Genomic DNA, 49,324 nt, shown 5'->3' with positions numbered 1-49,324 from the left:
CGCTCGACCAGTTGCTCCATCCGACGATTGACCCAAAGGCCGAGCGCAAAATCGTCGCGACCGGCCTGCCGGCTTCGCCGGGCGCTGCGAGCGGCGAGATCGTCTTCAGTTCCGAGGACGCCGAGACAGCCAAGGCGGCGGGCAAAGCCGTGATCCTCGTGCGCATCGAGACGAGCCCGGACGACATCCACGGCATGAATGTCGCCGAGGGCATTCTGACGACGCGCGGCGGCATGACCTCCCATGCGGCCGTGGTGGCGCGCGGCATGGGCAAGCCCTGCGTATCCGGCGCCGGAACAATCCGCATCGATTACAAGACCGAGAAGATGACGGCCGGCGGCGTCGAGTTCTCGAAAGGCGACATCATCACGATCGACGGCGCGGCGGGCCAGGTGCTCCAGGGCGAAATCGCCATGCAGAAACCCGAGCTCTCCGGCGAATTTCAGGCGCTGATGGGCTGGGCCGACGCGATCCGCCGGATGGCCGTGCGCGCCAACGCAGAGACGCCGCAGGACGCCCGGATTGCGCGCCAGTTCGGCGCCGAAGGCATCGGGCTCTGCCGGACGGAGCATATGTTCTTCGAGGGCGACCGCATCATCGCGGTGCGCGAGATGATCCTCGCCGATGATGAGGCCGGACGGCGCAAGGCTTTGGCCAAGCTTTTGCCCATGCAGCGCAGCGATTTCGCCGAGCTGTTCGAGATCATGTCCGGCCTGCCGGTGACGATCCGCCTGCTCGATCCGCCGCTGCATGAGTTTCTGCCGCAATCGGACGAAGAGATCGCAGAGGTCGCCGCGTCAATGGGCGTCTCAGCCGACGCCCTCAAGCGCCGGGCCGCCGAATTGCATGAATTCAATCCGATGCTCGGCTTTCGCGGCTGCCGGCTGGCGATCGCCTTCCCCGAGATCGCCGAAATGCAGGCGCGCGCGATCTTCGAGGGCGCTATCGCCGCCGGAAAGCAGACCGGCAGAGTCGTGACGCCCGAGATCATGGTCCCGCTCGTTATCGCCAAGGCCGAATTTGATCTGGTGCGGGCGACGATCGACCAAATGGCGCAGACGGTGGCGAAAGAGACGGGGGAAACCATCCCCTACCATGTCGGCACGATGATCGAGCTGCCCCGCGCGTGCCTGCGCGCCGCCGAAATCGCCGAGACGGCGGAGTTCTTCTCCTTCGGCACCAATGACCTCACCCAGACGGGCCTTGGCATCTCGCGCGACGACGCCGCCTCATTCCTTGGGCGCTACACGGCGAAAGGCATCCTGCCGGCTGATCCCTTCGTCACGATCGATCAGGACGGCGTCGGCGAACTCGTCGAAATAGCCGCCGAGCGCGGACGCAAAACCCGGCCCGACATCAAGCTCGGCATCTGCGGCGAACATGGCGGCGATCCGCATTCGATCGCCTTCTGCGAGAAAATCGGCCTCAGCTATGTGTCCTGCTCACCCTTCCGCGTGCCGATCGCAAGATTGGCCGCGGCGCAGGCGGCGCTGGCCAAAAAGGGCGATTGATCGGGCTCGAACGGCGCGACGGCTGTCGCCGACGCCCTTACGCGGGAGGGGAGCGCAATTCGACGGCGTCGCGCCTCGGAGGCGCGCCGAACATGCGCGCATATTCCCGGCTGAATTGCGAGGCGCTCTCATAGCCGACCCGATAGGCGGCGCTCGTCGCATTGGCGGCTTCCGCCAGCATGAGGCGGCGGGCTTCGAGCAGCCTTAACTGTTTTTGATATTGCAGCGGCGTCAGCGAGGTCATCGCCTTGAAATGGTGGTGGAAAGACGACGGGCTCATATGGGCGACGGCGGCAAGGCGCTCGATGCGCACCGGGCTTGCGAATTCTTTCCGCATGACATGGATTGCCCTGGCGATGCGTTGGGTATGGCTATCGGGCAGCGTCAGGCGCCGGATCGCCGCCCCGTCAGGGCCGGTCAGCAGCCAATAATACAATTCCCGCATGATCGAGGGATAGAGCGCCGGGATGGCGTGCGGCGTCTTCAGCAGGCGCATCAATCGCAATGCGCAGTCGATCAGCGGCGGCCCGAAGTCGCCGACGAAGACGCCAAGGCTTCGGTCAGTTGCGGCGATTGGATCTGCCGGCTCGGCGAACTGCTCCATGACCTCGCGCATGAGATTGACGTCGATCTCGATGACCATCGCAAGGAAAGGTTTGCCCGGGGCCGCGTGCGTCACCCTTCCGAGAATGGGCAAATCCAGGCTGACCACCAGATATTGCAGCTCGCCATAGTCAAAAACCTCATCGCCGAGCATGACCTGCTTGGCGCCCTGCACGTTAATGCATAACGCCGGCTTATAGAGCGCGTGCCGAGGCGAAGTCGGCCGATCGGATCGCATCAGCATCAGCGCTTCGACGCCAGTTGCGTAAAACGCGCCGCTGCTCGCACGCGTGTCGGTATAGGCGAGAACGGCGTCTCTCAAGGCTGACGACATGCGAAATCTCCGCGGACGATCCAACATAGCGCTTGCCGCGCTGCGACGCCAAGGGCGGCTGGAGGATTAGGCAAATAATTCGAATATCCGGGCATTCAGCAGGGACAGTCGGCGCGGTAGCTTCCGCCTCACACGAGCTCACGGAGAAAAGCCAATGCCGACCATCGAACATGACGCCCGCCACAACAGAGTAGCGCTCGTGACCGGCGCCAGCCGCGGCCTTGGCCGCAACACCGCGCTGAGCCTCGCCAGCAAAGGCGTCGACGTCATCATCACCTATCACTCCAACCGGGATGAGGCGAAGTCCGCCGTTTCGGCGATCGAGGCCTTCGGCCAAAAGGCCGCCGCCTTGCAGCTCGACACCGGCGACAGCGCGTCTTTCGACGGCTTTGCCGCGCAGCTGGCGAAGACACTGAAGGAAAGCTTCGGCGTCGAAAGGTTCGATTATCTCGTTAATAACGCGGGAATCGGCGTCCATGCCGCCTTCGCGCAGACGACGGAGGCTGATTTCGACAGGCTGATCAACGTCAATCTCAAGGGCGTGTTTTTCCTGACGCAGAAGCTGCTGCCGCTCATCGCCGATGGCGGGCGCATCGTGAATCTTTCCTCGGGCCTTGCCCGCTTCACCCTGCCCGGCCGCTCGGCCTATGCCGCGACAAAGGGCGCCATCGAAGTGCTGACCCGCTATCTGGCAAAGGAGCTCGGCCCGCGCGGCATTGCCGTCAACACGGTTGCGCCGGGCGCGATCGAGACCGACTTTAGCGGCGGCTTGGTGCGCGACAACCCCGAGGCCAATCGAAGCGTCGCCTCGCAGACGGCGCTCGGACGGGCCGGCTTGCCGGACGACATCGGGCCGATGATCGCCTCGCTGCTGTCCGATGATAACCGCTGGGTGAACGGGCAGCGCATCGAGGCGTCCGGCGGCGCCTATCTCTGATGCCGGAGACTTGGGAGGGAATCGTCATGTCGCGGCTGTCGAGGCCCGGATCATGGCCGGCTCGACGCTGACGCCCTCATCAAAAACGATCGGCGATGGAAGCCTAAGCCGCCTTGGAAAAAAAACGGATGCTCTCGAGCGGAATGCGTTCAAGCGGAATCGCATTTCGCTCTCTAAGCCTTTGTTTCACCGCATGATGTGGGCCCGAAAAGTCTGCAACTTTTCGGCGTCATGCTCTAATGGGTCGCGGCGGTGACGCTGCTCGGCTCGACCGAAAACTCCACCGCCTCGATGAGTGCTTCGCCGGCGAGCGTCATCAGCTCGACGCGCAGCGGGACGACGACATGGGCGCCCTCGACCGGGGCCAGCCAGACCTGGATCTGCCGGTTCTCCGCCATGAAACGGGTCGAACGCGAATCCCGCTTGTGGCCCGCGATCGGCGTATAGCGCGCGGCGCAGACCGAGACCGGGCCTGAATAGCCGGGGATCGAAACGGTGCGCGTGCCTGTATACATCAGCGTGATGTCGAAGCGCACGAAGCCGTCGTAAACGGGGATGCGGCGATTGCACGCGGATGGGCCGACGAGCGGCTGGCCGTTCGGCACCGCCATGATGAAGGCGCTGGTCGGGTCGAGAACATTGCGCCTATGGCTTTCCGTGACGGGAACGCGGCCGTCCCTGTCCTCCCAGGGCGGGGAAATATCGACAGCCTTGACGTTGCCGCCGACGAGCGCCATGCGGACGGTGCGGGTTTCCTGCGAATTGCCGGACGTCGTTGCATAGGTCGCGGGCGCGAGTGAGCCGCTCCGCATCGAGCCGGTCGAGGTCAGGGCCATTCTGACGTCGGCGACCAGCGCCGCGACGCCAGTTAATTTTGCATTGAAATCAATGCGGTATTTATTGGAGTCCAGCGACCCGACGGCGGCGGCGTCGCCAATATGCAGTCCGACCAAACTCACGGCGTAGCGCGCGCGCACGATCTCCGCGCGGGCGGGAGCGAAGCCAAGCTGCAAACCAAGGCCAAGAGCAAATGCGAGGCCGACAAGGCGAATCAAGGGCGATCTCCTCGGCGCGCGATGAATGCAGTTCGAATCAACGCGGCCGCCCAACGTGTTTGTCCGACGTCTTTGTAACGCAAAATCTTGTCCGAAATGTCGGCAAATTTTTAGCAAATCCATCAAGGTTTCCGCGCCGGTTCCGGCTCGCCAGCAGGGCGGCGCGGCCAAACCGTGTCGAAGCGCCCCATCCATATTGGCGGCGCGCGGCTTTCCTTTATAGTCTTTTCGGTTCTTGTGCGAACCCGGCTCGAGCGTTATCAGCGATCATGCGCCATAAATTGAGAAACAAAGCCGTCCGCGCGGGGCCGCCCCTGCGGTCTCTTCTTCTTGGCCTCGCCAGCTGGGGACTCGCGTTATCGGCCTCGCCTCTTTGCGCGCTGACCCTCGACAGTCCTCAGGCCGTCCTCGGCCAATGGGAACTGTCGCTCGAAGGCAGCAACAAGACCTGCCGCCTGACTTTGCGGGGCGAGCAGATACATGGCGGCTTTTACATCGGCATGCCCGCCGGATGCCGGCGCGCCTTGCCGGTCCTGTCGAATATCGTCGCCTGGGGTTTGCCGGACAGCGCGCATCTCGACCTCGCGGATGTCAATGGCGCTCCTCTGCTCTATTTTACGATGGAGAATGACGCCCTTGTCGCGACGGGGACGCAGGGCGAAACCTATCGGCTGACCTTCGTTGTGAGCGCCCCGGGGCATGCCGCCGCTGCGCCAGACGCGTTGCGCCTCGACGCGGCGCCGCCCGCGGCCGCTCCGGTCAAAGCCGCCCCGCTTCGTTCCGCGGACGTGCCGGGGCGTTACGCCGTCCTGCGCGAGGGCGGGCGTGACACCGGCTGCATGGTGACCCTCGACGTCGGCGGCAAAGCCTTTTTGTCTCCGGCCTGCCGCGATCAAGGCATTGTGATCTTCGATCCGATGGGCTGGCGCCTCGCGGGCGGACGGCTCGTGCTGAGGGCGCGCAAGGGACACACGGCTCAGCTCGACCTGCAGCCGGACGGCAGCTGGCTCAAAGACCCCAAAGACGCCAAAAGCCTCGCCCTGAAAAAGCTTTAGGGCAGGGTTTTTGCAGGCGGACGGCTGATCCGGCGCTACATCGCCGCACGTCTTCGCGCCTCGACGAGCCCCGCGGTCGAGGAATCGAGGCCTTCCGTCGAAAGGCCGGAGTCCGAGACGATGGGGCCGAGTTTGAGCGCCAGTTCCTTGCCTAGTTCGACTCCCCATTGATCGAAGGAGTTGATGTCCCAGATGACGCCCTGCACAAACACCTTGTGCTCATAGAGCGCGATCAGCCGGCCGAGCGTGCGCGGCGTCAGTTGCCTGTAGAGAAACGTGCTCGACGGCCTGTCGCCCTGAAACACTTTGTGCGGGGCGAGAGCCTTGATCGCGTCAGGGCTCAGCTTTTGTGATTCGAGCAGCGAAACGACCTCCGCGAGCGAGCGGCCCTGCATCAGCGCCTGGCTCTGCGCGAGGCAGTTCGCGAACAGGATTTCGTGATGCTTTGCGTCGGCCGCGATCGGCTCGGCGGCGACGAGAAAATCGATCGGCACGATTTCCGTGCCCTGATGCAGCAGCTGAAAAAAAGCGTGCTGGCCATTGGTGCCGGGCTCGCCCCAGATGACGGGGGCGGTGGCGCGCGTGACGGCGGCGCCCGAAAGATCGACCGACTTGCCGTTCGATTCCATGTCGAGCTGTTGCAGATAGGCGGAAAAGCGCGCCATCCGTTGATCGTAGGGGATTACGGCATGGGTCGCAAACCCAAACACATTGCGATACCAGACGCCGAGCAGCGCCATCAGCACGGGAATGTTGCGATCGAGCGGCGCCTCCATGAAGTGCCGGTCGATATCCTCGCCGCCGCGCAGAAAATCCTCGAAATTATCGCGGCCGATGCCGATCGCCAGCGAAAGCGCGATTGCAGACCAGACCGAATAGCGCCCGCCGACCCAATCCCAGAAGCCGAACACGCGATCGCTTGCGATGCCGAAGGCGGCGATCTTTTCGAGCTGCGTCGAGACGGCGCAGAAATGATAGCCGATCGCCGCCTCTCCAAGCTTTTCCGCGACATATTTGCGCGCGGTCGCGGCGTTGGTCATCGTCTCCAGCGTCGTGAACGTCTTGGAGCAGATGATGAAAAGCGTCGTCTCGACGGGGACGCGCCGCATCGTATCGGCGAAATCCGCGCCGTCGACATTGGCGACGAAATGCAGGCTGAGGTGATCGGCGATGAAAGGCGAGAGCGCGCGCGCCGCCATGGCGGGGCCAAGGTCCGAGCCGCCGATGCCGAAGTTGACGATGTCGGTAAAGCGTTCGCCATTGGCCGCCCTGATCTCGCCATTGCGCACCCGCTCGGCGAAGGCTTCCATCTTGCGCCGCTCGGCGATGACCTGCGGCATGACGTCAACGCCAGCGGCCCGCATCGGCGCGCCGCCGAGATTGCGCAAAGCCATGTGCAGGGCCGCGCGATGTTCAGTGCCATTGACGGGATCGCCATTGAACAGGGCGGCGCGCCGCGCCTCGACTTTGGCGGCGCGCGCGAGGTCGAGCAGCAGCCCTCGCGTCTCATCTGTGACGCGGTGTTTCGAGAAATCAAACAGGAGATCGTCGAAGGCGATAGAAAAGCGCGCGAATCGCTGCGGATCGGCGGCGAATAAATCCGGGATCCTGCTCCCGCTGATCTGCCGCTTGTGCGCTTCCAGCGCGGCGAAAGCTTGCGCGACTTCACTGCTGGCCATGGGCGAACCTCGCTGACGACGACGGCGCGTTATGTAACGCATTCAGCGCGCCAAGACAAAGCCGCCGCTCGCGCCGGAGCATGACCTCAAAGAGTCGCGGAGTTTTGGAACAAGGCGATGCGGGGAAACGGAGCGCCATGCTGCAAAAGCAGATCCGCCGGACCCTTCGGCCCGGCGGATGATTTTTGAAAACGCGGCGTGAGCGCTTCCGCGATCTTACGGATTGTAGGCGCGTTCGCCGTGCGAGGTGATGTCGAGACCTTCTAGTTCGGCGTCTTTCTTGACCCGGAGCCCGATCACGAGATCGACGAGCTTGTAGAGGATGAACGAGCCGACGCCCGACCAGAGCAAAGTGAAGCCCACCGCCTTCAGCTGGATGATCAGCTGCGCCACCATGTCGTAATCGCCGGGCGAACCCGTGCCGGGCACTTTGATGTAGTCGGTGAGGCCGACGCCGCCGAGAGCCGGGGCCACCAGAATGCCGGTCGAGATCGCGCCGACGATGCCGCCGACGCAATGGACGCCGAAGACATCGAGCGAGTCGTCATAGCCGAACCACTTCTTCACATAATCGACAAAGAAGAAGCAGATGGCGCCGACGGCGAGGCCGAGGACGATCGATCCCATCGGGCCTGCGTATCCAGACGCCGGGGTCACGGCGACGAGGCCGGCGACGGCGCCGGAGATCATGCCGAGCAGCGACGGCTTGCCTTTAAGCGCCCACTCGACGAGCATCCACGACAGCGTCGCGGCCGAGGTGGCGACAAAGGTGTTGACGAAGGCGAGCGCCGTCGTGCCGTTCGACTCGAGGTTCGAGCCCGCGTTGAAGCCGAACCAGCCGACCCACAGAAGGGAGGCGCCGATCATCGACATGGTGACCGAGTGGGGCGGGCCGACTTCGCGCGGGAAGCCGATGCGCTTGCCCATCACGAGACAGCCGACGAAGCCGGCGATGCCCGCATTGATGTGCACGACGGTGCCGCCCGCGAAATCAAGCGCGCCGAGCTGGAAGAAATATCCGGCGTTGGCCTGCACCGCCTCGAGCGCGGATTGCGCGGCGGCCTTAGAGGCGTCGTCCTTCGCCGCTGCGAGGGCTTTGGCGGCGTCGCCGAGGGCGTCCGGGCCGGCCCAATACCAGACCGCGTGCGCGATCGGGAAATAGATGAAGGTCACCCAGAGGGCGATGAACACGATCAACGCGGAAAATTTGATGCGCTCGGCGAAAGAGCCGATGATCAAGGCCGGGGTGATGCAGGCGAAGGTCATCTGAAACGCCATATAGACATATTCAGGAATGACGACGCCGTTGGAGAAGGTCGCGACGGTCGACGACGGATCGACCCCTTTCAGGAACGCTCTGCTGAAGCCGCCGATGAATGCGTTCCAATCCGTGCCGAGGATTGGGAACGCGGCATGCGATCCTTCGGTGAAGGCCAGCGAATAGCCGTAGACGACCCAGATGATCGACACGAGCGCGACGATCGCGAACACTTGCGAGAGCACCGCCGCCATATTTTTGGAGCGCACCAGGCCGCCGTAGAAAAGCGCAAGGCCGGGGATCGACATCATCAGAACGAGGGCTGTGGAAACGAGCATCCAGGCCGTGTCGCCCTTGTTCGGAACCAGCGCCGGGGCGGCAGCCGCCGCCGCGGGCGCGGCGTCCTGCGCGAAAGCAAGGCCCGCCGCGGCGCACGCGATGAGCAGCCCGAGGCCTATCGATCGGGCCCGTATCGGTGGAGGAAACGCAAATTTCATTATGTACTCCTGCGAGTCTTGAAAAGAAGGGTCAAAGAGCGTCGAGGTCGCGTTCGCCGGTGCGGATGCGAACGGCCTGGTCGAGCCCGCTGACGAAGATTTTGCCGTCTCCGATTTGGCCGGTTCGCGCTGCTGCGCCGATCGCCTCGATCGTCGCGTTGACGAGATCTGGCGGGATCGCGACTTCGACTTTCAGTTTGGGCAAGAAACTGACCGCGTATTCCGCCCCACGATAGATTTCCGTGTGGCCTTTCTGGCGTCCGTAGCCTTTGACCTCAGTCACTGTCATCCCGTGCACGCCGAGGTTTGTCAGCGCGTCACGGACCTCGTCCAACTTGAACGGCTTTATGATCGCAACAACCATTTTCATGTGGATTTTCCTGTTTGCGTCTACCTGAGAGCCGTAGATTTGTCCGTGAGTCGGCCCGCCGCTAAACAGCAGGGCGCGTCAGACGCGCCCATGCTTGCGTGGTGCTTAGCAAGCGTTGGGCCTCCCGACAGCCGGCCTTGCATTTTTTGCGCGAAAAGCTGCGATTTGTCATGTTTCAGCTGGCCGCCGTGGCGGCGATTGCTCGTCACGGGGGCCTAGCGATGGGATGGGGCGCCAAATTTTCAAGGGGTTTCGAAGCGGACGACGCTGGATTTGAGAATTCTCGCATTCCAATCAGGCATAACGCCTAATAATTAGGCAGGCATCGGCTCATGCGTGGGAAAGACCGCCGGATCGAAAATTTCTCGGATTTTCACGAGTTTTGATCTGGAATGACGCATCCCGCCGCCACGGACGCGCCCGCCCGGGCCGTTTTGGCGGAAATGGCGCAAAATCCCGAGTAAACACCGCGGCCGACCTCAGCCGTCGGAGCGCCGGCGACGGATCAAGCCTTCTTGCATGACGGAAGCGACCAGCTGGCCTTCGCGGGAGAAAAAAAGTCCGCGCGTCAGCCCCCGGGCGCCGCTCGAATTCGGGCTGTCCTGCGCATAGAGCAGCCATTCGTCGGCGCGAAAGGGCCGGTGAAACCACAAAGCGTGATCGAGGCTCGCCACCTGGAGCCGAGGGTCGAACACATAATATCCGTGACCGATGAGCGCCGTGTCGAGCAGGGTCATGTCGGAGAGATAGGCGAGAACGGCGCGATGAATGGCGGGGTCGTCGGGCAGCGGTCCTGCCGCGCGCAGCCAGACGTCCTGCACAGGGGCGCCGGGCTCGTGCCGCACGTAGCGCGAGGGATCGACGGGACGGGCCTCGATCGCCCGGTCGCTGGCGAACCAGCGATTGATGGGTTCGGGCATGATCGAGCCGAACTTTTCGATCAGTTCCGCTTCGCTCGGAAGCGTTTCCGGCATTGGCGCGTTCGGCATCGCGACCGCGTGTTCAAATCCCTCCTCATCGATCTGGAAGGAGGCCGAGAGGGAAAAAATCGCGCGCCCGTGCTGGATTGCGTTGCAGCGCCGCGTTGTGAAGCTCTTGCCGTCGCGCAGCCGATCGACCTCATAGACGATCGGCGCCTGCGGATCGCCGGCCAACAGGAAATAGCCATGCAACGAATGCGGCGTCCGGCCGGAGACAGTGCGGGACGCGGCGACAAGGGCTTGCGCGACGACGAGCCCGCCAAACACGCGCTGCCAGCCGATCTGCGGGCTGCGGCCGCGAAAAATGTTCTCTTCGATCTTTTCGAGATCGAGCATCGTCAAAAGTTCGGCGACGGCGGTAGGCGCGGACTGCGGCATGGCGGGACCCATTCCAAGTGGACGCCATGACCTGCAGGGTTCAGGCGGACCCGTCAAGTCAGCGGATGGGCACACGTCACCAGACGCGGGGGAGCAACCTGTAACGAACGCGCCGCGCATAGTCCGCATAGCCTTCGAGGCGACGATGAAGCTCGCGGTCTTCGAGGACCGTGCGGAGAATCAGAAGGGCGCCGAGCGCGAGCGCCCCTGCGAGCCCGAACCACGAGCCGAGCAGCAAGGCGGTCGATGCGAAGAAAAGCAGAGCGCCGGCGTAGAGCGGATGCCGGATGACGGCGTAGGGGCCGCTCGATACGACTGTCTGGCCGCGCTCCGTTTGAATGCGCACGACATTCGCCAGGAAGGCGTTGGCGGCGAAGGTCGCGTATGAAATCCAAAAGGAGCCGGCGAGCCCGGCCGCGCCGATCCATTGCAGCCAGACCGGCATGATGGACCAGCCAAACCGCGCCGCGTCGAGACCCATCAGGATCAGCCACGCGATGAAAAGCACGATGAAACTCGCCATGATGATCTTGTCCCAGAGCGGTTGGCCGCTCTGGATCGGGGGCCGCAGGCGCTCTTCAAGAAGAGCTGGATCATCGCGGGCGAGCATGCGCGTGATCAGCGCCGCGCCTGCAAAGAGGATAATCAGGAAAGCCCAGGCTGCGGGCCAGGCGAAGGTTCCCGCGGCCCCGAACAGGAGCGCCGCGAGAATCAAAAATTCCGCGGCGACCGCGATACAGACTTTCTTCATCGAACGACCGGCGCGCGCCGGCTCCCGCGTTGAGACCGGGATCAAAGTCTATTGCAAATCCTTCGAGACGTCCTCGACCGGTTGTTTCGATTCCATCGTGATGGTTTTGATCTTGCCGCCCGCGGCGGCAATCGCCGTGGCGAGATCGACGCTGCGGATCGACTGGTCGGCAAAAGTCCTGAAATACCATTTGAGGTTCTTGAGGTCGGCGACGCTGGTCCAGAGCGTATATTCCGGCAGGACGCTATTCCCGTTTTTTTCGCGGACGGAGCCGACGGGAATGTCAAAGGCGTTGAGGAGATGAAAGGCCTGGAGCACCGCGTCTGGTCCGGTGGCCGATTGCGGAGCCGACTTCGAAAACACCACCGCGCGCACCATCCGCGAGGGGGGCGTATAATCGCCCGGCAGGCCATGAAGCCCCGTGCCTTCGCCGAACTGAGCGAATTTGATGTCGGACAATTCGACCGGTGGGACATTCGTCACGCTGAGATTGATGTAATTGCGCAGATTGGTCATGTGCCAATCGAACGTTGGCGAGTTGGTGAGGACGCCGAGCGGATTGTCGTGGATCACGAGCTTGCCGTCGATCGGCTCGATCACCACGGAATTGCCGTTACGGTCATGGACGACGAAATGGACCGGCGGCGCCTGTTTGATGGCGTCGAGAACCACGGGAAGCAGCGCTACTTTGTCGAAATTGGCCTTGACCTCTTCGACCGACGCGAAATTGCCGAGCAGCCAATTGCCATATTCGAAAGGCGCCATGCCGCGTGCAATCGTCTCGGGGCTGGCCTCGGGATAGGACGCGTAGCCGGGGAAGTAGAACAGGCCGACGTAAAGCCCCTGGTCGTTGATGCCATCGATGATATCCGGCAGGCCGACGGCATTGGCGCCGAGCATGCCATATCTGGTCGTGTAGCTGAGGCCTTTTGCGCCGTCCGGGGTTGATCCGGTGATCTGCGTTCCTTTGGGAATAACGACGACATTCGATTGAAGATCGAAACCGAATTCCAATGTGCGCCCCGGAACGACAGCGCCGTCCGCTGCGACGAGGCGCAGGCCGGTGCACGCAGACGCCGGCGGCGCGAGAGCAATCATCGCCGCCAAGGCGGCGGCAGCCCATCGACGGATCATCATTCCCCCCTTTCCATTCCGGCGCACAAGACGCCGGTTCGCTACGCGCAGACCTTTGCGCCAAGTTGATCTGAATGTCGGCGGGAAAGATAGATGATGATCTGAAACAAATTGGAAATTGTTTTTCGGCATTCGACAATGCCGCGGCGGACAGGCCCCTTCAACCAGAAAGGCCTGGAGCCTTGGCGCATCGAAATAACGCCGCCACCCTGGGCCTTTCCGCCGGTCTCGCGATCGCCGACGGCTCACCGGGACGGGCGGCGGTCAATCCTGTAGCGGACGCGCCTCCTCCGGCAGCATGATCGGGATTCCGTCCCGGATCGGATAGGCGAGCTTCGCCGCCCGTGAAATCAATTCCTGGTTCTGCGCATCATATTCGAGCGTCGTCTTGGTGCGCGGACAGACGAGAATTTCGAGGAGGCGCGGATCAATGCGCGAGGGCTCGGGCGCAGGGGTCGGCTTACTGGTTTTATCGGTCATCAAGGGGCCTTCTACTGCAGGGTCGTCTGAGGGTTCTTACCGCGCGACAGCTCAATTTCGGTGATCGCCACGAGCACATCGGCGCGGCCTTTGAGGTCCTTTGCTTCGAGCAGGGCCTGTTTTTCCTTGGGGCCGAACGGGCTCATCATGGACAGCGCGTTGACGAGCGCCTCATTCGGCGCCTCGTGGATACTGTCCCAGTCGAGCTGGAGATCATTGGTCTCGGCAAAGCTGCGCAAGGTGCGCAGGAGGCCGTCGCGATCAACGAGATCTTCTCCGGCGGAGGGGCTGAAATCAACGGCGAAGGGCGTGAAATCGGCGCGGCACTGGCGATAGGGCGTGACAGCGTCGATCTCTTCGATCACCCTGAACCGCGCTATGCCGGTCAGGGTCAGAAGATATCGTCCATCGCCCGTCTCGGCCAATTGGGTGATGCGTCCTATGCAGCCGACCGGAAACAGTCCGCGCGCGGAGGCGTCGGGGTCCGGCTGGATCATGCCGACCATGCGATGGCTCTTCAGCACATCGTCGACCATCGCGAGGTAGCGCGGCTCATAGATGTTCAGCGGCAACTGCCCGCGCGGCAGAAGCAGGGCCTTGGCGAGCGGAAAGATCGGAAAGGAAACGGGCAACTCGCCGGGGGCATAGGCTTGGTTCATCCCCATGTGCAGATCCTCGACCTCGACAGCCTCTTGCATCTCGAGACATCCCCGCCCGCGGCGCTCGATCGGCCATTATACATTGATCGGAAAGAAAAACTATGCTCCGGCCAGCCTGCGGCGTCAGATCGCGAGAAGGATTCGGGCGATTTCGTCCGGATGGGTGATCATCGCTTCATGGGGAGCGCGAAGCTCGATCCAGCGCCAGCCCGGCCATGAGCGCACAAGCGCGCGCGAGCCCTCGATGGTCGCATAGGACGGCTCGGAGCAATGAACATAGGTGCGCGGAAGGCCATTGCCGACCAGGTTCCGCAGGGTCAGCGCGCTGGTATAGGTTCGCATCGGATGCGGCGTCAGACGCCGCAGAACCCAATCATAATCGGCGCTTCCCGGCCGAAGGCCGATGGATTGAGGCAGCGCCAGCGGCGCGGGGGCGGCAAGGCCGCCGTTGGCGCGCTCCGCGGCCTCGATGCGCGCTTGCGCCTCTGCCGCAGGATAGGTCGAAAAGACGCTTTTGCCGCTTTCGGGCACGATGGCGTCGAGATAGACGAGATGACCTATCGCCTCGGGAATGCGGTCGGCGACGCCGGAGACCGGAACGCCGCCAAAACTATGGCCGACGAGCACGACGTCGCGCAGCTCTTCGCTGACGATCAGCTGAACGAGATCCTCGACGAAAGTTTCGATGTCAATCCGCGGGCCAAGGAGATGGGCGCGATCGCCCATTCCGGTGAAGCTCGGCGCATAAACGCTGTGGCCAAGCGCGCGCAGCGGCTCGGCCACCCGCCGCCAGCACCAGCCGCCATGCCACGACCCATGCGCCAGAATGAAGGTTTTGCGCTCGCCCAGCGATCCGGCTCAGATCAGGAGAAGAGCACGATAGACAGTTTCTTGCGGGCGCCGATCGTCGCCGGCTCAGTCGGGCCCCAGGCCTCGAAGAATTGCAGCAATTGCTTGCGGGCGGCGTCCTCGTTCCAGGCGCGATCGCTCTTGATGATGTCGAGCAGCGCGCCCGCTGCTTCCTCGCGGCGGTCCTGCGCATTCAGCCCTATGGCGTAGTCGAAGCGCGCCTGATGATCGTTCGGATCAATCTCGAGCTTTCGCTTCAGCTCGGCGAGATCGCCGATCGAGCCCGCCTGCTCGGCGAGGTCGAGAGCGGCTTTCGCCGCGATGACGCCGGCGTGCTTCTCGGCGCCGGCCGGCGCCGTGGCCAGAAGCTGTTTCGCCGCCTCCAGATCGCCCGCTTGAATGTAAAGCTTGGCAAGGCCCGCGAGCGCTTCGAAATCGGCCGGGTTTTCGGCCAATAAGGCCGCGTAGACCTCACCCGCGCCAATGGCGTCGCCTTCGGCCAGCAGCGCCTCGGCCTCGGCGATGAGGTCTGCGGCCCCGCCGATCGGACCGACGAGACGCTCGATGAAGCCGCGCACTTCGGATTCCGGCAAGGCGCCGAGGAAGCCGTCGGCGGGCTGGGAGCGTTCGAAGGCGATGACCGCCGGGATGGAGCGAACGCCGAGCCGCCCCGCGATCTCCGGATGTTCGTCGATATTCATCTTGACCAGCTTGACCTTGCCGCCGGCCGCCTGCACGACTTTTTCCAGAATGGGCGCCAGTTGTTTGCAGGGCTCGCACCAGGGCGCCCAGAAATCGACCAGAACCGGCTGGCGCGCGGATTCGGCGAGAACGTCTGCGCCAAATGTCGCCGTCGTCGTGTCCTTGACAAGAGCGCCGCCCGCGGCTCCATTCGGCTTGGCTTGTTCCGCGCCGAGGCCGTATAATCCCGCCATGTCCCGCTCTCCTTCGGCGCCGTTCGCGCTCACTTGATTGGTTTTGCCAAAATGGAGCTTCGGCGGCAAAATCGCAACCCTTGCGCTGGTTGATTGCGATGATCCGAACGCCGCCCATTGAAGCAAAGCGCCCTCGCGGCGGCGCGATTTAACTGCCGAGTCCGTTCCTTGCTGCAAGCTTCCTCTCCGCGCCTTAAGTCCAGCCCCGAAGGAATCGCCGTGCAACCTCTGGACGCCGCCTCAGATGAGGCCGCTCGCCGCCTTGAGCAGCGCCTCGGCAAGATCCACACGCGCCAGCGCATTGGCATCGAGGAGGCTCATGAGGCTCAGGTCTTCGGCCAGGGCCTGAATTTTTTCCATATCGAGAACTGGTATTCGGTGCATGCGATGATGCGCCTCGCTCTGCGCCTGGCGGGCCTTTACGGACGCGGCCAGCGCAATGCGGCGAAGGTCGAATTACGGCGCAACGCGATCGTCTCCGAGCGGCTGCCGCCGGCGTTCGAGGGCTTCACGGTGCTGCATCTCAGCGACCTCCATGTCGAAATGAGCGGCCCGGCGATGGCGCGGGTGGCCGAACTCGTCGCGGACCTTGAATATGACATTTGCGTCATGACGGGGGATTTCCGCGCGGGCACCTGCGGCTCTTTCGCCGCCGCGCTTGAGGGCGTCGCGCCGATCTGCGCCGCTCTCAAAGGGCCGGTCTATGGCGTCCTCGGCAATCATGACACCATCAAAATGACGCCGGGTCTCGAAGACATGGGAGTCGTCATGCTGCTCAACGAATCGGTTCGCATCGATCGGGGCGGCCAGTCGATCCATCTCGCGGGAATTGACGACGCGCATTTCTTCCGCGTCGACAATATCGAAAAAGCGGCGGCCGATATTCCGTTCGACGAATTTTCAATTCTGCTCTCGCATACGCCCGAAATCTACCGCCAGGCGGCGCATGCCGGCTTCAACATGATCTTGTCCGGCCACACCCACGGCGGCCAGATCTGCCTGCCGGGGGCGATCCCGATCACGCTCGATTCGACCCTTCCGCGCGCATTCGGCGCGGGCGCGTGGAAATATCTGGAAATGGCGGGCTATACCTCGGTCGGGGCAGGATCGAGCGTGCTTCCGGTGCGCTTGAACTGTCCGCCCGAGATCACGCTTCACCGACTCCAGCGCGCCACTGATTGACCCTTGGGGGATCGTTAGGGCGGGGTCAGTAAGGGTGCTCGCGGATCTTGAGGCTGAACAGGGCGCGGGAAATCAAGAGTTCACCGATCCAGAACACGAGCGTCGCGAGAAGCACGTCCGACACGGTCAGCCCAAGCGCGCTCATGCAGGCCACCAACGGAAACACGCATTCCGGCCCCTGATCGAGGCCCGGCGCCATGCTGTGCGGCGGCAGTCCGAGACGCCGCTTGATAAAGCTCGACAGAAGGTCGCCAGCCATGGCGGCGGCGCCGGCCAGCGCTCCGACCTGCCAGCTCAATCCGAGCAGCAGCGCCGTCAGCGAGGCCGCGATGAGACTGGCGATGACGCCCCGGATGGTTTTGGCCGAACCGAACAAAGGGCCGCCGTCGGAAAAACGGGCGCCGAAATCCAGCGCAAACGCGCCCCGCTCGCGAAACATCCAATGGGCCAGAACCGGCGCGCCATTTGCGGCGAAGACGAGGATAAGCCCCTGAACGATCGGCAGAAGATGCATGGCGGTTCTTCACCTGCGTGGCCGATCCCGGCGGCCGCGGTCCGGTTTCAAGTGCTAAACGCCAGGGCGGCCCGCTTCGTTCCGCGCTTTACCTTGCGGGGACTTCACACCCAGACGCAAATCATCTGCTTCGTCAGTGATTTGACGCGACGTTCCGGCGCCGCGCGTTACCGCTGCAGCATCAGTTCGAGATTTTGCAGAGCCGCGCCCGAGGCCCCCTTGCCGAGATTGTCGAGCTTCGCCACGAGAATCGCCTGGCGCCGCGCCTCGTTGGCGAAGACGCGCAGCTCAAGATCATTGGCGCCGTTCAGCGACTCCGGCTCGAGTTTGCCGGAAGGGTCAGCCGGCGCGAGGGTGACGAAGCGGGAGCCGGCGTAATGGGCCGAAAGCGCGCCCTCAAGATCGACGCCTTTGGGCTTTTGCGGCAGGTCGTCGAGAAAAAGCGGGATGGAAACGAGCATCCCTTGCGCGAAATTGCCGACTGAAGGCGCGAGGATGGGGCGGCGCGAAAGACCCGCATAATGCTGGATCTCGGGCACATGCTTATGCTCCAGGCCGAGAGCGTAGAGCTCGAAGGCGGGCGCGGCGCCGCTTTCGTAATCGGCGATCATGCTCTTGCCGCCGCCCGAATAGCCGGAGACCGCATTGATGGCGATCGGCCAGTCCGCCGGAATGAGGCCGGCGTCGACGAGCGGACGCAAAAGCGCGATCGCGCCGGTCGCATAGCATCCGGGATTTGCGACGAATTGCGCCTTGGCGATGGCCTCAGTCTGCCCATGAGCGAGTTCGGGAAAGCCATAGGTCCAGCCCTTGGCGACCCGGTGGGCGGTCGAGGCGTCGAGAACGCGCGGCGCCTTTTCGCGCAAAGTCTCGACGAGAGCGACGGTCTCGCGCGCGGCGTCGTCCGGCAGGCACAAAATCACCACGTCGACGGTCGCCAGAAGCTCTTTCTTGGCGGCGGGGTCCTTGCGCTTTTCGGGCGGAAGGCCCGCAATCTCAATGCCCGGCTCATTGGCGAGGCGCGCCTTGATGCCAAGCCCGGTGGTTCCGGCTTCGCCGTCGATAAAGACTTTTCCGCGCATGATCGTCGCCCCGAAAGGTGAAGTTGCGGCCTAAAATCCTCCGATCATGCCGCGCTTTTGTGAAGGCGGATCGGGGAATCGCCATTTGATGACAAAAAAGGCGGCCAGCGGCCGCCTTGATCGTCAACGTCCAACCGTAAATGGTTAACGTTTTGAGAACTGAAAGCTGCGGCGGGCTTTTTTCTTGCCGTATTTCTTGCGCTCCACAACGCGCGAATCGCGGGTGAGAAAGCCCTCTTTTTTCAAGGCGCCGCGCAGGTCAGGCTCGAAAGCGACGAGCGCCTTGGAGAGACCGTGACGCACCGCGCCGGCCTGACCGGAAAGGCCGCCGCCAGCGACGGTAACGGTCAAATCATACTGGTCGACGCGCTTTGCGACGCCAAGCGGCTGCTGCAGGATCATGCGCAGCACGGGGCGGGCGAAGTAAACCTCGATCGGACGGCCATTGACGACGACCTTGCCGGTGCCGGGCTTGATCCAGACGCGGGCGACGGCGTCCTTGCGCTTGCCGGTGGCGTAGGCGCGTCCCTGCGCGTCGAGCTTTTGCACGTAACGCGGCGCTTCCTCAGGCGGGGCGGCGGTGGCGCTCTTCAGATCCTGAAGCGAAGACAGAGTCTCGGCCATAATCAGACAATCCTCGAATTCTTACGGTTGAGACTGGCGACGTCGAGCGTGACCGGCTGCTGCGCGGCGTGCGGATGATCCGCGCCCTTATACACTCTGAGGTTGCCGAGCTGCTTGCGCCCGAGCGGCCCGCGCGGCAGCATGCGCTCGACGGCCTTTTCCACGACGCGCTCCGGGAAGCGTCCATCGAGGATGAACTTCGCCGTCCGCTCCTTGATGCCGCCCGGATAGCCGGTGTGATGGTAATAGACCTTCTGGTCGCGCTTGCGGCCGGTGAAAACCACCTTCTCGGCGTTGATGACAATGATATTGTCGCCATCGTCCATGTGAGGCGTGAAGGTCGCCTTGTGCTTTCCGCGCAGGCGAAGCGCCACCAGCGTCGCGAGCCGGCCGACGACGAGGCCATTGGCGTCGATCAGCACCCATTTCTTGTCGATGTCCGCCGGTTTGGCGGAATAGGTCTTGCCGAACATCGTTTGAAATCCATGCGTAAAATCCGCACGGCGTTCTGCTCGGGCGGTCGATGGCTTGCCTTTTATGGCGCGGACGCCCGCCAGTCAAGCGTTTGCAACGAGCAAGACGAAAGAAATGCCTCAGCAATCAAGCGTTTGTCATGAGAGGTAATATAATACCGCAATTTGCTGCTTCGGATCGAATTTTTCCTCCGCCGCGCCTTGACGATCGCAGGCGATCGGCGTTTGCCTCAGAACGCCGCCGGAGGATCGCTCGACATGACACGCGCTTACGACACAGATTACACCGACGATTTTCTCCGCGCGATTTTGCGCAAGGTCAAGACGGTCGCCGTCGTCGGCGCTTCCGCGAACCCCGAGCGGCCTTCCTATGAGGTCGCGGCTTTTCTGATGTCGCGCGGCTATCGCGTGACCGGGGTCAACCCCGGTCTTGCCGGACAAACGATCCTAGGGGCGCCTTTTGTGGCCAGCCTCAAGGATCTGCCCGAGCCTGTCGACATGATCGACATTTTCCGCAACTCCGCGGCGGCGGGGGGCGTTGTCCATGAGGTTCTGCCGCTGGATTGGCGCCCGCTAGTGATCTGGATGCAGCTTGGCGTGCGCAATGAGCCAGCCGCCGCGCTGGCGAAAGCGCAGGGGATCGAAGTTATCATGAACCGCTGTCCGAAGATCGAATACAGCCGCCTCGGACTCGACCGGATTGGCGGGGAGGCCGACTAGCGCCCCTGCGCCAGAACCTGCGCATGGGCGACCGCCATGCCGAGAACGATCATCGCGAATGCCTGGTGCAGCAGGCCGGCCCAGAGCGGCACGACAAGCACGAGCGTCGTAATTCCAATCAAGGCTTGGGCCGCGACGAGGCCCGCAAGCGCGTTGGCGCGCCGGCTGGCGCCTCCAGCCCCCGCGCTTCTGCGTGTCAGAAGCGACTGGGCGAGCGCAAAGGCCAGCACCGCATAGGCGACCATGCGATGCTGGAACTGCACCGTCAGAAGATTATCAACAAAATTGCGCCAGACCGGCCGCAGCAGCGTCAACTGGTCGAGCGGGGGAATGAACCGTCCATCGATCAGCGGCCATGTATTATAGGCGCGGCCGGCGCGTAATCCCGCGACGAGGGCTCCAAGGCCGATCTGCGCCAGCACGGCGACGATGAAGATATTGGCCCAAACGCCGAGAGCGCGCGGCGGCGCGGGCACCGCGGCTCTCTTCTCGCGCAGCGAGGCGGCGAGCCAGACCAGAACCGCGAACGTCAGCGACGCCAGCATGAGATGGATGGCGAGGCGCTCCTGCGCGACCTCGACGCGGCCGGTAAGGCCGGACTTCACCATCCACCAGCCGACGAACCCCTGCAGGGCGCCGAGCGCCAGAACGCCGATGAGCTTTGGCTTCAGCGCGGCCGGGAGCTGTCCTCTCGCCCAGAAAAAGATCAGCGGCAGAAGGGTGGCGAGGCCGATCAGGCGCCCAAGCAGCCGGTGGCTCCACTCCCAAAAGAAGATGAACTTGAAGCCGCCGAGATCCATGTCTGGAAAGACGGCGGAATATTGCGGAATGTGTTTGTAATTCTCAAATTCGGCCCGCCAGTCCGCCTCGCTGAGGGGCGGAATGACGCCGGTCAGAGGCTTCCATTCCGTAATCGAAAGACCGGATTCCGTCAGCCGCGTCGCGCCGCCGACGACGACCATCAGGAACACCAAAGCCGCGAGCGTCCAGAGCCAGATGGCGACGGCTGGTCCCGCGCGCTGAACCCTGACATCGAAGGCCGTCGGCGCCGGCAGCGGATCATAAACCCAAGTCATGCCAGTCCCTTCGCACGTAGCGGCAAGTCACGCCCTTTGGCGATTGCATGCATTTTCCGAAAACTCCGCATCTTTCCGGCCTGACGCTCTAGAGCGCTTTCCGATCGAATGAACACATTCGATCGATCAGAAATCGCTCCAGATTCAAAAGCTTGAGCATATTCTTGTCGATCAGGTCAAAACGACCTGATCGAAATATGCTCTAGAAGCTTCGCCGCAGATCATCTAAAGCTGTCCGCCGGCATAAAGCCCCCGACGCACGAAGTCCATGCGCGCCAGCGCGCATCCCGGCGCAGACATGGAGACACACATGCGCATGCGAACCCGCAAATTCATCGGCGCGCTGGTGATGACGGGATTTGTGGTGGTTTACGCGCTGATCGCCATGGCGCTGGCGCAGGCGCGTCCGGTGCAGGAAGCGCCCCCGGCGCTTCAGATCGTTTTCTACGCGGTGCTCGGCATGGCGTGGGTGCTGCCCCTGATGCCGCTCATCAGATGGATGCAGAAGCCGGATATTTGACCGGTTTCACGCCGCGTCCTGGCCGATGCTCCGCTCAACGGGGGCAACGGCGCCGATAACGAGAATGCTGCGAGCGCCTGCCTCGCGCAGCTCGGCCTCGGCTCTCGCGATGGCGCAATCATGCGCCTCCGGCGCGGCTTCCAGCACAAGAAAATCGGCGTCCGCGGCGAGCGTCTTCGCCATGTCGTTGGCCTCCAGCGGCGGCGTCCGCAGCCAGATGAAGTCATAGGTGCGCGCCAGGGCGTCGATGACATTGGAAAGCTCGGAAATATCAATCGGACCCGCGCCGCCCGCCGGGACGAAATGGAGCCGCGAGCGGGGGTCGCGCCGGATCACCGCGGAAAATGAGGCGCCGCCGGCGAGCAGGTCGCTCAGCCCCGGCCCCTCGCATGCTGGAAGCGCGTCGGCGTCATCGGCCTCGGCGGCGTCGAGACTGACGGCAATCGAGCGCCCTTCGCTTCCCAAAAGCCGTGCGAGGGCCAGCATGATGTCCGGCGCGGTGTAGGCCGACGACAGCTTCGCGCCAACGATGCGAAGGCCCTTTGAGGGCCGTCGCGCGGCCAGAATGTGGGCGGCGATCTCATCGAATGCGACTGCGTTTTCAGCTTCGGCGCGTCGCGACGCCGCGCTCCGGCCTCCCGACGGCGGAAATTCCGGGATCTTTTTGAGACGAACAAAAAAGGGGAAGTCGCCGACCGCGCGCGGGAGCGCCATCGGCTCTTCGCCCGAAGGCGGCCGCGGCGGTCGCCTGAATGCGCCAAAGCCGAATGCTGCGAGGGCCGCGGCGCCTGCTCCGATCGCGAAGATCAGGTGACTGCCCGGAAGCAAGGGCCTGCGCGGGACGACGGCGGGTGAAATGACGCTCCCCGTGATCCCGGGCTCGCCGGCCTCGCGAGGCTCCGCGACGGCGCGCATCTCGAGATAAAGGCTCGCTATGCGATTGGCCGCGCTGGCGGCGAAGGCGCGGTCACGCGAGCGAAAAGCGATTGTAACCAGCCGCTGCGCCTCGGAGGCGCTGACGCTGAGCCGATCTTCGTAGGATTTCAGGATGCGCTCGTCCTGACTGACGCGCGCCGGATCGCTCATCAGTCCGAGGGAAATGAGCGCGCGGGCGATCGGCCCAACGCCTCTAGCCAGAGGATCAAATTCGGGCCGGGCGTCGATGCGCAGCTCTTTGATGGCGCGCCGGCCAAGATCGCGCGAGGCGATAAGCCGGGCCTCGCCGATGAGGGAGTCGGCGTCATTCGCGGATTGCGCCGGGGCGTTGACCGGGGCCGCGATATATAGCTCAGTCTCGGCGCGATATTGCAGGGGCGTCAGAGCGAGGAACAGGCCGGCGGCGAACGGGGCCGCCAGAGCCGCCGCGACCAGCGCCTTTTTGCGCGCCGCGACAGCCTCGCGAAATAGGTCGAGCCTGTGGGGACGGTCAACGTCCGGCTCTTCCCAATCCAGCCAATGCATCGGTCCGCTCCAGAAGCCGCAACGCGTCAATATGAGACGCCGTTATGGTTTCGGAGTGGTTAACGACACAACTAAATCGGGAGCTGGCGCAGAGTCTGCTCTGGAACGCCCCATCACCGGGCGAAGGTCCAAAGCTTTACGCCCGCTTGATCCGCTTGGGTCAGTGCGCCGCCTTGAGCCCGGCGATCTGGATCGCAGCTTTCAGCGTATTGCTCATCAGCATGGCGATGGTCATGGGTCCGACGCCGCCCGGCACCGGCGTGATCGCGGCGGCGCGATCGAGGCACTCAGCGAAGGCGACGTCGCCGACGAGCCGCGTCTTCGCCGGGGCGGCTGGGTCGTGCGAGGGGACCGAAATGCGATTGATGCCGACGTCGATGACGATCGCTCCCGGCTTGATCCAGTCGCCGCGAATCATCTCCGGCCGTCCCACGGCGGCGATGAGGACGTCCGCGCGGCCGACGACGGCCGGCAGATCGCGCGTGCGCGAATGGGCGATGGTCACGGTCGCGTTGCGGCCAAGCAGCAGCTGCGCGATCGGCTTGCCGACGAGATTCGAGCGGCCGACAACCACGGCTTCGGCGCCTTCCAGCTTGACGCCGAGCGCGGCGGCGGCCTTTTCAAGCAAAATCATGCTGCCAGCCGGCGTACAAGGCACCAGCGCGCGGGAAAGATTGCCGATCGCGAGCAGGCCGGAATTGATCGGATGCAGGCCGTCGACGTCTTTTTCAGGAGCGATCGACTCAATGATCCGCGTAGCGTCGGCGCCGCCCGGCAGCGGCAGCTGCAACAGGATGCCGTGGATTGCCGGATCGGCGTTGAGCTGCCGGATCAATGCGATGATCTCAGCCTCGCTGGCGGTGGCGGGAAGATCATGCTGCACGGAATGAAAGCCGACAGCCTTCGCGGCCTTGCCTTTGGCGCCGACATAGACCTGACTTGCGGGATCTGCTCCGACGAGGATCACGGCGAGGCCAGGCTTCAGCCCCTGCCCCGCCAGTCCGCGCACTTTCTCGGCGATCTCGGTGAGAACTTCCTCCGAACCACGCTTTCCGTCGATCAGAAGGGCCTTGCCGCTCGATGGGCGCAGGACGCCGCTTTCGGTCGGCGTGGGTGCAGCGGACATCATATTCCTCCAGTTGCGGCTTCGGCCGGGGTGCGGCCTTGCCATGTTCTTGTGTCAAAATTCTACGCCGCCGCCAAGCGCGCCCGCGAAGGGGGCTCTTGGCAGGCTCGTGCGACAGCGGCGGGTATAAGTGGAAGCGAAAATAATAATGGTCGAGCGACTTCGATACAAAAATAATTTTGCGGGCCGCCAAGATAAATTTGGCGGCAGGTTCGTCACCGGCGCGCGTAGACGCAGGTAGCGCCCGTTCGCCCGCGCGGGGTGCTGGCGGCGGGTCAGCCGGAGGGGGGCGCAATAAAGGAATAGCGCGCGACGTGATGGGCGACGGCGCCCGGCGCCAATATGCGCATGGATGGCTTTTCAAAGAGATCGCCTTGAAAATCCTCAGGATCGCCGTGCCCCGTCCAGGATTCGATCGCCAGAAAAGAGGCGCCGGCTTTCGACCACAGGGCGAAATGATTGAAATTCGACGTTTCAATCGCGATCGCCGCGCCGTCCTTATGCTCAAAGCGGAGACCGCGGCTGCGCGCATTGAGAAAACAGAGCGCTTCTTCGGCGAAAAGCTCCGGCTTCAGCGCGAGCCCGCGCCCGTTTAGCGGAACAAACCGCCGGGGCGCCTGAAAGAGCCCTTGCCGGGAGATTCCGGGCGTGAGCGGATCTTCCTGCGCCGCGAAGGAGATCTGATAGTCTTTTGGCTCGCCGCCGGCGAATGGCCAGCGAAATCCAGGGTGCAGGCCGCAGGCATAGGGCATCGGGCCTTCGCCCCGGTTTTTGACGGTGAGGGTCGTCGTCAGGCTGTCCTTTGCGAGGCGATAGCCGACGCACAGCCAGAACGCGAAGGGATAAAGCCTCAAGCTTTCCGCGCTGCTCGAAAGAGTGAGGCGCACGCGGTCGGGAGTGATGACGCCCGGTGAAAATGTCATGCTTCTGGCGAAACCATGAAGACCGAGGGAATAGGTTTGTCCGAACACGCGCGCCTGCCCGCCGCGCGTCCAGCCGACGAGCGGAAAAAGGATCGGCGCCGTCCCGTCCCAGAAGGTCTGGTCCTTGTCCCAGAGCAGAGGCGTCCCGCCGACGCTCCAGCGCAGCAGTTCAGCGCCGTGCAAGGCGAGCGAGGCGCGCGCCGGCCCCGAGGCGAGTTCGATCACATCCATGCGGCTTTGAGGCTCCGTTCGCCCGGCGCGGCTGATTCGAAGCGTCCGCAGCGAGGGCGACAAGACGCAAGCGCGGCGGGCGCGTCAAGGACCCGGCAGTATGGCGGGGCGGCCGACCAGAAAAAGGCGCTGGTTCGATGCCGGGCTGTGTGCAAACTCACAAACGCCGAGGCCCGCGAACGCCATGGTGGCTGGACGTTTCGACCCATTAGCTCGGGAGAGCCGCCATGAAATATCTCGCTGCCGCCGCCGCCCTTTTCGTCAACTTTGGCGCGCCGGCGATAGCGAACCCCGCCGGAGAGTGGCGCATCGCGGACGGCACGGCGAATGTCGCCATCCGTCCGTGCGGCGCCAATTATTGCGGCTATGTGTCCTGGGCGAAGGACGCCGACATGATCGGCAGGCCGATCCTGATCAGCATGAAGCCGAGCGGCAACACATGGGCGGGCTCGATCCTCAACGCCAGAGACGGCCAGAAATATACTGGCCGCATGTCGCTGCGCGGCGAGGAAATGCTGCAGGTCGAAGGTTGCGTCCTCGGCGGAATGATCTGTGGCGGCCAGCAGTGGTCGCGGGTGAGGTAGACGGCTCCCCGCGGGGCGCCGGCCGCCGCGGGGGCGGCAAATGCTTTGGCTTTGGCTTTGGCGCCGGAGCGTAAACGCGCTAAATCTTATCTGGAGATAGCGCGGAGCCGCGGTCTTGACCGCGCAACCGCGGGCGCAATGCATTTTCGATTTCACGGGATCGAAAAATCTGTCTATCTTTTTGTTTTATCGCATTTTCTTCATGCGAATGGAGGCCTGCTTCGCGTGAAAATGCTCTCAACGCGGGATGATGCTTTGAAGCCGGCCTTGACGGCGTCTCCCACAGATCTGTTGCGAAATCTTTTCCGGCAGCGGAGCCTGTTTGGAAAATATATCGCCTATTTTGTCGGACTTGTCGTCTTCGTCCTGACGATCAGCAGCGCGGTCGACGTGTGGATCACCTACCGCGACACGAAAAACATGCTGCTCCACGCACAAGGCGAGAAGGCTGACGCGGCGGCGCGGCGGGTTGAGCAATTCCTCGCCGAGCTCGAGCGCCAGATCAGCTGGGCGACGCGGGCGAGCGCCGTGACCGCCGACCAGCGCCAGGAAGATTATCGCCGCATTCTCGCGAATACGCCGGCGATCGCCGAAATCGCGCAGATCGACGGCTCCGGCAAAGAGGTCGTTACGCTCTCGCGTGACGGCGGCGTTCTCCATACGGGCGATGACTGGACGCTGACCGCGGCCTTCCGCGAAGCGCGGATGGACTCCGCCTGGTTCGGCCCCGTCGTCTTCGCCTCGACCGGGCCGCGCATGCAGATCGCAATGGCCCATGCCGGCGAGGGCGCCGGCTTCACGGTCGCCGAGATCGAGCTCAAATATCTGTCCGATATTCTGAACGGCATTCAAGCCGGCCCTGGCATCTCGGCCTATCTGACCACCAGCGAGGGACGGCTCATCGCTCACACCGACACGAGCCTCGTCGGCAAAAACCTCGACATGTCCCGGCTTCCCCAGGTGCACGCGCTGAAAAAGTCGGATGCGCCGGTCGACATTGGCTCCGATCTCGAAGGCCAATCCGTGCTGAGCGCCGCGGCGACCGTGCCGCGCATGAACTGGCTGCTGTTCGTCGAACAGCCGGTGTCGCAGGCTTTCGGGCCCGTTATCGCCCTGCTCGTGCGGCTCGCCTGGCTGTTTGCGCTGGGGCTCATTCTGTGCGTCGGCGCGGGGATGTTGCTGGCGCAACGGATGATGGGGCCGATCCGCGCCGTGCAGGAAGGAGCCTTGCGGCTCGCGGCCGGTGATTTCGACCATATGATCGAGGTCCATACCGGCGACGAGGTCGAGGTCCTTGCCGATGAATTCAATCGCATGGCCGCGCAATTGCGCGAATTCTACGCAAGGCTCGAGCAGAAAGTCGATGATCGCACCCGCGATCTCGCCCGCTCCGTGAGCGAGCTCAAGGCCCTGGAAGAGATCGGCAGGGCCCTCGCCGCTTCGCTGGAGCTGAGCGAGGTGCTGCAGACGGCGTTGACCCACGCGGTCGAGCTCGCCGAGGCCGACGGCGGCGCCATCTACAGTTTCGACCGCGAGCGCAACGCCTTTCATCTCGCCGAGGCGCATGGCCTTGATCCGTCTTTCGTCGCCGCTCTGCGCGAGGTCAAGCTGACGCGTCTCGATGGATTGCTTGGCGAGGTCGCCGAGCACGGCCGCACGGTGCAGGTTCCTGAAATCGGCGACGTTCCCGGTTTTCCCTTGCGGGCGGCGACGATCGCCGCCGGCTTTCGTTCGGCTCTCGTCGTTCCGCTCATCGCGCCGGATGGCGTGCTCGGCGCGCTCCTCGTCGAGAGCCGCAGGCCAGGCCCTTTCGCCGCGAACAAGGTGAGCCTGATGCAGGCCTTCGCGCATCAGTCGGTTCTCGCCATGCGCAACGCGCGGCTGTTCCGCAAGGTCGAGGAAAACGGCCGTCAGCTCGCCATCGCGAGCGAGCACAAGTCTCGATTCTTCGCCAATATGAGCCATGAACTCAGAACGCCGCTCAACGCCATTCTCGGCTACGCCGAGCTACTCCGCGATGGCCTCTACGGCGACCTGCCCGACCGCGCGAAAGGCGTCCTCGAACGCGTGCAAAGCAATGGCGCCCACCTGCTCGGACTGATCAACGACGTGCTCGACCTGTCGAAGCTCGAGGCCGGCGAATTGTCGCTCGCGCTCGATGAATATTCCATGCGTAATATCATCGAACAGGTCGTCGGCACGACCTATTCGCTCGCCCATGCGAAGGGCCTGCAGCTCTCGGAGGAAATCGAGGAGCCGCTGCCGATCGGGCGGGGCGACGAACGGCGCCTCGTGCAGGTGCTTTTGAATGTCCTCAGCAATGCGATCAAGTTCACCGACGAAGGCGGCGTCACCATCAACGCGCGCGCCGTGGCCGATATGTTCGAGATCATCGTCAAGGATACAGGGCCGGGAATAGCGCCGGACGATCAGGCGCGGATCTTCGAGGCGTTCCAGCAGGGCGACAACACCAGCACGCGTCAGAAGGGCGGCACGGGGCTTGGCCTTTCGATCAGCAAGCGCTTCGTCGAAATGCATGGCGGGACAATCAGCGTCGCCTCGAAGCTCGGCGAGGGCGCGACATTCACCATTCACATTCCGATCCGGGTCGAACGGCAGAAGGCGGCGGCGTAGAGACGCGGCTCTGCAAAAAGGGTGAGGCCAGTGCATAATCCGCCGCGCATTCTCGCCGTCGACGACGTCGCGGAAAACCTTGAGATCGTGTTCGTGCGCCTGCAGGCGCATGGCTATGAGATCATCACCGCCGCCGACGGAGAGGAAGGCCTCGCGAGGGCGCGTGAGCAAAAGCCCGATCTCATCCTTCTCGACATCATGATGCCGAAACTCGACGGCATATCGGTGCTGAGGGAACTGAAGCACGACGAGAGCCTTGGCTTTATTCCGGTCATTTTGCTGACCGCCAAGGCTGACCGCGCCGACGTTGTCGCAGGGCTCGACGCCGGCGCCGACGATTATCTGACCAAGCCTTTCGACCAGAGCGCGCTCGTCGCCCGCGTGCGCTCGATGCTGCGCATCAAGGCGCTGCATGATCTCGTCCAGGATCAGGCGGAAAAGCTCGCCGAACAGACGAAAGAACTCGCCGCCTTCAATGCGACGTTGGAGGCGCGCGTCAGCGAGCAGGTCGGCGAGATCCAGCGAATGAGCCGCCTCAAGCGCTTCCTGTCGCCGCAGATCGCCGATGTGGTGGCGGCGAGCGGCGACGCGCAGAGCCTTCTTGAGAGTCACCGCCGCGAAGTCACCGTGCTGTTTTGCGACTTGCGCGGCTTCACCGCCTTCACCGAGACCGCCGAGCCCGAAGAGGTGATGCGCGTTCTCAACGATTATCACGAAGCGTTGGGGGAGCTGATCGATCGCTATGAGGCGACGCTGGAGCGCTTCGCGGGCGATGGCATGTTGATCCTGTTCAACGATCCGCTACCCTGCGACAAGCATACCGAGCGGGCGGTGCGCATGGCGCTCGACATGCAGGCGACGATCAAGGCCCACGCTAGCGTGTGGCGCAAACGCGGACACGAACTTGGCTTCGGCATCGGCATTGCGCTCGGCTTTGCGACGCTTGGACGGATCGGCTTCTCGCGGCGCTTCGACTATTCGGCGGTCGGCAGCGTCACCAATCTCGCCTCGCGCCTTTGCGACGAAGCGAAGTCGGGCCAGATCATCATACAGACACGGGCGTTTCACGCGGTCGAGGGGCTGTTCGAGGCGCGCGAACTTGAACCCATGACTCTCAAGGGCTTTCGCCGGCCGGTTGAAGCCTTTGAGATACTCGGGGCGATGAAGCAGGAAGAAAAAAGCGCGGAGGCCTAGCTGATCGGGAGGGCGAGATGTTCTGGCCGCACTGGAAATATGAGGAATATGTAGAAAAGCATGTAGGCTGGGCCGATTCGGTCGAGTTGCTTGATCCCGATTCGGAGCGGCTCGACGAAAACGTCCGTAACGTCCACGTGACCTTTTATTCCATGCCGGACTGGATGGACTGGTATGACCTGACGCTCGATGATTCCGCATTCAAGATCTTCCATCACCGCTACAGGGCTGAGATGAAGGATTATAAAGCGAAACTGCGCCGCCAGTTTGCGCCGATCACAGGGTTGAGCGTAGGCAAGGCTTTGTTGAAGGAGCTCGGCTCCGTTCATCGCGTCGTAAAATTCCGCCCCAACTGGAATTGGGGCGATCCGCTCAATGCGGACACAGAGCCAAGAAGCGTCGCCCACCCCGAAAACGCCGATTGGATCCATTCGATGGCAAAGGGCGAGCGGTTCTATTTCCATCACAAGCGCCGGGTCGGCGCCGGCGGCGGCGCCAACTCGATCATTCGCTACACGCCCGAGATGTGGGGACCAGGCGGCGCCGCAAAGTCGAAGGCGCCGGGCGACGATCCGGATGAAATCATCTTTCACGAGTTGATTCACGCCTCTCGACAAATGAGAGGCGTCCAGGAAAACAAGAAGGTCGATCGCGGATATGACGACGTGGAGGAATATCTCGCGGTTGTCATTTCCAACATCTACATGTCCGAGAAAGGAAAGACGGTTCTGCTCGGCGATCATGGCGACGCGACGCTGCGGCATCCGGAAAAATTCCTGGACAATGTGCAGCACGTCGATGTGACGCCGCGTCAACTGTTGCTGAATTTCAAAACCGCACAACCGGACTTCTTCCGCGATCTCGCAAATATCGGTCGAGGAGTCGCCGCCTTCAATCCGGTCCGCCAATTCGACGAAGAATTGAAGGCTGGCAGGGCGCTCGCCGATGTCATGCTCGGCGCCGGCCGCTGAGATTTGGCCAGGGTCCGCGGCGTTGGCGCAAGGCGCTCAGCGTGGCCTTGCGCCGACCCGAGCGACGCGGACTACGGCTCCTTCCCGGCGATATTGCGAAGAGCATTCATAAGATTTTCAATGGCGTCGCTCCGGGCCGTCCCTTCCATATAGATCAAGGTCATGGAGGGGCTGAGGCCCATCTGCTCCGCGGCGCTTTGCCTTTCCTCCGGACCGCCGGGCACGCCCTCGCTCACCAGAAATCTGATCCACGCTGCGTCGAGCGCCTCCGGCCCCTTCCCGCAATCAATCTTGTCGGGCAGATCGGGCGATTCTTCATCCTGAAGAATTGTGACGCCGCATTTGTCCTTAAGGTCCTGCACCGCGGCCTCGATGCTTTTAAGGTTCTTCGCCGCAAGCTCCGCCTTCGTCGGCGGAGCGCTTTCCTCGCCGGACGCCGCAACGCCCCAAAGCACTGCTAGAAGGGCTCCGCCCGCTATCCCTTTTTTGGTCAGCCAACGCATTTTGCTCACTCCTTTCCCAATATGCTCTTTGCTTCCCGCCGGGGCGTCGGCGCGCCCGAAGATCGCGCCGACGCGAACCGCCGCCATAAGCCGCCGATCCCGCGTCCGGCGTCATCCATCATGGCGAAGAACGCGGGAACGAAGAGAAGCGACAGCACTGTCGAGACGATAAGCCCGCCGATCACCGCGATCGCCATGGGCGAGCGGAATTCGCCGCCGGCGCCGATCGCCAAGGCGCTCGGCAACATGCCGGCGACCATCGCCACCGTCGTCATGATGATCGGCCGCGCGCGCTTCTTGCCCGCTTCGACGATGGCCTCTGTCCGCTCCATGCCGCGCTTCATGGCCTCGATCGAAAAATCGACCAGCATGATGGCGTTCTTGGTGACAATGCCCATCAACATCAAAATACCGATGATGACGGGCATGCTGACAGGGCGTCCGGTGAGCAGCAGACCGAAGATCGCGCCGCCGATCGAGAGCGGCAGCGAAAACAGAATGGTGATGGGCTGGAGAAAACTCGCAAAAAGAATGACGAGCACGGCGTAGACCATGACGAGGCCGTTGCGCATCGCCTCGGTGAATCCGTCGAACAGTTCGGCCATCGCCTCGGCGTCGCCGGATTTGCGCACTCTTATTCCTTTCGGCGGGTTTTTCATGAGCGGCAGATCATAGATCGCGGCCTCGGCCTCGCTCAGCGTCGCCCCGGGGGCGAGCGCCGCCTGTATCGAGGCTTCGCGTTCGCGATCGAAGCGGCTGATGGTCGCCTCGCCCTGGCCGAGTTCGACGGCGGCGATTGAGGACAAGGGCACGACGGCCCCGGTCGCGGTAGGGACGCCGATCGTCTCGAGGACGTTCTTGTCCGTCCGCGCGAGGCCGCCGAGTTGCGCCCGGATCGGGATTTGCCGCTCGCCCGCGTCGAATTTTGCCAGCGCGGGCCCAACATCGCCGATTGTCGCGATGCGGAGCGTCTCCGAAAGGCTTTCGGTCGAGACGCCAAGCCGCGCGGTAAGGTCGCGGTCCGGCTTGACCAGAAGCTCGGGCCGTTCCAGCGAGGTCGAGGCGACGACATTGGCGAGCGCCGGGACGCGGTTCATCTGGCCGGCGAGCTCGGCGGCGAAATTCGCCACCGTCACGGAATCAGGGCCGGTGACGACATAAGACACGGGGCGCTGGCCATAGTCGTCGACGAACCAGCTGCGGATGTCGGGCAAGGCGTCAAGCTCGCGGGAGATTTCCGTCTCGAGCTCGCGCACGCTCTTCGTGCGCTCCGAGCGCGGCCTGTAGTTCACGACCAGAGAAGCCTTGCGCACGTCCGAGGTGCTCGGCGGAACATGGCCGCCGTCGATAAAGACATGCGTGATCTCGGGACGCTTGCGCAGCGCGCGCGCCACTTCATCGGCGATGGCCTGCGTCTGCGAAAGATCGGAGCCGGAGGGCAGCTCGATCGCAAGATGCGAGCGCCCGGCGTCCTGCGTCGGCTGGAAATCGGTGCCGATCAGTTTGGTGCTGAGGATCGACAGGGCGAAGAGGACGAGCCCGATCCCAACCGTGCGGTAGCGGCGGCGCACCGACCAGGCGACCAGTCGCCCATAGCGCTGCGTTAGCTTGCCTTCCGCCGTTTCCTCGCGCCCCTGCGTCTTGAGGAAATAGGCGGCGAGCATGGGCGTGATGAGGCGCGCGGCGAGCAGCGAGAACAGGACTTCGGCCGAGACCGTCAACCCGAACTGCTTGAAATATTGTCCCGCGATATTGCTCATGAAGCTGACGGGAGCGAATACGGCGACGATCGTCAGGCTGATCGCGACGACGGCGAGGCCGATCTCGTCCGCGGCGTCGATCGCGGCCTGATAGGCCGATTTCCCCATCCTCATATGGCGGACGATATTCTCGATCTCGACGATCGCGTCGTCGACGAGAATGCCGGTCGCCAGCGTGATCGCGAGCAGGCTGACAAGGTTCAGCGAGAAACCCAGCATATCCATGACGAAAAAGGCGGGCAGGATCGAGAGCGGCAGGGCGACCGCCGCGATGACCGTCGCGCGAATGTCGCGAAGGAACAAAAACACCACCACGACGGCGAGGATCGCGCCTTCGAACAGTGTGCTCATCGCCGAATGATAATTGCCGAGCGTATAGGCGACCGATGTGTCGATCCGCTTCAGGACGACGTCGCGATGGGCGGCTTCGAGTTCGGCGATGCGCTTTTCGACTTCGGCCGCCACAGCCACGTCGCTCGCGCCTTTCGAGCGCTGGATGCTGAAAGCGACGATCGGCTCGCCGTCGAGGCGCGCGAAGGTGCGCGGCTCGGCGATGGTGTCGGTAACGACGCCGAGTTCGTCGAGGCGCACGGCGCCCCCGCGCGGCAGGCTCATCATCGCGCCGGCGAGTTCATCCAGCGTGCGCGCCCCCGCCAGCGTGCGGATCGACTGGATCTGGCCGCCAAGCTCGGCGCGCCCGCCGGCGAGATCAAGGTTTGATCCGCGCAGGCGCCGGCTGACGTCCGCCGCCGTGAGGCCAAAGGCGGCGAGCCTTGCGGGATCGAGCGAGACGAGAATCTCGCGGTCGACGCCGCCGATGCGTTCGATATTGCCGACGCCGCGCACCTCGAGGAGCCTGCGCTCGACGACGTCGTCGACGAAATCCGACAATTGTTCCGGCGTTTTGCCAGGCGCGATGGCGGCATAGGTGAGGATGCTCGCGCCGACGACGCCGACCTGCCGGATGAGGGGTTCGCTGATGCTGCGCGACAGCTGCCCTCTGATGCGCGTGATGGCGTCCTTGACGTCGTTCAGCGCGCGGTCCGTATTGGCGTCGAGCGCCAGCGTGATCGTCGTCGCCGAGACGCCGTCGGTGACTTCGCTGAGGATATGGCGCACGCCTTCGACGCCGGATACGGCGTCCTCGACCGGCCGCGTCACCTGCGTTTCGAGTTCGGCCGGCGCCACGCCGAACTGGGTGATGACGACGGTGATGATCGGTTGATCGACGTTCGGCAGCAGCGTCACCGGCAATTTTTTGAAACTCGCCGCTCCGAGGGCGAGGATCACCAGCGCGAAGACGATCGCCGGCAGCGGACGCCTGATCGAATAGGCCGAGACATTGATCGTCATCAGGGGGTCTCCGTCGCTTTCCCGGCGTCCTCGCGAAGGACCGGAGAGACGATGTCGCCGTCGCGAAGAGAGGCGCCGGCGTTGGCGACGACGAGATCGCCGCTGTGCAGCCCGGCTTCGATTTCGGCGTCGCCGCCGGCGATGAGGCCGACCTTCACGCGCACGGTCTCGATGGCGCGCCCGCGCACAACCTGCACGCTCGCGCCCTCGCTGGTGTAGGACAGCGCGGAACGCGGGATCGAGACGCCGCAGCTGTGGCGCGCATCGATCGTCGCGCGGATCAGGCGCCCGGCGCGCAGCGCGGGGTCGCGTTCGAGGGCGAGCCGGACCTGACCCATTTGCGTCGCAGGATCAATCTCGGATGCGATCCTGCGAACGCGGCCGGTCATGTCGCGGCCGTCATCGGTCTGCACCCGCGCGCTCTGGTCTTCCTTGATCTCGGCAAGATAGACGCTCGAGACTTGCGCCACCGCCTCGATCAATCCATCGACCGCGAGGTGAAACAGCGGTTCGGCGCGCGGCGAAGCGATCGCTCCGATGCGCGCGCTTGATGCGACGATCGAGCCGGGGGCCGGCGCGCGCAGCACGATCGACGCGGGCGGGGCGGCTTGCGCTTGCGCGGCGGCCTGCTGCGCCGCGGCTTGCGCATAGGGGCTTGGGCTCTCGACGCGGGCAAGGCGGACGAGAGGCTGCCCCTCGGCGACGACATCGCCCTCGCTGGCGAGGATTTCGGCGACGGCGTAGCCTTCCTGCGTCAGCACGACGACCGCATCGGAGCGCGGCGCCAAAAAACCCGTCGCGTGGATCGCCTCCGAGAAGCAGGCGGAAGCAGCCTGCGCCACGCTAACGCGAATCCCCGCCGGTTCACTGCCTGCCTCGCCCGCCTGCCGCCTCAAATCCTGCTGCGCCGCGGCGGGATCCAGCCGGACGAGGCCGAGCGCAAGGGGAAACGCCAGGGCGAGCGCGGTTGCGAAAGACGATCTGAAAGGCAAAGCGCGCAAAAAGGTCATGACGGGCTTTTCCTAAGTCTGCGGATGCAGGGCGGGCGGTCGAAGCAAGGAAAAGTTGAGGCGAACCGGTTAAATCAGAATCGAAGAAGCCGGATCGGCGATCAAGGGAGATCGCGCACAATCCGAAAGCCGTTTGTGTAATAGCGCAGCTCGGCGTCGTAGAGAAAGCGCGAGGCGGAGCGGACATAGCGCGGCCCCGCGTCGAATGACCCCCCGCGCACGACGCGCTGCTTGCACGGGCCGTCATGCGCGACGCCTCCATCGTGCGGCGCGCCCTCGTAGTTCTCGCTCCAGCAATCTTCGACCCATTCGGCGATATTGCCGGCGGTGTCGAAGAGGCCAAAGGCGTTCGCGGGATAGGAGCCCGCCGGCGACGGCTGGCCGCCGCCGCCGCAGCCACGGCAATTGGCATGGCCGCTTCCGGCTTCGTCTCCCCACCAGAACCGCGTCGGGGCGCCCGCGCGGGCGGCATATTCCCATTCCGCCTCGCTTGGCAGCCGATAGGGATGACCGCTCTTGCGGGACAGCCAGTCGAGAAAGCGATGCGCATCGCTCCAGCTGACCTCGCCGACCGGGCCGTCATTATGGTCCCGGCCGCGATCATCGGGGCGCCAGCCGGCGCAGCCGCCATCGGCGACGCAGGCGTCCCACTGCGCGAAAGTTACTTCGCCGCGGCCTATCGCAAAAGGCTGGCCGATCGTGACCGAATGCACCGGCTGTTCGGCCGCAAAATCCTGCGATCCCATGGCGAAGTCCCCGGCCGGAACGATAACGAGTTCGGGACAGGCGGCGCAATCGCGAAAGACCGCTCCAGGCTTTGCGTCTTGCGGCGGCCCGAGTTGGACCGCGCCGGCGTCGGCCTTCGCGTCGGCCGGCAAATCCGGCGTCCCGGATCCGGATTTCAGGAAAAACGGTTCCGTCAGCGTCGACTTCACAACAGGCGTCTGCTGGTTGCTGGTTGCGCGCGCAACGCCGAGCCGGGTGTGGTTGAAGACATCGTCGGCGCGGGCGTCGGGCGAGCGCAGCTCCTTCAAAAGCTCGCCGATGAATATATTGCCGTCGCCGTCGACGACCTTGCCCGGCTCGGCGGATGACAGAAGCAGGGTCTGCGGCGGCGGATCGATCGCGCCAAGGCCTCCCGACAGACTGCGGAAACGGCGTTCGAAGGGATTTCGCCGGGAGGCGTCGAGAATCATGATCTTGACCTTGGCGCCGGCCTTATCCATCGCGGCTAAAATCGCATCGACGCTGATCCCCTGATCGCGAACGTCGGCCTCCGTCCAGATGTTGGCGTCGATGGGGATGAGATAGGTCGCCCCTTTCGCCTCGACGCCGTAGCCGGAAAAGAAGAAAAGCGCCGCTGAGCCGGGCTTGATCGCTCCCGTGAAGGCGTTGATTGCGCCGCGCATGGCGTTCTGGCGCAGGTTTGCGGCGATGCCGACGTTAAATCCGATGCGCGTCAGTTCACGCGCGAGACTCTGCGCGGAGCTGAGAGCGGGGGCGGAGGGCAGGCCGCCGGACGCGTAGGCGGCGTTGTCGATGACAAGCGCCGATCCGGGCGGCGGCGGCGCGTCGGTCATTTCGTCCGTTGCCTGAGCCAATCCGGGCTGCGCCTCGAGCGCGAGACTGATGACGAGGCTGAGGAGGACCATGAGACAGGCGCGCATGAAACCCGCGGGGGCGTGGCAGTACATTCTCCGCGCCGGAACGCGGGAGACGCATGAGCGATTTGGGGCGCCCAGGCGTCCTCGATGCGAGGCTAGCACGCGCCGCCGGAAAGTCTATGCTCGGCGCCGTCTCCCGCGCTCCGATGCGCGGCGAAGCGCGCGCTTGTTGCGACGCGCTCCGCCTCGCGCCTGCTTTACTTCCCTTTGGAAGGCGATAGGCTTCGTCCGAATGGGTATTGGAGCCGCGCTTGGAGCCCGCCGCTTGGAGCCCGCCGCCTGGGGATCGAGGCGGGGCGGGCCCAGGCTGAAGCTCCTGAGGGTGTTTTGGCCGGCTGCAAGGATTGAGTGATGAATTGCGATCCGCGCGGCCGGAAACTTGAACAGGCCCATCGGCGTTCGCCGTCCCGGATCTGTTTTGCGGGGACATCGTCCGGCGTCCTTATCTTTGCCCGCTTGTCCTGACCAACTTGTTCCAGGAATGAATCAGCCATCGGCGATTGAAAGCGAGAGGTCGATCCACTTTGACAGAGAGCGCAATCTTGTCTTCCGTCGAAAGTGGGCCAAAGCGCCGCATTCTCTGCGTTTTTCCCCGCTACGTCCCGTCATTCGGCACCTTTGAATACGCCTATCCGCTGACCCCCGGCGTCAGGGCCTTCATGCCGCCGCAGGGGCTTCTGCTCATCGCGGCGGTTTTGCCCAAACATTGGGACGTGCGCTTCATCGACGAAAATATGGACTCGGCGAGCGCTCACGATTTTGCCTGGGCCGACGCCGTTTTTGTCAGCGGCATGCACATTCAGCGCCGCCAGATGGAGGATATAAGGGCGAGGGCCCATGCTCTCGGCAGGCCCGTCGCTCTCGGCGGCCCCTCGGTTTCCGCGTGCCCCGAAGAATATCCGCGATTCGATTATCTTCATGTGGGCGAATTGGGCGATGCGACCGGCGCGCTGATCGCCATTCTGTCGCGCGACGTAGCGCGGCCGCCGAAACAGATCGTCCTGACGACAAAAGAGCGCCTCCCGCTCGCCGCGTTTCCGGCCCCCGCCTATGAACTCGCCAAAATAGACCGCTATTTCCTCGGCAGCATCCAGTTTTCGAGCGGCTGCCCCTACACCTGCGAGTTTTGCGACATTCCCGGCCTTTACGGGCGCGTGCCGCGGCTCAAGACCCCGGCGCAGGTTGTCGGCGAACTCGACAAGCTGCTCGCTTGCGGCGTTAACGGCTCGATCTATTTCGTCGACGACAATCTCGTCGGCAACCGGCGCGCGCTGCAGGATCTGCTGCCTCACCTTGTCGAATGGCAAAAGCGCAACGGCTATGCGGTCAGCTTCGCCTGCGAGGCGACGCTCAATATCGCGCGCTCGCCGGAGATCCTGAGGCTGATGCGCGAGGCGGCGTTCGACACGATTTTCTGCGGCATCGAGACGCCAGAACCCGCGGCTTTGAAAGCTATCCAGAAATCGCACAATGTCGCGGCGCCGATCCTCGATTCGGTGCGCGCGATCAATGATCATGGAATGGAGGTGGTGACCGGCATCATTTTAGGGCTCGACACGGATACGCCGGATACGGGCGAACGGATCGTCGATTTCCTCGCGCAGTCACATATTCCGCTCGCGACGATCAATCTGCTGCAAGCCCTGCCCCGCACGCCCTTGTGGGACCGCCTGCGGAGCGAGGGGCGCCTTCGCGAAAACGACGCGGAGCTCGAATCGAACGTCGAATTCAAACTGCCCTATGACGACGTGCTCGCGATGTGGCGCCGCTGTATGGAGAAGGCCTACGATCCCAAAGCTCTTTTCGCCCGCTATGAATATCAGATGCGCGCAACGCGGCCTAACCGGCTGAAACGTCCCAAGAGCCGCCAGCGCCTGTCGCCGCGCAACATTCGCATGGCTTTCGTCATTTTGGCGAAGCTCTCCTGGAAAGTCGGCGTTCGCGGAAGCTACCGGCGGGCGTTCTGGTCTTTCATGCTGCGCCGGCTGATGCGCGGACAGATCGAGCCCGTTTTGAGCGTCGGCCTCGTCGCCCATCACCTCATCATGTTTGCGCGGGACGCATGCTCGGGAAAAAGCAACGCATCGCATTATTCAGCGAAGACCCGGCCGCTTGAGGTCAACGCGCCGCTCGCCCGGCAGAGCCCGGCCCAATAGAGGCCGATTCTGTGGCTGTAGCGCAACATGTTTCAAAATTGCGCGCTTTAACTAAACTTGGCCGCAATGGCGCAGATGAACAAGTGAGGGCGTGAACTGCGGCTAGCGCATTGCAATTAAAGCCCGATGCGTCATGCGCTGCACTGGTTTCAACTGGCGTGTGATATTTTCCCACGACGCGGGCGATTTGTTGCTGATTGCGCGCAATTCAACCTGTGAGGTAACTATCATGTGTTGAGGGATTTGGGGCCAAGTCCATGCGCGATTTACTTTTCCGCCGCAACGCGGCTATCGAGCCGCGGCCAGCCACAGCGGGTGGGGGACGGCGGCGCATCGCGATGGTCATGCGCATAGGCTTGATCGCCGGGGGCCCGGCGATCGGCTTAGCGAGCGGCGCCAAAGCCCAGACCATGACATTCGAGGGCCTCAAGGACGGGGAACTCGTCAACGCCTATTATAACGGCGGCTCCGGCAGTCTCGGATCGCAAGGCGGACCGGCCAAGAATTATGGCGTCGCCTGGGTCGGCGCTCTCGCGGGTTTCGCCCCCAATGGGACCTTCAACAACGTCGCGAACGAGCCTACTTCTCCGACGGTTATGGGATTTTTGTCCGGCCCCGCGCCGGTGATGAATGTGGCGAACGGATTTACAAAGGGATTTTCCTTCGCATACGCCGCGCCTTTCTTCACGGGATCGATCACCGTCTGGTCCGGCCTCAACGGCACGGGCACGGAACTCGCGACGCTCACTTTGCCGACCAACGGCAGCAATCCGAATTTCAGTGAAAGCTATTCAAATTGGACGCCAATCGGCGTCGGCTTTTCTGGAATCGCGGAATCGGTCACCTTCGGGGGCACGGCGAACTTCATTGTATTCGACGATGTCACGATCAATTCGATCAACCCCGGCGGCAGCACGATCAATACCACACAGCCGTTTTTCCTCGCCAGCGCCCTTGGCGCCACCGTTTCTCCCGTATTTCAGGGCGGCACGCTGCGGATGGATCAGATCAACGGGATCTACGCCCAGAACTTCACGCTCAACAATTCCGCCACCAACACAATTGACGAGGCCGGCAACGTTTCCACCTTCACCGGCGTTTTTTCGGACGCCGCGCCAGGAACGCCAGGTAATCTCATCATCGCCAACAGCGGCGCCGGCGGCTCCGCGACCTTCACCGGCGTCAACACCTATACGGGAACGACAACGATCAACGCCGGCGCGACCTTGATCATTGGTCCTGGCGGCTCAATCGACAATCTGAGCACGATCACAAACTCGGGCGTGCTCGATGTCGCCGCCGGAGGCGCAATCACCGTCGCGGGCATCACCAACAACACGACCGGCGTCATCACCAACTTCGGCGCCATCACCGACGCCCTGGACAATTCCGGCGTCGTCATCAACGCCGCGGCCTATAATGCCGATGTCAACAATTTCGCGACGGGCGCCATCGTCAATAGCGGCGTCTGGACCGGCGATCTCCTATCCAACACAGGCTCCATCATCAACAGCGGAACCTGGAACTCCGCGAACTTCAGCAACAATGCCGGCGGCGTGGTGAACACGGCGGGCGTTTTGACGGCGACAGCCGCCCTCGTCAACGCCGGCCTCTTCAACGCGCAGGGCTCCTTGACGACGCCGCTCGTCAACAATACCGGCGTCTTTAACGTCACAGGGCCGCTCGCCGGAGCCATAGGAACATTCAACAACGCGGGCACGCTGAGCCTCGTCAACGGTTCGACGACCGACACATTCGCCGCGACGACCTACAATGGACAGGGCGGCCGATTCGCCATCGACGTCAATCCGACTTCGACAGCCGCGACACAGCGCGCCGACCTCCTGAAAGTGACCAATCTCAGCGGCTCGACATCGCTTTTCATCAACGCAGTCGGCGGTTCGGGACTCATCCGCACGCCTATACCGGTCATCGCCGCGACGACTGTCGCGCCGGGAACCTCCGTCTCCGTCGGCAACAACCCGGGGATCATCAATTACGGCCTGCAGCAGGCCGGCGGAACGTACAATCTGATTTCGACGGTCAATACGAGCGTCGCCTCGGCGACGCCGACCGGCATCAACGCGGTCGTCAGCGCGCTCAACACCGGATTTTTCCAGAACGCCAGCGCCTTCATCTCAGAGCCGCCAGACCCCAGCAGAAACCAGTGGAACGGCGGTCCCTGGATCCGCGTCGCCGACGGACAGAACGATGTGAGTTCGCTGACCTCGGCGCAAAATCCGACAGGAACCGCGTCGGCGCCCGCGAAGGTTCGCGCGAACTTCAACGGCTTCCAGACCGGGGTCGATCTCGGCGTCGCAAATGTCGAAGGATCGGGCTGGAACACCCATCTCGGCGTCACCGCCGGTCAAGTCAATCTTCGCACCAATGATCTAGTGACGACCAACATCTCGAGCCAGGTGCAGGTGCCGTTCATCGGCATCTATGGCGCGGTGACGGGTCATAACTTCTTCGCCGACTTTCAGGTCCGCGAGGATTTCTATGAAATGAATCTCTATAATCCGGGGGCGTTTCTGACTGGATCCAATCTCGCGGGGACGGCGCTCGCCGTCAACGCCTCGGCTGGCTATCGGTTTGATCTGCCCTCCTCATGGTTCGTCGAGCCGTCGGTCGCATTCATGTATTCGGATCTGCATCTCGATAGCCTGCGGGTCGGGCTCGATTCGAGCGGAATGTCATCGGCCTATCTTAATTTCAATCCCTTCCTCAGCGACCTTGGGCGCGCTGGCGTTCGCGTGGGCACGACTTATATCTCCGATGCTCTCCAACTGGCGCTGCAGCCTTTCGTGACGGGCAGCGTCTGGCGCGAATTCGCCGGCGACACGCATACGACGTTCGTGACGCAGGGAGCCTCGGTGCCGCTGAGCGTCACCCGCATAGGGACCTTTGGGCAGGTCGGCGTCGGCGTCTCCGCGCAGGTGTTGAAGACGGGAGTTCTTGGCTTTTTGCGCGGCGATTACCGTTTTGGCGACTCCATCAGCGGCTATGCCCTGGTCGCCGGATTGCGCTATCAGTTCTGAAGCCTGGCCCTTCAAGGGCGCGGTTGTCAGTCTGAATGACGCGGCCGATCTCGCGAACGCCTCAGGAGCCGGACCCTTCTTCGCGCGCTTTGCGCAGCTTCGCCCAATAGGCGAGGCGCTCGCGCAGGTCCCGCTCAAAGCCTCGGGCGGCCGGCGCGTAGAGCTTTTGCCGTCCCAGCGCCTCAGGCCAATAGTTCTGGCCGGAAAACGCGTCGGGCTCGTCGTGATCATAAGCATAACCTGAGCCGTATCCCTCGCGCTTCATGAGCTTCGTCGGCGCGTTAAGGATCACTTTCGGCGGCATCAGCGAGCCGTGCTCTTTGGCGAGGCGCATCGCGCTTTTATAGGCGACATAGGCCGCATTCGACTTTGGCGCCGTAGCCACATAGATCACCGCCTGCGCGATGGCGAGTTCGCCTTCGGGCGAGCCCAGAAAATCATACGCCTCCTTGGCCGCGTTGGCGACGACCAGCGCCTGCGGGTCGGCAAGACCAATGTCCTCCACCGCCATCCGCACCACGCGCCTTGCAATGAAAAGAGGATCTTCGCCGGCGTCGAACATGCGCGCGAGATAATAAAGCGCCGCGTCGGGATCCGAGCCGCGGACCGTCTTATGCAGCGCACTGATGAGGTTGTAATGGCCCTCCTGCGCCTTGTCGTAGATGGGCGCGCGGCGCTGCACGATTTCGGCCAATGCGGCGGCGTCGAATATCTCGTCCGGCGCCGCCGCACGCCAGACTTCTTCGGCAAGCGTCAAAGCCGCCCGGCCATCGCCGTCGGCCATCCGGACCAGAGCCGCGCGCGCCGATTCGTCGAGCGGCAAAGGCCGGCCTTCGAGAAGTTCCGCGCGCGCCAGCATCTTTGCGATCGCCTCGTCGTCGAGAGCGCGAAATGTCAGCACGCTCGCGCGAGACAACAGCGCCGCATTCAGCTCAAAACTCGGGTTTTCGGTGGTCGCTCCGATGAGAATGACCGACCCGTCCTCCATGACGGGCAAAAAGCTGTCCTGTTGAGCCCGGTTGAACCGATGCACTTCATCAACGAAAAGCAGGGTCCCCTGCCCCGCCGCGCGCCGGCCACGCGCCTCCTCGAATAGTTTTTTCAGTTCGGCGACCCCCGAAAAAATAGCCGAAATCTGCACGAAAGTGAATTTCGTCTCATGCGCGAGAAGCCGCGCGACCGTCGTCTTGCCGGTGCCGGGCGGCCCCCAAAAGATCAGGCTGCCGAGCGAGCCAGAAGCGATGCGGCGCGTCAGCGCGCCTTCGGGACCGACGAGGTGATCCTGCCCTACGACTTCCGCGAGGTTTTTTGGGCGCAGGCGATCCGCGAGCGGCTGCGGCGCCTGATTTTCAAGACCTGCTGCGGCGAAGAGATCGCTCATATATGATCCAGGGCGCCGAGTTCACGCTCGACGCCAAAACGGCGCTGACCTTTCAAATCAGATCATGCGCCAGAAAGAGAACCCGTCATAGGATCACCGCCGGCCGAACCTCAGCCGCCGAGCATGGTGGTGACCACCTCGCCGCCCCGCCCGATAGTCAGTTTCCAGTACTCGTGCCTGCTGCTGACAGCGCGCTCGAGATCGCGCGTGGTCCGCACCTTGACATCGTTGACCGACAAAATGACGTCGCCCTTCTGAAAGTTCACTGCCGCGGCGGTCGACCCGTCTTCGATATCGCTGACGACGACGCCCTCGCTGACGCCATGCAAGGACATTTCCTCGATAACCGCCGGCGACAGATTGACGACCGTCGCCCCCGCGAAGGGCGAAGCCCCCTTCAGCTTGACCGGATCGCGCACGGGGATTTCCGCGGCCGGCGCCAATGTCAGCTTCACGCTGAGCGGCTTGCCGTCGCGAATGAGCGCCAGCGAGGCCGTTCCGCCGAGCGGTTTCGTCGCGATCCGGTAGCCGAAGCTCTCAGGGTCGTCGACGCTCTGCCCGTCGATGGCGGTGATGAGATCGCCGCCTTTCACGCCCGCCTTGTCGGCCGGCCCGTCGCTCGTCACTTCGTTCACGAGAGCGCCGGACGGCCGGTCGAGGCCAAGCGAATCGGCGATCTCCACGGAAACGGACTGGAGGCTCGCTCCGAGCCAGGGCCTCTGCACCGGCTTGCCGCTTTTCGCCGCGGCGACCACGATTTTCACCATATTCACGGGAATCGCGAAGCCAATGCCGACCGAACTTCCGGTTTGCGAAAAGATCGCCGAATTGATTCCAATCAGCCGCGCCTTCATGTCGATGAGGCCGCCGCCTGAGTTGCCGGGATTGATCGCGGCGTCCGTCTGGATGAAAAACGCCGAATCGGAGATGCCCCCTTGCGTGCGCGCCAGCGCGGAGACGATCCCTTGCGTCACGGTCTGGCCGACGCCGAACGGATCGCCGATCGCGAGCACGATGTCGCCGACCTCGAGGGCGTCGGAATCGCCAAGCTCCATGAAGGGGAAATCTCCCCCGCCCTTGATGCGCAACACCGCAAGGTCGCTGCGGTGATCGCGCAGCACGATGTCGGCGTCGAATTCGCGTTTGTCCGAGAGCGCGACTTTGACGTCCGTCATGCCGTCAATGACGTGGTAATTGGTGACGACCAGCCCAGATCGGTCGACGAGCACGCCCGAGCCGAGCGAGCGCGTCGTGGAACTGCCGGGGCGTCCGCCCCCAAAGAAACGCTCAAAAACGGGATCGTCGAACAGGGGATTCTTGGGGCGCTTCTCGGTGCGGGAGGCGTAGACGTTGACGACAGCCGGCTGCGCCTTCTTCACCACGGGCGCAAACGACAGGAGAATTTCGGCTGCCGTCGCGGGAGCCTGCCGCGCGGGCTCCGCCGCCGCCTGACCCGCGCAAAAGATCAAGGAAAGCGCCAATGCGGCGCAAAACGCGGGACGCATGGCCGCGGGAGCCCGCCAGCGCGAAAAAAGTCCCGTCGTCATGGATCGCCCCATCGCCCAGGCATCCTGAATTGACATGGCCTCGTCCACAGCAGAGCTTATGCCTGAAGCCGACCCCTGCGCCAAAGGCATCGGAAAACGATCTCTTATCCTACCGCGCCGCCTGCATGCGAAACGAGGTCCGCTCGGCGCGAAGATGCGGCAGAGGAAGCCGCGATTTTTTAGAAGCGGCGAGCAGGAAAGCCCTGCTTCGCCGATTCCGCCATTGGTTGCGTCCGCGCGGCGGCGCAAGGGCGCCGATCAGGCCGCCGCTTCTTCGTCCTGTCCACCCTGCGCCGGGCCGGAATCCTGACCCTTTGCGGAAACGTCGCGATCGACGAATTCAATCACGGCGAGCGCCGCATTGTCGCCATAGCGGAAGCCGGCCTTGAGGACGCGCGTATAGCCGCCATGCCGGTCCTTGTAGCGCGGCCCGAGCACCGAGAACAATTTGCCGACGAGCGCCACATCCTTGATCTGCGCGATCGCCTGACGGCGCGCGTGCAAGTCGCCCCGTTTGCCGAGCGTCACCAGCTTTTCGACGATCGGACGCAGATCCTTCGCCTTCGGCAAGGTCGTGACGATCTGCTCATGCTTGATCAGCGCCTGGGCCATATTGGCGAACATAGCCTTACGATGTTCATGCGTGCGGCCGAAGCGGCGATGGGCGTTGCCGTGATACATTGGCTTTCTCCGTTGTTTTTGCGGCCGCCGCGCCACGGTACGGCCGCTCCTTATTGTCTCCCTTTTGGGAGCGTTAGGTCTGATCAATAATGTTCTTCAAAGCGCTTGGCGAGTTCGTCGATATTGTCCGGCGGCCAGCCGGTGACTTCCATGCCAAGATGCAGGCCCATCTGAGCGAGAACCTCTTTGATTTCGTTCAAAGACTTGCGGCCGAAGTTCGGCGTGCGAAGCATTTCGCCTTCGCTCTTTTGAATGAGATCGCCAATATAGACGATATTGTCGTTCTTCAGGCAATTGGCCGAGCGCACCGACAATTCGAGTTCGTCGACTTTCTTGAGCAGAGCCGGGTTAAAAGCGAGTTCCGGAATCGACGGCGTCAGCTCAACGCGGCGCGGCTCCTCGAAGTTGACGAAGACATTCAGCTGATCCTGCAGAATGCGCGCGGCGAAAGCGACCGCGTCCTCAGGCGTAAGGGCGCCATTGGTTTCAACCTGCAGCGTCAGCTTGTCGAGGTCAAGGTTCTGACCTTCGCGGGTGTTTTCGACGCGATAGCTGACCTTTTTCACCGGCGAATAGAGGCTGTCGATGGGAATGAGGCCGATCGGGGCGTCTTCGGCGCGATTGCGGTCGGCGGCGACATAGCCTTTGCCGGTGTTGACCGTGAATTCCATGCGGATCTCGGCGCCCTCATCGAGCGTGCAGATGACAAGGCCGGGATTGAGGATCGAAATGTCGCCGGTGGTCTGGATGTCTCCGGCGGTGACTTTGCCGGGGCCCTGCTTTTTCAGGACGATGCGCTTCGGGCCTTCGCCCGGCATTTTGATCGCAATGTCCTTGATGTTGAGGACGATGTCGGTCACGTCCTCGCGCACGCCGGGGATCGACGAGAATTCGTGCAGAACGCCGTCGATATGCACGGAGGTGATCGCGGCGCCCTGGAGCGACGACAGCAGAATCCGGCGCAGCGAATTGCCGAGGGTGAGGCCGAAGCCAAGCTCAAGCGGTCCCGCGACGATGGTCGCAAAACGCTTCGGATCATCGCCTGAGATGACTTCGAGTTTGTTCGGTTTGGTGAGCTCTTGCCAGTTTCTTTGGATCACGAAAGAGCCTTTCTGACGGTGCGGCGCCCGCCTGGCGCCCGGACAAAGTGCCGAAAAATGCGGCGGACGCCCGATTGTCCGCTTTTCGGCTTCGAGAAATGCGCCTGACCGCGTCGCGGCGCATTTCTCTAACGTCTTGTTGCGTAAACCGTGAACGGTAACCGGTTCGCGCTTTGCAAAGGCTTCGGTTCAAACGCGACGGCGCTTGCGCGGCCGGCAGCCATTATGCGGAATTGGCGTGACGTCGCGAATAGAGGTGACTGTGAAACCGGCCGCCTGCAGCGCGCGCAACGCGGATTCACGACCAGAGCCAGGCCCCGACACTTCCACCTCAAGCGTGCGCATGCCGTGCTCGGCGGCCTTGCGGGCGCAGTCCTCGGCCGCCATCTGGGCGGCGTAGGGGGTCGATTTACGCGAGCCCTTGAAGCCCATGGTGCCTGCGGAGGACCAGGAGATGGTGTTGCCCTGCGCGTCCGTGATGGTGATCATCGTATTGTTGAACGTCGAGTTCACATGCGCGACGCCCGAGACGATATTCTTGCGTTCGCGACGGCGAACGCGGGTAGCTTCCTTGGCCATATGCTATTTCCTTCAGGCGCGCCCGTAATGCCAGGCGCTCGGGATTGATCTTTTTTGTAAATGAACGGCGTCTTACTTCTTCTTGCCGGCGATCGGCTTGGCTTTGCCTTTACGGGTGCGCGCATTGGTATGGGTGCGCTGGCCGCGGACGGGCAATTGCCGGCGGTGACGCAGGCCGCGGTAGCAGCCAAGGTCCATCAGGCGCTTGATGTTGATCGCAACTTCGCGGCGCAGATCGCCTTCGACGAGATAATCGCGGTCGATCGTCTCGCGAATCTGCAAAACTTCCGCGTCGGTCAGTTCGGCGACGCGCCGCTCCGCCGGGATATTTACCTTGGCGCAAAGCGCCTCGGCCTTTTTGGGGCCGATTCCGTGAATATACTGGAGAGCGATGACGACCCGCTTATTGGTCGGAATATTAACGCCTGCGATACGTGCCAAAACCTATGCTCCATGTCGGCCGCGCTCGTAAATGCCGCGCGGCAAGTTTCCTCGCGTCCGGTGGAGGCCGGCCCATGCGAGGCGCCTGACAAATAAAATTATGGGGCGCGCGTAACGCCCCCGAAACTTTCGTTTCAGGCTGGAAGCGGCGTGCATAGCCGATGCCGGGAGCCGCGTCAACTATTAAAAGCTCGCCTATCAAAATCCATGGCCTTGGGTCTGCCCGCGACGGAGCGGGGGAGGCAGCGGAGGTTAGATGAGGAAAACTTCGCCGCCGGTCCAGGAAGCGAGAATAGAAAGCGAAACGGCCTGTTGCATTCCCCAATCGTTTGCGCCATATAGCGCAAACCGTCGGCGTCGCAGCCTGCGGATGGATGCGGGTGTAGCTCAGGGGTAGAGCACAACCTTGCCAAGGTTGGGGTCGAGGGTTCGAATCCCTTCGCCCGCTCCAAATTTCCTCAATAAAATCAAGACGTTGAAAGCGGTCCTTCGGGGCCGTTTTTGCTTACATCGGGTTCGATTCCGAATTTTGTAAGCATCTTGTAAGCACGCGAAATACAATCCTCGGATACGATATCGCATGTTCGGGTGCCGCCGGTTCGGAGAAGAGGTTTGAAGGCGTGCGCCGATCGACCCCACGCGGCAGCAGGGAGCTGAGCGTGCTATCCTGCAAGCAATCAAGTAGGAATTGAATTCGATCATGGAGGGATCCGGCCGGCGAATCGGGCCAAAATCCATCTCTCAGAGGATCATCGGCTGGTTCGATCGGTCAAATATTTGCCGCGTCTCGTAAGGTTTGAATTACAATCTGCTATTCGATTGAGGCGGGACGATTCGCGAAGCCCGCCAGTTGTGCCAATTTGTGCTGGCATTGATTTCTTTTGGGGACCTATCGTGCCCACCCTTGAAGACATTAAGCCCGGCGCGCGGCTACGAGGCCTTGACCCCGCTGGAATCGCTGAGGTGCTCCAGTTAGCTCGTTTTGGCGTCGACGCCCTGAATCTCGTGTTCAGGGTCGACGGCCGCGTGGGAGAGCGTCTCGTCTATCGCGGCGAGGAGACCTCCTTCGAATTCTTTGATGCGGGCCGGACCTATGCCTTCGACGCAGACGGCGCTCTCTTGCGGTTGGCGTCAGAAGTGTCGATTTCCGCCGAGAATTGACCCAGGATTTCCATTGAGAACTGACCCGGCCTGATGATGGTTTGTGGGTCAGGCGTTCGTCAAGTTTCGCGGTTTCTCCTTGGTGGATTTAGCGGGCTTCGCCGAGCTGTTTTTGAAGCGGAAGCTGTCATTTCCGGTTTCGAGGATGTGGCAGCGATGGGTGAGGC

At 63.1% G+C, this 49,324-nt stretch carries 43 protein-coding genes, 1 tRNA gene and 1 pseudogene; 14 read left to right on the top strand and 31 right to left on the bottom strand.

What is annotated here, in order from left to right; genetic code table 11:
- A partial coding sequence (locus tag MPC4_RS13840) for a putative PEP-binding protein (RefSeq protein WP_174513024.1) occupies positions 1–1,511 on the top strand: 1,511 nt, incomplete at its 5' end.
- A 37-nt stretch (positions 1,512–1,548) separates the two neighbouring features.
- Here MPC4_RS13840 and MPC4_RS13835 read toward each other — a convergent pair.
- Positions 1,549–2,448: an AraC family transcriptional regulator gene (locus tag MPC4_RS13835; RefSeq protein ID WP_134490641.1), complete on the bottom strand. Its 900-nt coding sequence runs from the start codon at positions 2,446–2,448 to the stop codon at positions 1,549–1,551.
- 154 nt (positions 2,449–2,602) lie between these two features.
- On the opposite strand from MPC4_RS13835, the gene MPC4_RS13830 reads away from it, so the two are divergent.
- On the top strand, positions 2,603–3,385 hold the full coding sequence (locus tag MPC4_RS13830) for an SDR family NAD(P)-dependent oxidoreductase (RefSeq protein ID WP_174513023.1): 783 nt from the start codon (positions 2,603–2,605) through the stop codon (positions 3,383–3,385).
- 236 nt (positions 3,386–3,621) lie between these two features.
- Here MPC4_RS13830 and MPC4_RS13825 read toward each other — a convergent pair whose 3' ends face one another.
- A complete protein-coding gene (locus MPC4_RS13825; RefSeq protein WP_244629009.1) occupies positions 3,622–4,440 on the bottom strand; it encodes a DUF3108 domain-containing protein in 819 nt (272 codons plus the stop codon).
- A 281-nt stretch (positions 4,441–4,721) separates the two neighbouring features.
- On the opposite strand from MPC4_RS13825, the gene MPC4_RS13820 reads away from it, so the two are divergent.
- Positions 4,722–5,495: an AprI/Inh family metalloprotease inhibitor gene (locus MPC4_RS13820; RefSeq protein WP_174513021.1), complete on the top strand. Its 774-nt coding sequence runs from the start codon at positions 4,722–4,724 to the stop codon at positions 5,493–5,495.
- Between the two features lie 35 nt (positions 5,496–5,530).
- Here the strand turns inward: MPC4_RS13820 and pgi are convergent, their stop codons facing one another.
- The 10 genes from pgi to MPC4_RS13770 all read right to left on the bottom strand — a co-directional run bounded on the left by pgi (position 5,531) and on the right by MPC4_RS13770 (position 15,465).
- Complete coding sequence (gene pgi / locus MPC4_RS13815) at positions 5,531–7,174, bottom strand: glucose-6-phosphate isomerase (protein WP_174513020.1); 1,644 nt, start codon at positions 7,172–7,174, stop codon at positions 5,531–5,533.
- A 216-nt stretch (positions 7,175–7,390) separates the two neighbouring features.
- Positions 7,391–8,929 (bottom strand): ammonium transporter, encoded by a 1,539-nt coding sequence (locus tag MPC4_RS13810; RefSeq protein WP_174513019.1) that lies wholly within the window; start codon positions 8,927–8,929, stop codon positions 7,391–7,393.
- Between the two features lie 31 nt (positions 8,930–8,960).
- Positions 8,961–9,299, bottom strand: coding sequence for a P-II family nitrogen regulator (locus tag MPC4_RS13805; RefSeq protein WP_134490629.1), 339 nt, complete (start codon positions 9,297–9,299; stop codon positions 8,961–8,963).
- A 479-nt stretch (positions 9,300–9,778) separates the two neighbouring features.
- The gene (gene tesB, locus MPC4_RS13800) at positions 9,779–10,657 is read right to left on the bottom strand and encodes an acyl-CoA thioesterase II (protein ID WP_174513018.1); all 879 of its coding nucleotides are present in this window, start codon (positions 10,655–10,657) and stop codon (positions 9,779–9,781) included.
- Positions 10,658–10,733: 76 nt separating this feature from the next.
- Positions 10,734–11,408, bottom strand: coding sequence for a methyltransferase family protein (locus MPC4_RS13795; RefSeq protein ID WP_174513029.1), 675 nt, complete (start codon positions 11,406–11,408; stop codon positions 10,734–10,736).
- 48 nt (positions 11,409–11,456) lie between these two features.
- Positions 11,457–12,545, bottom strand: a complete 1,089-nt coding sequence (locus MPC4_RS13790; protein ID WP_174513017.1) for a linear amide C-N hydrolase — start codon at positions 12,543–12,545, stop codon at positions 11,457–11,459.
- 261 nt (positions 12,546–12,806) lie between these two features.
- Entirely contained in the window at positions 12,807–13,022 is a 216-nt protein-coding gene (locus MPC4_RS13785; protein ID WP_174513016.1) for a Trm112 family protein, read from the bottom strand.
- An 11-nt stretch (positions 13,023–13,033) separates the two neighbouring features.
- Positions 13,034–13,687 (bottom strand): LON peptidase substrate-binding domain-containing protein, encoded by a 654-nt coding sequence (locus tag MPC4_RS13780; RefSeq protein ID WP_134492583.1) that lies wholly within the window; start codon positions 13,685–13,687, stop codon positions 13,034–13,036.
- 117 nt (positions 13,688–13,804) lie between these two features.
- On the bottom strand, positions 13,805–14,509 hold the full coding sequence (locus MPC4_RS13775; protein ID WP_280514808.1) for an alpha/beta fold hydrolase: 705 nt from the start codon (positions 14,507–14,509) through the stop codon (positions 13,805–13,807).
- 35 nt (positions 14,510–14,544) lie between these two features.
- On the bottom strand, positions 14,545–15,465 hold the full coding sequence (locus MPC4_RS13770; protein ID WP_174513015.1) for a thioredoxin family protein: 921 nt from the start codon (positions 15,463–15,465) through the stop codon (positions 14,545–14,547).
- A gap of 219 nt (positions 15,466–15,684) precedes the next feature.
- Here MPC4_RS13770 and MPC4_RS13765 point away from each other — a divergent pair, with 219 nt between their 5' ends.
- Positions 15,685–16,647, top strand: coding sequence for a metallophosphoesterase (locus MPC4_RS13765; RefSeq protein ID WP_244629007.1), 963 nt, complete (start codon positions 15,685–15,687; stop codon positions 16,645–16,647).
- A 25-nt stretch (positions 16,648–16,672) separates the two neighbouring features.
- On the opposite strand, the gene MPC4_RS13760 is transcribed toward MPC4_RS13765, so the two are convergent.
- The 4 genes from MPC4_RS13760 to rplM all read right to left on the bottom strand — a co-directional run bounded on the left by MPC4_RS13760 (position 16,673) and on the right by rplM (position 19,340).
- The gene (locus MPC4_RS13760) at positions 16,673–17,161 is read right to left on the bottom strand and encodes a CDP-archaeol synthase (RefSeq protein WP_174513014.1); all 489 of its coding nucleotides are present in this window, start codon (positions 17,159–17,161) and stop codon (positions 16,673–16,675) included.
- A 167-nt stretch (positions 17,162–17,328) separates the two neighbouring features.
- Complete coding sequence (argC, locus tag MPC4_RS13755) at positions 17,329–18,243, bottom strand: N-acetyl-gamma-glutamyl-phosphate reductase (protein WP_174513013.1); 915 nt, start codon at positions 18,241–18,243, stop codon at positions 17,329–17,331.
- Between the two features lie 144 nt (positions 18,244–18,387).
- Positions 18,388–18,867 (bottom strand): 30S ribosomal protein S9, encoded by a 480-nt coding sequence (gene rpsI, locus MPC4_RS13750; protein ID WP_174513012.1) that lies wholly within the window; start codon positions 18,865–18,867, stop codon positions 18,388–18,390.
- Positions 18,868–18,869: 2 nt separating this feature from the next.
- A complete protein-coding gene (gene rplM / locus MPC4_RS13745) occupies positions 18,870–19,340 on the bottom strand; it encodes a 50S ribosomal protein L13 (RefSeq protein WP_134490611.1) in 471 nt (156 codons plus the stop codon).
- A gap of 258 nt (positions 19,341–19,598) precedes the next feature.
- Here rplM and MPC4_RS13740 point away from each other — a divergent pair, with 258 nt between their 5' ends.
- Positions 19,599–20,060: a CoA-binding protein gene (locus MPC4_RS13740; RefSeq protein WP_174513011.1), complete on the top strand. Its 462-nt coding sequence runs from the start codon at positions 19,599–19,601 to the stop codon at positions 20,058–20,060.
- Here MPC4_RS13740 and MPC4_RS13735 read toward each other — a convergent pair.
- A complete protein-coding gene (locus MPC4_RS13735; RefSeq protein ID WP_174513010.1) occupies positions 20,057–21,136 on the bottom strand; it encodes a COX15/CtaA family protein in 1,080 nt (359 codons plus the stop codon). The two genes, MPC4_RS13740 and MPC4_RS13735, sit on opposite strands and share 4 nt — an antisense overlap.
- Before the next feature lie 310 nt (positions 21,137–21,446).
- On the opposite strand from MPC4_RS13735, the gene MPC4_RS13730 reads away from it, so the two are divergent.
- A complete protein-coding gene (locus tag MPC4_RS13730) occupies positions 21,447–21,656 on the top strand; it encodes a DUF2842 domain-containing protein (RefSeq protein ID WP_134490607.1) in 210 nt (69 codons plus the stop codon).
- A gap of 6 nt (positions 21,657–21,662) precedes the next feature.
- On the opposite strand, the gene MPC4_RS13725 is transcribed toward MPC4_RS13730, so the two are convergent.
- The 3 genes from MPC4_RS13725 to MPC4_RS13715 all read right to left on the bottom strand — a co-directional run bounded on the left by MPC4_RS13725 (position 21,663) and on the right by MPC4_RS13715 (position 25,397).
- Positions 21,663–23,117, bottom strand: a complete 1,455-nt coding sequence (locus MPC4_RS13725) for a hypothetical protein (RefSeq protein ID WP_174513009.1) — start codon at positions 23,115–23,117, stop codon at positions 21,663–21,665.
- Between the two features lie 160 nt (positions 23,118–23,277).
- Positions 23,278–24,243 carry a bifunctional 5,10-methylenetetrahydrofolate dehydrogenase/5,10-methenyltetrahydrofolate cyclohydrolase gene (locus MPC4_RS13720; RefSeq protein WP_244629006.1) on the bottom strand — a complete coding sequence of 322 codons (966 nt, stop codon included), beginning with the start codon at positions 24,241–24,243 and terminating at the stop codon, positions 23,278–23,280.
- 275 nt (positions 24,244–24,518) lie between these two features.
- Positions 24,519–25,397 carry an aldose epimerase family protein gene (locus MPC4_RS13715; RefSeq protein ID WP_174513007.1) on the bottom strand — a complete coding sequence of 293 codons (879 nt, stop codon included), beginning with the start codon at positions 25,395–25,397 and terminating at the stop codon, positions 24,519–24,521.
- A 227-nt stretch (positions 25,398–25,624) separates the two neighbouring features.
- Here MPC4_RS13715 and MPC4_RS13710 point away from each other — a divergent pair, with 227 nt between their 5' ends.
- The 4 genes from MPC4_RS13710 (at position 25,625) to MPC4_RS13695 (ending at position 30,780) form a co-directional block, all read left to right on the top strand.
- Positions 25,625–25,981 carry a DUF2147 domain-containing protein gene (locus MPC4_RS13710; protein ID WP_174513006.1) on the top strand — a complete coding sequence of 119 codons (357 nt, stop codon included), beginning with the start codon at positions 25,625–25,627 and terminating at the stop codon, positions 25,979–25,981.
- Positions 25,982–26,212: 231 nt separating this feature from the next.
- A complete protein-coding gene (locus MPC4_RS13705; RefSeq protein ID WP_244629012.1) occupies positions 26,213–28,615 on the top strand; it encodes an ATP-binding protein in 2,403 nt (800 codons plus the stop codon).
- 30 nt (positions 28,616–28,645) lie between these two features.
- On the top strand, positions 28,646–29,809 hold the full coding sequence (locus MPC4_RS21510) for an adenylate/guanylate cyclase domain-containing protein (protein ID WP_174513005.1): 1,164 nt from the start codon (positions 28,646–28,648) through the stop codon (positions 29,807–29,809).
- A 17-nt stretch (positions 29,810–29,826) separates the two neighbouring features.
- Positions 29,827–30,780 (top strand): type III secretion system effector protein, encoded by a 954-nt coding sequence (locus MPC4_RS13695; protein ID WP_174513004.1) that lies wholly within the window; start codon positions 29,827–29,829, stop codon positions 30,778–30,780.
- A gap of 71 nt (positions 30,781–30,851) precedes the next feature.
- Here MPC4_RS13695 and MPC4_RS13690 read toward each other — a convergent pair whose 3' ends face one another.
- From MPC4_RS13690 to MPC4_RS13675, 4 genes are all read right to left on the bottom strand, one after another.
- On the bottom strand, positions 30,852–31,283 hold the full coding sequence (locus MPC4_RS13690; RefSeq protein ID WP_174513003.1) for a hypothetical protein: 432 nt from the start codon (positions 31,281–31,283) through the stop codon (positions 30,852–30,854).
- A gap of 5 nt (positions 31,284–31,288) precedes the next feature.
- Positions 31,289–34,396 carry an efflux RND transporter permease subunit gene (locus MPC4_RS13685; protein WP_174513002.1) on the bottom strand — a complete coding sequence of 1,036 codons (3,108 nt, stop codon included), beginning with the start codon at positions 34,394–34,396 and terminating at the stop codon, positions 31,289–31,291.
- A complete protein-coding gene (locus MPC4_RS13680; RefSeq protein WP_174513001.1) occupies positions 34,396–35,406 on the bottom strand; it encodes an efflux RND transporter periplasmic adaptor subunit in 1,011 nt (336 codons plus the stop codon). Before MPC4_RS13680 ends, MPC4_RS13685 begins: the two co-directional genes overlap by 1 nt.
- A gap of 101 nt (positions 35,407–35,507) precedes the next feature.
- Positions 35,508–37,100, bottom strand: a complete 1,593-nt coding sequence (locus MPC4_RS13675; RefSeq protein WP_174513000.1) for an SUMF1/EgtB/PvdO family nonheme iron enzyme — start codon at positions 37,098–37,100, stop codon at positions 35,508–35,510.
- Positions 37,101–37,612: 512 nt separating this feature from the next.
- Between MPC4_RS13675 and MPC4_RS13670 the strand changes: the two genes are divergently transcribed.
- Both MPC4_RS13670 and MPC4_RS13665 read left to right on the top strand, forming a co-directional pair.
- Positions 37,613–39,226 carry a B12-binding domain-containing radical SAM protein gene (locus MPC4_RS13670; RefSeq protein WP_174512999.1) on the top strand — a complete coding sequence of 538 codons (1,614 nt, stop codon included), beginning with the start codon at positions 37,613–37,615 and terminating at the stop codon, positions 39,224–39,226.
- 257 nt (positions 39,227–39,483) lie between these two features.
- Positions 39,484–42,267 carry an autotransporter domain-containing protein gene (locus tag MPC4_RS13665; protein ID WP_174512998.1) on the top strand — a complete coding sequence of 928 codons (2,784 nt, stop codon included), beginning with the start codon at positions 39,484–39,486 and terminating at the stop codon, positions 42,265–42,267.
- A gap of 61 nt (positions 42,268–42,328) precedes the next feature.
- Here the strand turns inward: MPC4_RS13665 and MPC4_RS13660 are convergent, their stop codons facing one another.
- From MPC4_RS13660 to rpsM, 6 genes are all read right to left on the bottom strand, one after another.
- Positions 42,329–43,648, bottom strand: coding sequence for a replication-associated recombination protein A (locus tag MPC4_RS13660; protein ID WP_174512997.1), 1,320 nt, complete (start codon positions 43,646–43,648; stop codon positions 42,329–42,331).
- 110 nt (positions 43,649–43,758) lie between these two features.
- Positions 43,759–45,153, bottom strand: a complete 1,395-nt coding sequence (locus tag MPC4_RS13655; RefSeq protein WP_425312476.1) for a DegQ family serine endoprotease — start codon at positions 45,151–45,153, stop codon at positions 43,759–43,761.
- Between the two features lie 300 nt (positions 45,154–45,453).
- Positions 45,454–45,876, bottom strand: a complete 423-nt coding sequence (rplQ, locus tag MPC4_RS13650) for a 50S ribosomal protein L17 (protein WP_134490587.1) — start codon at positions 45,874–45,876, stop codon at positions 45,454–45,456.
- 83 nt (positions 45,877–45,959) lie between these two features.
- On the bottom strand, positions 45,960–46,976 hold the full coding sequence (locus MPC4_RS13645; protein ID WP_134490585.1) for a DNA-directed RNA polymerase subunit alpha: 1,017 nt from the start codon (positions 46,974–46,976) through the stop codon (positions 45,960–45,962).
- Between the two features lie 189 nt (positions 46,977–47,165).
- The gene (rpsK, locus tag MPC4_RS13640; RefSeq protein ID WP_012591970.1) at positions 47,166–47,555 is read right to left on the bottom strand and encodes a 30S ribosomal protein S11; all 390 of its coding nucleotides are present in this window, start codon (positions 47,553–47,555) and stop codon (positions 47,166–47,168) included.
- A gap of 72 nt (positions 47,556–47,627) precedes the next feature.
- A complete protein-coding gene (gene rpsM / locus MPC4_RS13635) occupies positions 47,628–47,996 on the bottom strand; it encodes a 30S ribosomal protein S13 (RefSeq protein WP_134490584.1) in 369 nt (122 codons plus the stop codon).
- Between the two features lie 376 nt (positions 47,997–48,372).
- Here rpsM and MPC4_RS13630 point away from each other — a divergent pair.
- Positions 48,373–48,447 (top strand) — tRNA-Gly (locus tag MPC4_RS13630).
- Positions 48,448–48,959: 512 nt separating this feature from the next.
- Entirely contained in the window at positions 48,960–49,157 is a 198-nt protein-coding gene (locus MPC4_RS13625) for a hypothetical protein (protein ID WP_174512996.1), read from the top strand.
- A 48-nt stretch (positions 49,158–49,205) separates the two neighbouring features.
- Here the strand turns inward: MPC4_RS13625 and MPC4_RS20955 are convergent.
- Positions 49,206–49,324, bottom strand: a pseudogene (locus MPC4_RS20955) (ATP-binding protein); the annotation flags it as partial.

The organism is Methylocella tundrae (genome assembly GCF_901905185.1).
Lineage (GTDB): Bacteria > Pseudomonadota > Alphaproteobacteria > Rhizobiales > Beijerinckiaceae > Methylocapsa > Methylocapsa tundrae.
The sequence above is the reverse complement of the archived record's forward strand: the minus strand, read 5'-3'. Positions and strand labels throughout refer to the sequence as shown.

Bases quoted from the DNA above. Each gene is read 5' to 3' on its own strand.
- MPC4_RS13665 (WP_174512998.1), top strand. From the start codon at position 39,484: ATGCGCGATTTACTTTTCCGCCGCAACGCGGCTATCGAGCCGCGGCCA.
- MPC4_RS13760 (WP_174513014.1), bottom strand. From the start codon at position 17,161: ATGCATCTTCTGCCGATCGTTCAGGGGCTTATCCTCGTCTTCGCCGCA.
- rpsK (WP_012591970.1), bottom strand. From the start codon at position 47,555: ATGGCCAAGGAAGCTACCCGCGTTCGCCGTCGCGAACGCAAGAATATC.
- MPC4_RS13675 (WP_174513000.1), bottom strand. From the start codon at position 37,100: ATGTACTGCCACGCCCCCGCGGGTTTCATGCGCGCCTGTCTCATGGTC.
- MPC4_RS13770 (WP_174513015.1), bottom strand. From the start codon at position 15,465: ATGGCGGGATTATACGGCCTCGGCGCGGAACAAGCCAAGCCGAATGGA.
- MPC4_RS13710 (WP_174513006.1), top strand. From the start codon at position 25,625: ATGAAATATCTCGCTGCCGCCGCCGCCCTTTTCGTCAACTTTGGCGCG.
- MPC4_RS13680 (WP_174513001.1), bottom strand. From the start codon at position 35,406: ATGACCTTTTTGCGCGCTTTGCCTTTCAGATCGTCTTTCGCAACCGCG.
- rplM (WP_134490611.1), bottom strand. From the start codon at position 19,340: ATGTTCGGCAAGACCTATTCCGCCAAACCGGCGGACATCGACAAGAAA.
- MPC4_RS13785 (WP_174513016.1), bottom strand. From the start codon at position 13,022: ATGACCGATAAAACCAGTAAGCCGACCCCTGCGCCCGAGCCCTCGCGC.
- MPC4_RS13810 (WP_174513019.1), bottom strand. From the start codon at position 8,929: ATGAAATTTGCGTTTCCTCCACCGATACGGGCCCGATCGATAGGCCTC.
- MPC4_RS13795 (WP_174513029.1), bottom strand. From the start codon at position 11,408: ATGAAGAAAGTCTGTATCGCGGTCGCCGCGGAATTTTTGATTCTCGCG.
- rplQ (WP_134490587.1), bottom strand. From the start codon at position 45,876: ATGTATCACGGCAACGCCCATCGCCGCTTCGGCCGCACGCATGAACAT.
- tesB (WP_174513018.1), bottom strand. From the start codon at position 10,657: ATGCCGCAGTCCGCGCCTACCGCCGTCGCCGAACTTTTGACGATGCTC.
- MPC4_RS13835 (WP_134490641.1), bottom strand. From the start codon at position 2,448: ATGTCGTCAGCCTTGAGAGACGCCGTTCTCGCCTATACCGACACGCGT.
- MPC4_RS13730 (WP_134490607.1), top strand. From the start codon at position 21,447: ATGCGCATGCGAACCCGCAAATTCATCGGCGCGCTGGTGATGACGGGA.
- MPC4_RS13705 (WP_244629012.1), top strand. From the start codon at position 26,213: ATGCTCTCAACGCGGGATGATGCTTTGAAGCCGGCCTTGACGGCGTCT.
- MPC4_RS13735 (WP_174513010.1), bottom strand. From the start codon at position 21,136: ATGACTTGGGTTTATGATCCGCTGCCGGCGCCGACGGCCTTCGATGTC.
- argC (WP_174513013.1), bottom strand. From the start codon at position 18,243: ATGCGCGGAAAAGTCTTTATCGACGGCGAAGCCGGAACCACCGGGCTT.
- MPC4_RS13715 (WP_174513007.1), bottom strand. From the start codon at position 25,397: ATGGATGTGATCGAACTCGCCTCGGGGCCGGCGCGCGCCTCGCTCGCC.
- MPC4_RS13805 (WP_134490629.1), bottom strand. From the start codon at position 9,299: ATGAAAATGGTTGTTGCGATCATAAAGCCGTTCAAGTTGGACGAGGTC.
- MPC4_RS13660 (WP_174512997.1), bottom strand. From the start codon at position 43,648: ATGAGCGATCTCTTCGCCGCAGCAGGTCTTGAAAATCAGGCGCCGCAG.
- rpsI (WP_174513012.1), bottom strand. From the start codon at position 18,867: ATGGCCGAGACTCTGTCTTCGCTTCAGGATCTGAAGAGCGCCACCGCC.
- MPC4_RS13740 (WP_174513011.1), top strand. From the start codon at position 19,599: ATGACACGCGCTTACGACACAGATTACACCGACGATTTTCTCCGCGCG.
- MPC4_RS13720 (WP_244629006.1), bottom strand. From the start codon at position 24,243: ATGTCCGCTGCACCCACGCCGACCGAAAGCGGCGTCCTGCGCCCATCG.
- pgi (WP_174513020.1), bottom strand. From the start codon at position 7,174: ATGGCCAGCAGTGAAGTCGCGCAAGCTTTCGCCGCGCTGGAAGCGCAC.
- MPC4_RS13780 (WP_134492583.1), bottom strand. From the start codon at position 13,687: ATGGGGATGAACCAAGCCTATGCCCCCGGCGAGTTGCCCGTTTCCTTT.
- MPC4_RS13655 (WP_425312476.1), bottom strand. From the start codon at position 45,153: ATGCGTCCCGCGTTTTGCGCCGCATTGGCGCTTTCCTTGATCTTTTGC.
- MPC4_RS13790 (WP_174513017.1), bottom strand. From the start codon at position 12,545: ATGATGATCCGTCGATGGGCTGCCGCCGCCTTGGCGGCGATGATTGCT.
- MPC4_RS13830 (WP_174513023.1), top strand. From the start codon at position 2,603: ATGCCGACCATCGAACATGACGCCCGCCACAACAGAGTAGCGCTCGTG.
- MPC4_RS13690 (WP_174513003.1), bottom strand. From the start codon at position 31,283: ATGCGTTGGCTGACCAAAAAAGGGATAGCGGGCGGAGCCCTTCTAGCA.
- MPC4_RS13725 (WP_174513009.1), bottom strand. From the start codon at position 23,117: ATGCATTGGCTGGATTGGGAAGAGCCGGACGTTGACCGTCCCCACAGG.
- MPC4_RS13695 (WP_174513004.1), top strand. From the start codon at position 29,827: ATGTTCTGGCCGCACTGGAAATATGAGGAATATGTAGAAAAGCATGTA.
- MPC4_RS13685 (WP_174513002.1), bottom strand. From the start codon at position 34,396: ATGACGATCAATGTCTCGGCCTATTCGATCAGGCGTCCGCTGCCGGCG.